Annotated in this window: 31 protein-coding genes, 1 tRNA gene and 1 pseudogene (1 of these 33 running past the window's edge); 20 read left to right on the top strand and 13 right to left on the bottom strand. The window is 72.7% G+C overall.

All coding sequences use genetic code 11. The features are described 5' to 3' along the window. The first annotated feature begins 44 nt into the window (after positions 1–44). Positions 45–788 (top strand): DegT/DnrJ/EryC1/StrS family aminotransferase, encoded by a 744-nt coding sequence (locus tag K7787_RS01035; protein ID WP_282107213.1) that lies wholly within the window; start codon positions 45–47, stop codon positions 786–788. A 42-nt stretch (positions 789–830) separates the two neighbouring features. After that, positions 831–903: transfer RNA gene (locus K7787_RS01030), tRNA-Thr, on the top strand. Positions 904–982: 79 nt separating this feature from the next. On the opposite strand, the pseudogene K7787_RS01025 reads toward K7787_RS01030, so the two are convergent. Next, positions 983–3,741: pseudogene (locus tag K7787_RS01025) on the bottom strand (SpoIIE family protein phosphatase). Positions 3,742–4,137: 396 nt separating this feature from the next. Here K7787_RS01025 and K7787_RS01020 point away from each other — a divergent pair. The 9 genes from K7787_RS01020 (at position 4,138) to K7787_RS00980 (ending at position 19,319) form a co-directional block, all read left to right on the top strand. Next, a complete protein-coding gene (locus K7787_RS01020) occupies positions 4,138–9,705 on the top strand; it encodes a HAMP domain-containing protein (RefSeq protein WP_223000120.1) in 5,568 nt (1,855 codons plus the stop codon). Positions 9,706–10,045: 340 nt separating this feature from the next. Continuing rightward, the gene (locus tag K7787_RS01015) at positions 10,046–10,723 is read left to right on the top strand and encodes a response regulator (protein WP_009191009.1); all 678 of its coding nucleotides are present in this window, start codon (positions 10,046–10,048) and stop codon (positions 10,721–10,723) included. Between the two features lie 478 nt (positions 10,724–11,201). After that, on the top strand, positions 11,202–14,051 hold the full coding sequence (locus K7787_RS01010) for a DNA translocase FtsK (RefSeq protein WP_223000119.1): 2,850 nt from the start codon (positions 11,202–11,204) through the stop codon (positions 14,049–14,051). A 299-nt stretch (positions 14,052–14,350) separates the two neighbouring features. Beyond that, positions 14,351–15,193 (top strand): helix-turn-helix domain-containing protein, encoded by an 843-nt coding sequence (locus tag K7787_RS01005; RefSeq protein ID WP_019981942.1) that lies wholly within the window; start codon positions 14,351–14,353, stop codon positions 15,191–15,193. 102 nt (positions 15,194–15,295) lie between these two features. Beyond that, positions 15,296–16,768, top strand: coding sequence for a 30S ribosomal protein S12 methylthiotransferase RimO (gene rimO, locus K7787_RS01000; RefSeq protein ID WP_169436578.1), 1,473 nt, complete (start codon positions 15,296–15,298; stop codon positions 16,766–16,768). Then, positions 16,765–17,634 (top strand): CDP-diacylglycerol--glycerol-3-phosphate 3-phosphatidyltransferase, encoded by an 870-nt coding sequence (gene pgsA / locus K7787_RS00995; RefSeq protein ID WP_223000118.1) that lies wholly within the window; start codon positions 16,765–16,767, stop codon positions 17,632–17,634. Before rimO ends, pgsA begins: the two co-directional genes overlap by 4 nt. Further along, on the top strand, positions 17,631–18,176 hold the full coding sequence (locus tag K7787_RS00990; RefSeq protein WP_009191014.1) for a CinA family protein: 546 nt from the start codon (positions 17,631–17,633) through the stop codon (positions 18,174–18,176). The genes pgsA and K7787_RS00990 overlap by 4 nt, the downstream gene beginning before the upstream one ends. Positions 18,177–18,285: 109 nt before the next feature. Beyond that, entirely contained in the window at positions 18,286–18,660 is a 375-nt protein-coding gene (locus tag K7787_RS00985; protein WP_019981938.1) for a helix-turn-helix domain-containing protein, read from the top strand. Positions 18,661–18,947: 287 nt separating this feature from the next. Beyond that, on the top strand, positions 18,948–19,319 hold the full coding sequence (locus tag K7787_RS00980; protein WP_223000117.1) for a hypothetical protein: 372 nt from the start codon (positions 18,948–18,950) through the stop codon (positions 19,317–19,319). 28 nt (positions 19,320–19,347) lie between these two features. On the opposite strand, the gene K7787_RS00975 is transcribed toward K7787_RS00980, so the two are convergent. Together K7787_RS00975 and K7787_RS00970 are read right to left on the bottom strand one after the other, a co-directional pair. Next, complete coding sequence (locus tag K7787_RS00975) at positions 19,348–20,193, bottom strand: Fpg/Nei family DNA glycosylase (protein WP_223000116.1); 846 nt, start codon at positions 20,191–20,193, stop codon at positions 19,348–19,350. A 225-nt stretch (positions 20,194–20,418) separates the two neighbouring features. Beyond that, positions 20,419–25,497 carry an ATP-dependent helicase gene (locus tag K7787_RS00970; protein WP_223000115.1) on the bottom strand — a complete coding sequence of 1,693 codons (5,079 nt, stop codon included), beginning with the start codon at positions 25,495–25,497 and terminating at the stop codon, positions 20,419–20,421. 168 nt (positions 25,498–25,665) lie between these two features. Between K7787_RS00970 and K7787_RS00965 the strand changes: the two genes are divergently transcribed. Genes K7787_RS00965 through K7787_RS00955 form a run of 3 tightly spaced genes read left to right on the top strand, consistent with a single transcriptional unit; the run spans position 25,666 to position 27,661 of the window. After that, complete coding sequence (locus tag K7787_RS00965) at positions 25,666–26,646, top strand: AraC family transcriptional regulator (protein ID WP_009191020.1); 981 nt, start codon at positions 25,666–25,668, stop codon at positions 26,644–26,646. Further along, the gene (locus K7787_RS00960) at positions 26,532–27,356 is read left to right on the top strand and encodes an AzlC family ABC transporter permease (RefSeq protein ID WP_223000114.1); all 825 of its coding nucleotides are present in this window, start codon (positions 26,532–26,534) and stop codon (positions 27,354–27,356) included. Before K7787_RS00965 ends, K7787_RS00960 begins: the two co-directional genes overlap by 115 nt. After that, positions 27,353–27,661: an AzlD domain-containing protein gene (locus K7787_RS00955; protein ID WP_009191022.1), complete on the top strand. Its 309-nt coding sequence runs from the start codon at positions 27,353–27,355 to the stop codon at positions 27,659–27,661. Before K7787_RS00960 ends, K7787_RS00955 begins: the two co-directional genes overlap by 4 nt. Positions 27,662–27,710: 49 nt before the next feature. On the opposite strand, the gene K7787_RS00950 is transcribed toward K7787_RS00955, so the two are convergent. Further along, positions 27,711–28,655, bottom strand: a complete 945-nt coding sequence (locus tag K7787_RS00950; protein WP_223000113.1) for a prenyltransferase/squalene oxidase repeat-containing protein — start codon at positions 28,653–28,655, stop codon at positions 27,711–27,713. 79 nt (positions 28,656–28,734) lie between these two features. Here K7787_RS00950 and K7787_RS00945 point away from each other — a divergent pair, with 79 nt between their 5' ends. Both K7787_RS00945 and K7787_RS00940 read left to right on the top strand, forming a co-directional pair. Then, complete coding sequence (locus tag K7787_RS00945) at positions 28,735–28,929, top strand: DUF3046 domain-containing protein (RefSeq protein WP_009191024.1); 195 nt, start codon at positions 28,735–28,737, stop codon at positions 28,927–28,929. A 60-nt stretch (positions 28,930–28,989) separates the two neighbouring features. Next, the gene (locus tag K7787_RS00940) at positions 28,990–30,288 is read left to right on the top strand and encodes an AI-2E family transporter (protein ID WP_223000112.1); all 1,299 of its coding nucleotides are present in this window, start codon (positions 28,990–28,992) and stop codon (positions 30,286–30,288) included. A 103-nt stretch (positions 30,289–30,391) separates the two neighbouring features. Here K7787_RS00940 and K7787_RS00935 read toward each other — a convergent pair whose 3' ends face one another. Continuing rightward, complete coding sequence (locus K7787_RS00935; protein ID WP_223000111.1) at positions 30,392–31,183, bottom strand: hypothetical protein; 792 nt, start codon at positions 31,181–31,183, stop codon at positions 30,392–30,394. Between the two features lie 296 nt (positions 31,184–31,479). Here K7787_RS00935 and recA point away from each other — a divergent pair, with 296 nt between their 5' ends. Together recA and recX are read left to right on the top strand one after the other, a co-directional pair. Then, positions 31,480–32,607, top strand: a complete 1,128-nt coding sequence (recA, locus tag K7787_RS00930) for a recombinase RecA (RefSeq protein ID WP_009191027.1) — start codon at positions 31,480–31,482, stop codon at positions 32,605–32,607. Positions 32,608–32,610: 3 nt separating this feature from the next. Beyond that, on the top strand, positions 32,611–33,624 hold the full coding sequence (gene recX, locus K7787_RS00925; protein WP_223000110.1) for a recombination regulator RecX: 1,014 nt from the start codon (positions 32,611–32,613) through the stop codon (positions 33,622–33,624). Positions 33,625–34,028: 404 nt separating this feature from the next. Here recX and K7787_RS00920 read toward each other — a convergent pair whose 3' ends face one another. From K7787_RS00920 to K7787_RS00890, 8 genes are all read right to left on the bottom strand, one after another. Next, positions 34,029–34,430, bottom strand: a complete 402-nt coding sequence (locus tag K7787_RS00920; protein WP_169436567.1) for a rhodanese-like domain-containing protein — start codon at positions 34,428–34,430, stop codon at positions 34,029–34,031. Continuing rightward, positions 34,427–34,975: a cupin domain-containing protein gene (locus K7787_RS00915; protein ID WP_223000135.1), complete on the bottom strand. Its 549-nt coding sequence runs from the start codon at positions 34,973–34,975 to the stop codon at positions 34,427–34,429. The genes K7787_RS00920 and K7787_RS00915 overlap by 4 nt, the downstream gene beginning before the upstream one ends. Positions 34,976–35,095: 120 nt before the next feature. Then, complete coding sequence (locus K7787_RS32365; RefSeq protein WP_309544753.1) at positions 35,096–35,167, bottom strand: putative leader peptide; 72 nt, start codon at positions 35,165–35,167, stop codon at positions 35,096–35,098. Positions 35,168–35,777: 610 nt separating this feature from the next. Then, positions 35,778–37,388, bottom strand: coding sequence for an FAD-dependent monooxygenase (locus K7787_RS00910; RefSeq protein ID WP_223000109.1), 1,611 nt, complete (start codon positions 37,386–37,388; stop codon positions 35,778–35,780). 175 nt (positions 37,389–37,563) lie between these two features. After that, entirely contained in the window at positions 37,564–38,490 is a 927-nt protein-coding gene (locus tag K7787_RS00905) for an amino acid ABC transporter permease (protein ID WP_223000108.1), read from the bottom strand. Next, positions 38,487–39,152 (bottom strand): amino acid ABC transporter permease, encoded by a 666-nt coding sequence (locus tag K7787_RS00900; RefSeq protein WP_019981925.1) that lies wholly within the window; start codon positions 39,150–39,152, stop codon positions 38,487–38,489. The genes K7787_RS00905 and K7787_RS00900 overlap by 4 nt, the downstream gene beginning before the upstream one ends. A 76-nt stretch (positions 39,153–39,228) precedes the next feature. Then, positions 39,229–40,065, bottom strand: coding sequence for a glutamate ABC transporter substrate-binding protein (locus tag K7787_RS00895; protein ID WP_009191034.1), 837 nt, complete (start codon positions 40,063–40,065; stop codon positions 39,229–39,231). Between the two features lie 220 nt (positions 40,066–40,285). Beyond that, positions 40,286–41,062 (bottom strand): amino acid ABC transporter ATP-binding protein, encoded by a 777-nt coding sequence (locus K7787_RS00890; protein WP_009191035.1) that lies wholly within the window; start codon positions 41,060–41,062, stop codon positions 40,286–40,288. 356 nt (positions 41,063–41,418) lie between these two features. Between K7787_RS00890 and K7787_RS00885 the strand changes: the two genes are divergently transcribed. Further along, the gene (locus tag K7787_RS00885) at positions 41,419–42,108 is read left to right on the top strand and encodes a response regulator transcription factor (RefSeq protein ID WP_009191036.1); all 690 of its coding nucleotides are present in this window, start codon (positions 41,419–41,421) and stop codon (positions 42,106–42,108) included. Positions 42,109–42,117: 9 nt separating this feature from the next. Beyond that, positions 42,118–42,794 carry the 5' end (the start) of a sensor histidine kinase gene (locus K7787_RS00880; protein WP_223000107.1) on the top strand. It continues 763 nt past the right edge of the window, so 677 of the gene's 1,440 nt are visible here — the first part of the coding sequence; it begins with the start codon at positions 42,118–42,120; its stop codon lies beyond the right edge, outside the window.

Below are 42,794 nucleotides of genomic sequence, written 5' to 3'. Positions count from 1 at the left end.
CAAAGGGTTGGACCCCGAACTTCGGTTCCGGGTCCAACCCTTTTTTGTTTGCCGTCACGCGCCGTTCACATTGCGCTACGAGCATCTGCGCCATGAGGGCTACCGCACTGCTCAGGGCCGCCGGCGTCGGTGCCGGTGACGAGGTCGTCGTACCGGCGTTCGGCAATGTGGAGGTCGCCGAAGCGGTGATACAGGCCGGGGCGCAGCCGGTCTTCGCCGACATAGACCCGGTGACCTACTGTCTCGACGCCACCGCGGTCGAAGCGGCCGTCACTCCCCGGACGGCGGCCGTCGTTGTCGTCCACCGCTTCGGGCGGCCGGCCGACGCCCGGCGGCTGGGCGAGGTGGGGCGGCGGCACGGGCTGCTGGTGCTGGAGCACAGGGAGTCTGACGCGCCGTACGACGAGACGGCGCAGCGCCGGGAGCGGGCCGCCTATCTGGACGCGAAGCTGCGCGGAGTGCGCACGCCCGAGGCCGGCGCCGGGCACACCTACCAGCAGTACGTGGTGCGGGTGCCGGGCAACGGGCGGCCGGACCGGGACGCCTTCGCACGCGCCGTACGGGCCAGGGGAGTCGACTGCCGGGTGCCGGTCAAGACGCCGGTGCACCGACTGCCCGCGTTCCGCCGGTATCTGTCGCTGCCGGAGACCGAGCGGGCCGCCGAGGAGACGCTCGCGCTGCCCGTGGACGCCTCGCTGACGCGGCGGGAGATGCAGCGGATCGTGTCGGCGTGCAACGCGCTGGGCGGACCGATCGTGGTTGGGAGCACGGCCGGATTCGGGGTATGATCTATTCCGTTGCCGCGAGGGAAACCTCGAAAAAGGCGACCGGCCCCTATAGCTCAGTCGGCAGAGCGTCTCCATGGTAAGGAGAAGGTCAACGGTTCGATTCCGTTTGGGGGCTCCGAAGAGAAAAGGCCTCGCCCTTCCGGGCGGGGCCTTTTTCGTATCCCGAAGCTCGTACTCCGAAGTCGCCGCAGGGCTCAGTCCCTCGGGAGTTCCGGCACGCGCATCGCGAGGATCGCCATGTCGTCGGACGGCGCGTCCGAGGCGAAACGCTCCACCGCGCGCATGATGCGGGCCGCGACCGCGCCGGCCGTCAGCCCCGTGCACGTGGTGAGGACGTCGGCGAGGCCGTCGTCGCCCAACATCCGCGTGCCCTCGCGGCGCTCGGTGACGCCGTCCGTGACGCACAGCAGGACGTCGCCCGGCTCCAGGAGACCACCGACTGCTCGTACAGCTCCAGGTCCTCCATGACGCCGAGGAGCGGCTGCGGTTCGGCGGCCGGTTCCACCGAGCCGTCCTGGCGCAGGCGCAGCGGCAGCGGATGGCCGGCGCAGACCACCTTCAGATGGGCGCTGCCGTCCTCCTGCGGCCACAGCTCGCCGTAGAGGAGGGTGAGGAAGCGGCTGCGGGCCCCCTCGTCCAGGATGGCGGAGTTGAGGCGTTCCAGCACGGCCGGGCCGCCGTAGCCCTCGCGGGCCAGGAGGCGCAGCGCGTGCCGGGCCAGGCCCGTGACGGCCGCGGCCTCCGGGCCGGTGCCGCAGACGTCGCCGATGGCGAAGCCGTACGCGCCGTCGCGGATCGGGAAGAGGTCGTAGAAGTCGCCGCCGACCTCGTTGCCCTCGCCGGCCGCGCGGTAGATGACGTCGACCTCGACGCCGTCGATCTGCGGCAGGCCGGGCGGGAGCAGGCTGCGCTGGAGGGACTGGCTGATGGCCGTGCGCTCCGAGTACAGGCGGGCGTTGTCCAGGGCGAGCGCGGCGCGGCGGCTGAGGTCCTCGGCGAGTTCCAGGATCTCCTGGCGGAAGTGGTCGTCGGTGGGCTTGCCGAGGGTGAGCATGCCGATGACGCGGTTGCGGGCGACCAGGGGCAGGACGACGGTCTCTCCGCCGACCGCGGCGGCGGTGGCGAGGGTGGGGCCGATGGTGCTGCCGATGCGGTGGTGGGAGTCGCCGAGGCTGAGGCTGCGCATGGAGCTGCGCAGGGCGGCCTGGTGGGCGGCCTCGCCGGGGGCGGACCAGACGCGGGCTCCGGGGGTCGGCACCGGGTCGGGCGGGGCGATCTTCGACAGCAGGGACTTGATGCCGTCGATGAGTTCCTCGTCCTCGTGCAGGACGTAGGAGAGGTAGGGCTCGGAGGCCTGGTCGGCGATGGTGTAGACGGCGCACCAGGTGGCGAGGGTGGGGACCGTCATCTGCGCCATCAGGGCGAGGGTCTGGTCGCGGTCCAGGGTGCCGGCCAGCAGGTCGGAGGCCTCGACGAGGAAGCTGAGGGAGCCGCGGCGCAGCCGCTCCAGCTCGCCGAGGCGGGCCGATTCGACGGCCAGGGCGATGCGGTCGGCGGCGAACTGGAGGCGCAGCGCCTCCTCGTTGGAGTACCGGCCGGGGGCTTCGGCGGCGACGCCGAGTGAGCCGGTGAGGCGGCCCTCGACCTTCAGCGGGACCGTGACGACCGAGCGCATGCCGGTGCCGCCGAGCAGCGGGACGGCTGCGGGGGTGGCGCTGAGGTCGTCGTGGACGGCGGGCATGCGGGCCGAGCCGTAGCGGCCGGGGCCGGCCTCGACGGGGACGCGGGCGAAGCGCTGGCGGGCGGAGGGCAGGCCGGTGGAGGCGCGGACCTCCAGTTCGGTCTCGTCGTCGGTGGCCAGCAGCAGGAAGGCGGCGTCGCCGTCGAGCATGTCGCGGGCGCGTTCCACGGTGCGCTGGAGGAGGCCGTCGAGGTCGTCGGGGGCCGGGGAGCCGATGAAGACCTCGAACGGGTCGGTGGCGGAGCCGTCGGCTCCGGCGCCCGTGTCCCCGCTGGCCGGGACGCGCAACGGGGTCTGCAGGACGGCGCGTTCGTGGTCGCGCACGAGCAGGCAGACGGTGGAGGGTTCGCCGCCGGTGTCGCGGACGCGCAGATGGGAGGCGTAGACGGGGATGACGCGGCCGTGGGCGCCGCGGATGCCGTAGCTGCCCTCCCAGCGGGAGAGTCGGAGGGCCTCGGCGATGCCGGTGCCGGTGCCGGGGGTGTGCGGCCAGGCCGCGAGATCGGTGAGCGGCTTGCCGACGACCAGTTCCGGTGCGTAGCCGAAGAGTTCCTCGGCGTCCTCGTTCCAGGCGGTGATGGTGCCGCCGCGGTCGATCTGGACGACGGCGACGCGGACCCGGCCGTCGGCGAGCGGGAGGAGTTCGGCGGGCAGCGCGGGGCCGGCGGCGCGGGTGCCGACCGGGCGTGCGGGCAGGTCGAGTTGGAACCAGACCATCTTGTGGGTGGGCGTGTACTCGACGCCCCAGCGGCCGGCCAGGGCGGCGCACAACTGCAGGCCGCGGCCGCCCTCGCGGTCGGGGCTGCCCATGTCGACGGCGGCGCCCTGGAGGGGGATCTCACGTTCGGGGTAGCGGTCGCAGACCTCGATCCGTACCCCTTCGTCACTGCGCAGGCACAGCACGTCGGCGGCGGTGCCGGCGTGGACGACGGCGTTGGTGACCAGTTCACTGGTGAGGACCACGGCGTCGTCGACGATGTCGCCGAAGCCCCACCCCTGGAGGGTGTCGCGGACGAAGGAGCGGGCGGTCGCGACCGATCGTCCCAGGGGCTCGAAACTGGCGGCCGCGCGCGCGGTGATCACAGAACTCCTCGTCCGGTTGTCGACAGGCGGGTCCTCGGGGCCGCGCGGCTCGCCGCGCTGCTCCGGCAGCTGCGCGCCCTGCGGCCGCGGCTCCGGGGGCTGTTCCCCGGGGATCACTCCGGTGGTCATTGTGTGCGGCCGCCCTCCGATGCCCGCTCGTTTCCGTGCCACCGCCCATGGCCGGCCGGACCGGCGCGGCTGGACAGCCGCATGCAAGGTTACTTACCTTCGCCGCCCGTGCGGATGCCGGTCATCGGTGATTTCGCCCGGAGGGTGTGCGGACGGTGTGCGAAGCTGCCGAACTGTTATGGCCTGGTTCGGTGGGGGTGAAACACTGGGCAGGCTCATGGTGTCGGTTCGGTCGGGCGGGGTGCGTTCTCCGCTTGCGGGTAGGCAGCCCTTTCGTGTGGCCTGGTCGCATCGGGCAGACGTACGCGGCGGTAACTGATACGCCGATCAGTAGGTACTACTAGCCGTAGTGCCGTCAGCACAGCAGTGAAGGTCGACCCCTGCGGGAGGGACACAGTGGAGTCTGGCGCAGCGACGCGGGGCACTAAGACGCGCGCGAAAGGCGGACCGTCCGGATCGTCCCTGACCGGCCGGCGCGCACCGCGCGGCGGCACCACCGCGGTGGACACGGCCGCCCTGAACCGGCTGCTGGCCGCGCTGGTGGGGATGCGGGACGGGAACTTCCGCAAGCGGCTCACGGTGTCCGGCGACGGCGTGATGTCGGAGATCGCCGCGGTCTTCAACGAGGTGGCCGACCGCAATCTGCACCTGACGGGCGAGCTGGCGCGGGTGCGGCGCATGGTCGGCCGTGAGGGAAAACTCACCGAGCGGCTGGAGACGGGCGCCTGCGAGGGCTCCTGGGCGGCGGCGATCGAGAACTCCAACGCGCTCGTCGACGATCTCGTACGGCCCGTCTCCGAGGTGGGACGGGTGCTGTCGGCGGTCGCCGAGGGCGATCTCTCGCCGCGCATGGAGCTGCGCACCCAGTCCGCCGAGGGCACGGGACATCCGTTGCGCGGCGAGTTCCTGAAGGTCGGGCGGACGGTCAACAATCTGGTCGACCAGTTGTCGACGTTCACCGACGAGGTCACCCGGGTGGCCAGTGAGGTGGGCACCGAGGGGAAGCTGGGCGGGCAGGCGCGGGTGCGTGGTCTGTCCGGCTCCTGGAAGGACCTCACCGACTCCGTCAACACCATGGCGTCGCGGCTGACCGCTCAGGTGCGCGACATCGCGCTGGTGACGACGGCGGTGGCCAAGGGCGATCTGTCGCGCAAGGTGACGGTGCACGTCGCCGGCGAGATGCTCGAGCTGAAGAACACCGTCAACACGATGGTCGACCAGCTCTCCGCGTTCTCCTCGGAGGTGACGCGGGTCGCCCGCGAGGTGGGCACGGACGGCATCCTGGGCGGCCAGGCGCATGTGCCGGGGGTGGACGGCACCTGGAAGGAACTCACCGACTCGGTGAACCTGATGGCCGGCAATCTGACGGCTCAGGTGCGCGGTATCGCCCAGGTGACGACGGCGGTCGCCAACGGCGATCTGTCGCAGAAGGTGACCGTCCCGGCGCGCGGCGAGGTCGCGCGGCTGGCCGAGACGATCAACCAGATGACCGAGACGCTGCGGATCTTCGCGGACGAGGTCACGCGCGTGGCCAACGAGGTCGGAGCGGAGGGCCGGCTCGGCGGGCAGGCGAACGTGCCCGGTGTGGCCGGGACGTGGAAGGACCTCACGGACTCCGTCAACACGGTGTTCCGCAACCTCACCACCCAGGTGCGTGACATCGCCGCGGTGACGACGGCGGTGGCCAGCGGTGACCTGTCGCAGAAGGTCACCGTCGACGTGGCCGGCGAGATGCTGGAGCTGAAGAACACCGTCAACGGCATGGTGGACCAGCTCTCGGCGTTCGGCGCCGAGGTGACGCGGGTGGCGCGGGAGATCGGCGTCGAGGGCGAGCTGGGCGGCCAGGCGCAGGTGCCGGGCGCGGCGGGCACCTGGAAGGACCTCACCGACTCCGTCAACACCGCGTTCCGCAACCTCACCGGTCAGGTGAGGAACATCGCGCAGGTGACGACGGCGGTGGCCAACGGCGACCTGTCGCAGAAGGTCACCGTGGACGTCTCCGGCGAGATGCTCCAGCTGAAGAACACCGTGAACACGATGGTGGACCAGCTGTCCTCGTTCGCCGACCAGGTGACCCGGATGGCGCGGGACGTGGGCACCGAGGGCCGCCTCGGCGGCCAGGCGCGCGTGGACGGCGTGTCGGGCACCTGGAAGGAGCTGACCGACTCCGTCAACTCCATGGCGTCCAACCTCACCGGTCAGGTGAGGAACATCGCGCAGGTGACGACGGCGGTGGCGCGCGGCGACCTGTCGCAGAAGATCGACGTCGACGCGCGCGGGGAGATCCTGGAGCTGAAGAACACCATCAACACGATGGTCGACCAGCTCTCCGCCTTCGCCGACCAGGTCACCAAGGTGGCCCGTGAGGTGGGCACCGAGGGGCGGCTCGGCGGCCAGGCGCAGGTGCCCGGCGTGGCCGGGGTGTGGCGCGACCTGACCGACTCGGTGAACGGCATGGCCGGCAACCTCACCTCGCAGGTGCGCAACATCGCCCAGGTCGCCACCGCCGTGGCCCGCGGCGACCTCTCCCAGAAGATCACCGTGGACGCGCGCGGGGAGATCCAGGAGCTGAAGAACACCCTCAACACGATGGTGGACCAGCTCTCCTCGTTCGCGCAGGAGGTCACGCGCGTGGCCCGCGAGGTGGGCACCGAGGGCATCCTCGGCGGCCAGGCCGAGGTGCAGGGGGTGGCCGGCACCTGGAAGGACCTCACCCAGTCCGTGAACTTCATGGCGAACAACCTGACCATCCAGGTCCGCAACATCGCCGAGGTCACGACCGCCGTCGCCAAGGGCGACCTGTCGAAGAAGATCACCGTCGACGCCAAGGGCGAGATCCTGGAGCTGGTCACCACCGTCAACACGATGGTCGACCAGCTGTCCTCCTTCGCCGAGCAGGTGACGCGAGTGGCCCGCGAGGTGGGCACGGAGGGCATCCTCGGCGGGCAGGCGCACGTGCCGGGCGTGGTCGGCATCTGGAAGGACCTCAGCGACAACGTCAACCTGATGGCCAACAACCTGACCATGCAGGTGCGCAACATCTCCCAGGTGGCGGCGGCCGTCGCCAACGGCGACCTGACGCGGACGGTGACGATCGAGGCGCGCGGCGAGGTCGCGCAGCTCGCCGACACCTTCAACACCATGGTCAAGACGCTCAGCTCGTTCGCCGACCAGGTCACCAAGGTGGCCCGCGAGGTGGGCACGGACGGCATCCTGGGCGGCCAGGCGTACGTCCCCGGCGTGGCCGGCACCTGGAAGGACCTCACCGAGTCGGTGAACCAGATGGCGTCCAACCTGACCGGTCAGGTGCGCAACATCGCCATGGTCACCACCGCCATCGCCAAGGGCGACCTGACCAAGAAGATCGACATCGACGCGCGCGGGGAGATCCTGGAGCTGAAGACGACCATCAACACGATGGTCGACCAGCTGTCCTCGTTCGCCGAGGAGGTCACCCGGGTCGCCCGCGAGGTGGGCACCGAGGGGCAGCTCGGCGGGCAGGCGCGGGTGCGGGACGTGGACGGCACCTGGCGGGACCTGACCGAGTCGGTGAACGAGATGGCCGGGAACCTGACCCGGCAGGTGCGCGCCATCGCGCGCGTGGCGACCGCCGTGACCCGCGGCGACCTGAATCTGAAGATCGACGTGGACGCGTCCGGCGAGATCCAGGAACTCCAGGACTACATCAACAAGATGATCGCCAACCTGCGCGACACCACGATCGCCAACAAGGAGCAGGACTGGCTCAAGGGCAATCTGGCCCGGATCTCGGCGCTGATGCAGGGCCGCCGGGACCTCCAGGACGTGGCGTCGCTGATCATGAGCGAGCTGACGCCGGTGGTGTCCGCGCAGCACGGCGCGTTCTTCGTCGCCATGCCGCCGGCCGACGGCAGCGACCTCGGCGGCGACCCGGACAACGCCTACGAGCTGCGCATGCTCGGCTCCTACGGCTACTCGATGGGCTCCATGCCGACGTCGTTCCGGCCGGGCGAGGCGCTGATCGGGACGGCCGCCGAGGAGAAGCGCACGATCCTCGTCACGGACGCGCCCAGCGGCTATCTGAAGATCGCCTCCGGGCTCGGCGAGGCCCCACCGGCCCAGGTGATCGTGCTGCCCGTGCTGTTCGAGGGAAAGGTCCTCGGCGTCATCGAGCTGGCCTCGTTCACGCCGTTCACGCAGATCCAGAAGGACTTCCTGAACCAGATCGCGGAGATGATCGCGACCAGCGTCAACACCATCTCCGTCAACACCAAGACCGAGCAGCTGCTCAAGCAGTCCCAGGAGCTTACCGAGCAACTGCGCCTGAGGTCGGAGGAGTTGGAGCAGCGGCAGAAGGCGCTGCAGGCGTCCAACGCCGAACTGGAGGAGAAGGCCGAGCTGCTGGCCCAGCAGAACCGGGACATCGAGGCGAAGAACTCCGAGATCGAGGAGGCGCGGCAGGTCCTGGAGGAGCGCGCCGAGCAGCTCGCGGTCTCCATGCGCTACCGCAGCGAGTTCCTGGCCAACATGTCGCACGAGCTGCGCACGCCGCTGAACTCCCTGCTGATCCTGGCCAAGTTGCTCGCCGACAACGCCGAGGGGAACCTCTCCCCGAAGCAGGTGGAGTTCGCCGAGACCATCCACGGCGCGGGCTCCGACCTGCTCCAGCTGATCAACGACATCCTGGACCTGTCGAAGGTCGAGGCGGGCAAGATGGACGTCTCCCCGACGCGCATCGCCCTCGTCCAGCTGATCGACTACGTGGAGGCCACCTTCCGGCCGCTGACCGCCGAGAAGGGCCTGGACCTGTCGGTGCGGGTCTCGCCGGAGCTGCCCGCCACGCTGCACACCGACGAGCAGCGGCTGCTCCAGGTGCTGCGCAACCTGCTGTCCAACGCGGTGAAGTTCACCGACTCCGGGTCGGTGGAGCTGGTGATCCGCCCGGCGCGGGACGACGTGCCGCAGGCGATCCGGGAGCAGTTGCTGGAGGCCGGGTCGCTCACCGACCCGGAGGCGGACATGATCGCGTTCTCCGTCACCGACACCGGCATCGGCATCGCGGCCAGCAAGATGCGGGTGATCTTCGAGGCGTTCAAGCAGGCCGACGGCACCACCAGCCGCAAGTACGGCGGCACGGGCCTCGGGCTGTCGATCTCCCGGGAGATCGCCCAGCTGCTCGGCGGCGAGATCCACGCGCAGAGCGAACCGGGCCGCGGCTCCACGTTCACCCTGTACCTGCCGCTGCACCCGGGCGAGCTGCCGCCGCACGGCTACCAGCAGCCCGCCTCCGCGCTCGACGCCGACGAGCTGGTCGCGGCCGCCGAGCCGCACCTGTCCGAACTGCCCGGCCTCTCGGAGCTGTCCGAGCTCTCGGCGGCCGAGGTGGAGACGCCGGCCGAGGTGAAGTCGTACCAGGAGACGCAGAACGGCGCGGCCGCGCTGTTCCGCCGCCGCCGCAAGGCGCTGCCCGCCGGCCGGCAGCAGGAACCGGGCCAGGGGCAGGGCCAGGGCCAGGAGTACGAGGACGAGCGGGAGCCGGGGCCGGCCGGTACGTCCGCCACGGCCGCCGAGGCCGAAGCCGCGGCGAAGGCGCACCGGGACATCCGGTTCGGCGGCGAGAAGGTGCTCATCGTCGACGACGACATCCGCAACGTCTTCGCCCTGACCAGCGTCCTGGAGCAGCACGGCCTGTCGGTGCTGTACGCCGAGAACGGCCGCGAGGGCATCGAGGTGCTGGAGCAGCACGACGACGTGGCGGTCGTCCTGATGGACATCATGATGCCCGAGATGGACGGTTACGCGACGACGACGGCGATCCGCAGGATGCCGCAGTTCGCCGGGCTGCCGATCATCGCGCTGACCGCGAAGGCGATGAAGGGCGACCGGGAGAAGGCGATCGGCTCGGGCGCCTCCGACTACGTCACCAAGCCGGTCGACCCCGACCATCTGCTGTCCGTGATGGAGCAGTGGATGCGGGGGGAGTGACGTACGGAACGGGAGTGATCCGGGGAACACGGGGCAGGGGAGGAAGTGGCGTAAGTGCCGGGGCGGCAGGCTTCGGGACGCGGGCGGAGTCATCGACTCCGGGCGCCCGGAGCCGTGTAGAAGTGCGGGAATCGGGGAACCTTCTCGTCTCCCGCTCCGTTTCCGCTACGTGCACAGTGACATCGCGGTGACAGGGTGTGGCGACGGGCGGGGTGCGGCTACGATGACCGGCACAAGGACGGACGGCTCACGGGAGTCGTCCCCTGGGGCGGCACCCGCCGGTGCCTCCCCGGTTCCTGCGGACAGGGGCGGCCCCAAGCCGGGGCGAGGAGGGCGGGCCATGGTGCAGAAGGCCAAGATCCTCCTGGTCGATGACCGGCCGGAGAATCTGCTGGCGCTGGAGGCCATCCTCTCTGCGCTCGATCAGACGCTGGTGCGGGCATCGTCCGGGGAGGAAGCGCTCAAAGCACTGCTCACGGACGACTTCGCGGTCATTCTGCTGGACGTGCAGATGCCGGGCATGGACGGATTCGAGACAGCCGCGCACATCAAGAGGCGGGAGCGGACCCGGGACATCCCGATCATCTTCCTCACCGCGATCAACCACGGCCCGCACCACACCTTCCGCGGGTACGCTGCGGGCGCGGTGGACTACATCTCGAAGCCGTTCGACCCGTGGGTGCTGCGCGCGAAGGTCTCGGTCTTCGTCGACCTGTACATGAAGAACTGCCAGCTCAAGGAGCAGGCCGCTCTGCTCCGCCTCCAGCTGGAGGGCGGCGGCAAGGAGGGCGGCACCGGCGAGGGCAAGGAGTCCGCCGGCCTGCTCGCCGAGCTGTCCGCGCGCCTGGCCGCCGTCGAGGAACAGGCCGAGGCGCTGTCCAAGCAGCTGGACGACGAGTCCGCGGACGCGGCCGCCGTCGCGACGGCGGCGCACCTCGAACGGAAGCTGACCGGCCTGCGCCGGGCCCTGGACGCGCTGGAACCGGGGACGGGGAGCGGGGCTTCGGTGCCTTCTTGAGGGGTGCCGGGCGGGGTCGGTCGCCGGCCGGGGATCGGGGGCCGGTCGGGGGTCGGGGGCGCTGGTGGGGCTGAGGGCGGGCGGGGTGCCGGCGGGGGGCGGGAGGGGTCGGTGGCTGCCGGGGCGGGTTGGCCTCCTTGGGGGCGGGCGCGGGCCGGCCGTGGCGGCCGGGTGGGGTGGTGGCGTGGGCGGGTGCGCGGTGGGCTTGCTGAGGGAGCGGCTGTCTGCCCGGCGATGGGTGGGGGGGCGTTATGAGTGGTTGGGTTGGGCCATGTTCGGCCTTAGGAGCCGCAACGGGTGGCCCGTTTTCGCCACTTGTCGGGTCGAGCGGCCGACGGGCCGGGTGAGCCGGGGCGAATCGGCGGCTTGGCGGCCCTGGTGAGGTCGCGTCAGCTTGGCGTCTCTGCGCGGGCGACACGAACGGGTGAAGGCGGGCGCACACGTGTCCGGCGTCCTCTCCACCGGTAATCTCACACCTATGGCCTCACGTCCCTCCGCAGCCAAGAAGCAGCCCGCCAAGAAGGCGGCCGCTCCCTCCAAGGCTCCGGCGAAGAAGGCCGCTGCGAAAAGGCCCCCCGCGAAGAAGGCCCCCGCCCGTAAGGCGCCCGCCAAGAAGGCCGCCGCCCGGCCCGCGGCCCGGCCCGCGCCGAGTCCGACCGGGGGCGTGTACCGGGTGGTGCGCGCCCTCTGGCTGGGGCTTGCGCACGCCGTCGGCGCCGTGTTCCGGGGGATAGGGCAGGGCGCCCGGAATCTCGACCCCGCGCACCGCAAGGACGGCGTCGCCCTGCTGCTGCTCGCCGTCGCCCTGATCGTCGCCGCCGGCACCTGGGCCGATCTGCGCGGGCCGGTCGGCGATCTGGTCGAGGTGCTGGTGACCGGGGCCTTCGGGCGGCTGGACCTGCTCGTGCCGATCCTGGTCGGCATCATCGCCGTACGCCTCATCCGGCACCCGGAGAGGCCCGAGGCCAACGGCCGTATCGTCATCGGCCTGTCCGCGCTCGTCCTCGGCGTGCTCGGGCAGGTGCACATCGCCTGCGGCTCACCGGCCCGCAGCGACGGCATGCAGGCGATAAGGGACGCCGGCGGCCTCATCGGCTGGGGGGCGGCCACCCCGCTGACGTACATGATGGGCGAGATGCTGGCCGTGCCGCTGCTGGTGCTGCTCACCGTGTTCGGCCTGCTGGTGGTCACCGCCACCCCGGTCAACGCCATCCCGCAGCGGCTGCGGCTGCTCGGGGTCAAGCTCGGCCTGCTGCCGGACCCGGAGGACGACGAGTTCGACGCGTACACCGAGTACACCGAGGACGACGCCCGCTACGACGACCAGTGGCGCGAGGCGCTGCCCGCGCGCCCCCGCAAGCGGCGGAGCGCCCCCCAGGGGTACAACCCTGAGGGCGTCGAGCAGGAGGCGCTGGCCAAGCGGCGCGGCCGGCCCCGGCGTTCCGCCGTGCCGCAGCCCGACATGGACCAGCGGCTGGACGCCGTGGACGTCGCCGCCGCTGCCGCCGCCGCGCTCGACGGCGCCGTGCTGCACGGCATGCCGCCCTCGCCGGTCGTCGCGGACCTCACCCAGGGCGTCACCGCGGGCGCCGAGCGCGGGGAGTCCTCGGCACCGACGCCGACTCCCACGCCGAGCCCGGCCTCCGCTTCGGCTCCGGCCGTCGCTCCCACGCCCGTTCCCGCCGCGCGTCCCGAGCAGGACGCCCCGGCGGCGAAGGCCCGCGCGGAGGCGCCGGCCCCCCGGCCCGCGCGCGAGGAGCCGACCGGCGGCGTGCCCGACCTCACCAAGAGCCCGCCCGCCGAGACGACCCGCGACCTGCCGCCCCGCGCCGAACAGCTCCAGCTGTCCGGCGACATCACCTACGCCCTGCCCGCCCTGGACCTGCTGGAGCGCGGCGGCCCCGGCAAGGCGCGCAGCGCCGCCAACGACGCGATCGTCGAATCGCTCACCACCGTCTTCACCGAGTTCAAGGTCGACGCCCGCGTCACCGGCTTCACCCGCGGCCCGACGGTCACCCGCTACGAGGTCGAACTCGGGCCCGCCGTGAAGGTGGAGCGCATCACCGCGCTGACGAAGAACATCGCCTACGCCGTCGCCAGCCCCGATGTGCGGATCATCAGCCCGATCCCCGGCAAGTCCGCGGTCGGCATCGAGATTCCCAACACCGACCGGGAGATGGTCAACCTCGGCGACGTGCTGCGGCTGGCCGCGGCGGCCGAGGACGACCATCCGATGCTGGTCGCGCTCGGCAAGGACGTCGAGGGCGGCTACGTGATGGCGAACATCGCGAAGATGCCGCACATCCTGGTCGCCGGCGCCACCGGCTCTGGCAAGTCGTCCTGCATCAACTGCCTGATCACCTCGATCATGATGCGGGCGACCCCGGAGGACGTCCGGATGGTCCTGGTCGACCCCAAGCGGGTCGAGCTGACCGCCTACGAGGGCATCCCGCATCTGATCACGCCGATCATCACCAACCCCAAGCGGGCCGCCGAGGCGCTGCAATGGGTGGTGCGCGAGATGGACCTGCGCTACGACGACCTCGCCGCGTACGGCTTCCGGCACATCGACGACTTCAACGCCGCCGTCCGCAGCGGCAAGGCGAAGGCGCCCGAGGGCAGCGAGCGCGAGCTGCAGCCGTACCCGTACCTGCTGGTGATCGTGGACGAGCTGGCCGACCTGATGATGGTGGCGCCGCGCGACGTCGAGGACGCCATCGTGCGCATCACCCAGCTCGCCCGCGCCGCCGGCATCCACCTGGTGCTCGCCACGCAGCGGCCCTCGGTCGACGTCGTCACCGGTCTGATCAAGGCGAACGTGCCCTCCCGCCTCGCCTTCGCCACCTCCTCGCTCGCCGACAGCCGCGTCATCCTCGACCAGCCCGGCGCCGAGAAGCTGATCGGCAAGGGCGACGGGCTGTTCCTGCCGATGGGCGCCAGCAAGCCCACCCGGATGCAGGGCGCCTTCGTCACCGAGGACGAGGTCGCCGCCGTCGTACGGCACTGCAAGGACCAGATGGCGCCCGTCTTCCGGGACGACGTCACCGTCGGCAGCAAGCAGAAGAAGGAGATCGACGAGGACATCGGCGACGACCTCGACCTGCTGTGCCAGGCCGCCGAGCTGGTCGTCTCCACCCAGTTCGGGTCCACCTCCATGCTCCAGCGCAAGCTGCGCGTCGGCTTCGCCAAGGCCGGACGGCTCATGGACCTGATGGAGTCCCGGAACATCGTCGGCCCCAGCGAGGGCTCCAAAGCGCGTGACGTTCTTGTGAAACCCGACGACCTGGACGGTGTACTGGCGCTGATTCGGGGAGAGTCCGAGGGGTAGGCGAGGGGGAGCAGTCCCTCCGGCGGCTTCGCCCGCCGCGGCTTGCGGGCGGACGGTTTTCGTGATCGTCCCGTTAGCCGCCGGCGGGCAACCCTTCGCGCCGGCCGCACGTCCAGTTCAGCAAGAGGTCCGGTGTGGGCCCCACCAAGTCCCACCACGGGTTTCGCAGCTGTCCCGCCATCGGATTGACCGGCCATTCCGATGGCGTACAAAGTCGTACCGCCGGGTCGCTCCACCCTTTGGCACACCCCTAGACTGAATGTCCAGCACAGGCGGCTACACGCTCGAAAGGCGCCCCCGTGTCCATCGGCAACTCCCCTGAAGACGAGCGTCCGTTCGAAGACGTTTCCGAGGAAGCCCGCCCCTCCATCGGCCGTGTCCTGAAGGACGCGCGGCTCGCCGCCGGCCTGACCGTCGACGAGATCAGTACCGCCACCCGCGTCCGCATCGCCATCGTGCACGCCATCGAGGCCGACGACTTCGCCCCCTGCGGCGGCGACGTCTACGCCCGCGGACACATCCGGACCCTGGCCCGCGCCGTCCATCTCGACCCCGCCCCGCTGCTCGACCAGTACGCCGCCGAGCACGGCGGCCGGCCCGCGCCCACCCCGGCCGCCCCCCTCTTCGAGGCGGAACGTATCCGCCCCGAGCGGCGCGGACCGAACTGGACCGCCGCCATGGTCGCCGCGATCGTCGTCGTGATCGGATTCGTCGGTTTCACCGCCGTCAAGGGCGGTGGCGGCGACAGCTCCGACAAGACGCAGCTCGCCGAGGGCGCCACGGCGAGCACCAGCACCTCCGCCGCGCCGGCCCCGAAGAAGACCAAGCCCGCCGACCCCAAGCCCGCCCCGTCCGACAGCGCCATCGCGGCCGCCCCCCAGGACAAGGTGACCGTCCAGGTCAGCGCCCCCAACGGCCGCAGCTGGATCTCCGCCAAGGACCACAACGGCCGCATGCTCTTCGACGGCCTGCTGAACAAGGGCGAGTCCAAGACCTTCCAGGACAACACCAAGATCAACCTGATTCTCGGCGACGCCGGCGCCATCGAGCTGTACGTCAACGGCAAGAAGATCGAGGACCAGTTCCAGCCGGGCGCAGTGGAACGCCTCACGTACACCAAGGGCGACCCGCAGGTCGGATAGCCCGTGAGCAGGGGCCCGGCAGGGCACGCGGACAAGGGGTTGGCCAAGATCGGCCAACCCCTTCGACGTGGGCCGCAGCGGAGACGAAGTAGTCTTGAGCCCATGCCTGAACGCCGTACCGTCGCACTCGTCACTCTCGGCTGCGCCCGTAACGAGGTGGACTCGGAGGAGCTCGCAGGCCGTTTGGAGGCGGACGGCTGGCAGCTCGTGGAGGACGCCGCGGACGCGGACGTCGCCGTGGTCAACACCTGTGGCTTCGTGGAAGCCGCCAAGAAGGACTCCGTCGACGCCCTCCTGGAGGCCAACGACCTCAAGGACCACGGCAGAACGCAGGCCGTCGTCGCCGTCGGCTGCATGGCCGAGCGGTACGGCAAGGAGCTGGCCGAGGCCCTGCCCGAGGCCGACGGCGTGCTCGGCTTCGACGACTACGCCGACATCTCCGACCGCCTCCAGACCATCCTCAGCGGCGGCATCCACGCCGCGCACACCCCGCGCGACCGCCGCAAGCTGCTGCCGATCAGCCCGGCCGAGCGCCAGGAGGCGGGCGCCGCCGTCGCCCTGCCCGGGCACGGCCCCGCCGACCTGCCCGAGGGCGTCGCCCCGGCCTCCGGACCGCGCGCACCCCTGCGCCGCCGCCTGGACGGCTCCCCGGTCGCCTCCGTCAAGCTCGCCTCCGGCTGCGACCGGCGCTGCTCGTTCTGCGCCATCCCGTCCTTCCGCGGCTCCTTCATCTCCCGCCGCCCCAGCGACGTGCTGAACGAGACCCGCTGGCTGGCCGAGCAGGGCGTCAAGGAGATCATGCTGGTCTCCGAGAACAACACCTCCTACGGCAAGGACCTCGGCGACATCCGCCTCCTGGAGTCCCTGCTGCCCGAGCTGGCCGAGGTCGACGGCATCGAGCGGGTGCGGGTCAGCTACCTCCAGCCGGCCGAGATGCGCCCCGGCCTGATCGACGTGCTGACCTCCACCCCGAAGGTCGCCCCCTACTTCGACCTCTCCTTCCAGCACTCCGCGCCGGGCGTGCTGCGCGCCATGCGCCGCTTCGGCGACACCGACCGCTTCCTGGAGCTGCTCGACACCATCCGGAGCAAGGCGCCCCAGGCCGGCGTGCGCTCCAACTTCATCGTCGGCTTCCCCGGCGAGTCCGAGGCCGACCTCGCCGAGCTGGAGCGCTTCCTGAACGGCGCCCGGCTGGACGCCATCGGCGTCTTCGGCTACTCCGACGAGGAGGGCACCGAGGCGGCGACGTACGAGAACAAGCTGGACCAGGACGTCGTCGACGAGCGGCTGGCGCACATCTCGCGGCTGGCCGAGGAACTCGTCTCCCAGCGCGCCGAGGAGCGCCTGGGCGAGACGGTGCGGGTACTCGTGGAGTCCGTGGACGCCGAGGAGGGCGCCCTCGGCCGGGGCGAGCACCAGGCTCCGGAGACGGACGGCCAGGTGCGGCTCACCGACGCCGAGGGACTGACCGCCGGCCGTATGGTCGAGGCGAAGGTGGTCGGTACGGAGGGTGTCGACCTGGTGGCCGAGCCGCTGACGGGCGCGTTCGCGTGTAGTGAGGAGACGGGCAGATGACCGGAGTCCCGGCATCCGCGGCGGGCGGTTCCTCCGGCGCGCAGGGAGCGGCCGCCGGCCGCGCCGACGCGCGCGGCGCCACCGGCGCCCTGGAGACCCCCGGGGCCTCCGGGACCACTGGGACCTCCGGGACCTCTGGGCCTTTGGGCACCGCCCGTCTCGGCTCCGGTGATTCCGGCGCCTCCAAAGCCGCCTCCCGCCCGGCGGGCGGCGGCGCGCCCCAGCAGGACGGCGGCCGGACCCCGCGCGGCGGGAAGATCACGGCCGCCGCCGTCAACCAGGCCAGCGTGTGGAACGTCGCCAATCTGCTGACGATGCTGCGGCTGCTCCTGGTGCCCGGCTTCGTCGCGCTGATGCTGGCCGACGGCGGCTACGACCCGGCGTGGCGCTCCTTCGCCTGGGCCGCCTTCGCCATCGCCATGATCACCGACCTGTTCGACGGTCATCTGGCACGGACCTACAACCTCGTCACCGACTTCGGGAAGATCGCCGACCCGATCGCCGACAAGGCGATCATGGGCGCGGCGCTGATCTGTCTGTCCGGCCTCGGCGATCTGCCGTGGTGGGTGACCGGAGTGATCCTCGGCCGGGAACTCGGCATCACCCTGCTGCGTTTTCTGGTCATTCGCTACGGCGTCATCCCGGCCAGCCGTGGCGGCAAGCTGAAGACCCTCACCCAGGGCGTCGCCGTCGGGATGTACGTGCTGGCGCTGACGGGCTGGCTGGCCAGCCTCAGGTTCTGGGTGATGGCCGCCGCCGTGGTGCTGACCGTGGTGACGGGACTGGACTATGTGCGGCAGGCCATCGTGCTGCGGCGGCGGGGAATCGCCGAGCGCCGCGCGGCGTTGGAGGAGTCGCAAGGGTGAGTTCGCCGGCCACCGAAGTGGTGCACCTACTCACGGTGAGGGGCGAGACGGTCGCCGTCGCCGAGTCGCTGACCGGTGGACTGGTCGCGGCCGAGATCACCTCGGTGCCCGGGGCCTCCAAGGTCTTCCGGGGTTCCGTCACCGCCTACGCCACGGAGCTGAAGCATCGGCTGCTCGGGGTGGACGCCACCCTGCTGGCGCAGCGCGGTGCGGTGGATCCGCAGGTCGCGGCCGAGATGGCGGCGGGTGTGCGCACGGCGCTCGGCGCCGACTGGGGCATCGCGACCACCGGTGTGGCGGGCCCGGACCCCCAGGACGGCAAGCCCGTCGGGACGGTTTTCGTGGCCGTGAGCGGGCCCGCGGGGGCCGGTTCCGGCGCCTCGTGCGACGGGAAAACGGCCGCGCTGCGGTTGAACGGCGACCGGGCGGAAATTCGTATGGAGAGTGTACGGAGCGTACTCGCACTGCTCCTGGAGCGGATTGCGGGCGAACAGACTGGGAATGAGCGGGCACAGGATACGGAACGGAACGGGGGGTTTTGATGTTTGCAGCCCTGAGTGAACACGACATCGCTCCCCGCACGGCCGCAGCGCGAGGCGGTACGGTGGGGCGTGAAGGATGCGGCTACGCGGTCCGAGGAGGGAGCCACCGATGATTCTGCTCCGTCGCCTGCTGGGTGACGTGCTGCGTCGGCAGCGCCAACGCCAGGGCCGTACTCTGCGCGAAGTCTCCTCGTCCGCCCGAGTCTCGCTCGGCTATCTCTCCGAGGTGGAGCGGGGGCAGAAGGAGGCTTCCTCCGAGCTGCTCTCCGCGATCTGCGACGCGCTGGACGTACGGATGTCCGAGCTGATGAGGGAAGTGAGCGACGAGCTCGCCCTCGCCGAGCTGGCCCAGTCTGCTGCGGCCACCGAGAGCGTGCCCACGCCGGTTCGCCCGATGCTGGGTTCCGTGTCGGTGACCGGTGTGCCACCGGAACGGGTGACCATCAAGGCGCCCGCCGAGGCGGTGGACGTGGTCGCGGCGTGACCTGCCGCACGCGCGTGCACTGACGCCTGCGTTCGTGAGGCCCCGGCCGGGGCTCTCCGGGAGACCCCGGGGGAGACCTGGCCGGGGCCTTCGTGCGTGTGCTGCGGGACGCGGTCGTCGCCCCGGGTGTCCGGCGCGTTTGCCGCGGGGGTGCCGTGCGGTGATGGTGGAGGCCGGGCCGCGGTGCGCTCGACCGGCGCTGACGCGTGAGCGAGCGCCCCCGCGTACCCCGGTGCGCCCTCCTGTGGGCGTGGGCGGCGTTCTAGCGTCGGGCTGGAGGTGGGTGCGTGGGTGCGACGGCTGGGCCGGCAGTCCGCTGGTGCGCCGCCCTGGGGCTCGGCGCGGTGTGGTGGTGGGCGGTGCTGCGGCTGGTGTTCTCCAGGGACGCGGGCGTGCTCGAGGGGGCGATCACGGCGGGCGGCTGGGGCGTGAGCGTGCTGCCGGTGCACTGTGTGCCGAAGGGCGAGGGGAAGGCGGCGGGGAGGGCTGCGGGGCGTGCGGCGGCTGGGGCCGTCGACGGGGGTGACGACGAGGGGGCCGCGAGGACGGCGGATGCCGAAGGCGTGGCTGCGGACGGTGTGGCTGCGGGCGGCGTGACTGTGGAGGGCGTGGCTGCTGAGGGGGACACGGGAGCGGACGGCGTGGACGCGGCGGTGTGAGCCGCGGTGGTTCGGCGACCGGACGGCGTCACCTGTCCGTACGGCGGTAGCGGTCGCGCCATCTCTGGGGTGAGCCGGGCGGTGGGGCGGGGCCCTTCTGGCAGGTGGGACACCAGTAGGTGGGGCGCTCCTGGGCGCCGTCGCCCTGGTCGGCCACCCGGACGGAGGTCCCGCAGCGCAGACAGGGACGGGGCGCCCGGCCGTAGACGAACAGATCCTGGCCGCGCAGGCCGGTGGTCCGGCGCACCACCCGGTCCCGGTTGGCCTCCAGCAGCTTCTTGGCGAGGGCCGGCAGCTTGGCGGCGCGGTCGGCGGGCAGGGCGCCGACGGGCAGCCACGGGGTCACTCCGAGCAGGAAGCACAGCTCGCTCTTGTAGACGTTGCCGATGCCGGCGAGATTGCGCTGGTCGAGCAGGGCCTCGCCGAGCTGCCGTGCCGGGTCGGCCAGGAGATTGGCCAGGGCGAGGTCCGGGTCCCAGTCGGGGCCGAGCAGGTCCGGGCCGAGATGGCCGACCGTGCGGTCCTCCTCGCTGGTGCGCAGCAGTTCCAGCACGGGGAGGCGGTAGCCGACGGCGGCGCGTCCGGCGGTGGCCAGGACGACGCGGATCTGGTGGGCGGGGCCGCCCTTCCAGCGCTCGCCGTCGCCGTACACCTTCCAGGCGCCCTCCATCCGCAGATGCGTGTGCAGGGTCAGGCCGCCCTCGACGCGGGTGAGCAGGTGTTTGCCGCGGGCGATCGTGTTCAGCACGGTGCGGCCGGAGAGGTCGACCGTGGCGTACTGCGGCACCCGGAAGTCGCTGCGGGTCAGCACCCGGCCGGCGAGCGCCTCGTGCAGCCGCCGGGCGGCCTGCCAGACCGTGTCACCTTCGGGCATGGCTCAAGGGTGACACGCGGCTGTGCGGCGGCGCTTCGGCCGCCTCCGCTGCCGCGGTGTCGATCAGGTGCGGGTCCGCTTCGAGGCGCGGACTCGCTTTGGCGCATGGGTCCGTTTCTGCGTACGGGTCTGCTTCGGGGCGCGGGCTCGCTTCGGCGTACCGGTCCGCTTCTGCGTGCGGGTCTGCTTCGACGTAGGGGGTCACTTCGGTCATGTCGGGTCCGGTCAGGCGCGAAGGCGCAGTCCGCGCGGGGTGGCGATGAAGCCCGCTCCTTCCAGCAGGGCGCCGATGGGGGAGGTCAGCGCGGCGGCGCCGTTGACGCGCTCCACGGTGACCGTGCCGAGGGAGCCCGCGCGGGCGGCCGTGGCCAGGGCCTCGGCGGCGGCTCTCAGGCGTGGGTCGTCGGTGACCGAGCCGTCCGGGTCGGCGGGCCACGCCAGCAGGGTCTTCCCGCCGCGCTCCATGTAGAGCGTCAGTTCGCCGTCCACCAGCACCACCAGGGAGCCCGCCTTGCGGCCCGGCTTGTGCCCGGCGCCGGTCGGCGGTTCGGGCCAGGGCAGGGCCGCCCCGTAGGCGTTGGCGGGGTCCGCGGCGGCGAGGACGATCGCCCGGGAGTCGGCCGCGCCGCCGCGTCCCCGCCGCTCTCCGAAGCCGGAGGTACGGGGACCGCCGGAGTCTCCGCCCCTCGGGCCGCCGTAGCCGGGGGAGCCGAAGCCCCGGGGCGGGGTACGGCCGCCCGGCGCGCCGCGCTCGGCGTCGAGCCAGTCGAAGTCGCCGTCGAGGTCCGCGCCGAAGCCGTCGGGCAGCCCGAAGCCGCTGGACGGTCCGGACCCGTCGGACGGCGCGGAAACGTCGGGCGGCACGGGCCCGTCGGACGGCGCGGACCCGTCGGGCGGTCGGGAAGCGAGGGGCGGTGCGAAACCGCTGTCCTGGTCGAAGCCGTTGCCCTGTGCGAGACCGGGGGGCTGCTCGAAGGCGGTGGACGGCGGGGCGGCGGGGAACGACCCGAAGGCGTCCTGCGCGCCGCCGCGTCCGAACTCCGTGCCGGACAGGCCCTCGCCCCGCTCGCGGGCGTTGGCCGCCGCGCGGAGCCGGTCGACCGCGCCGTCCATCGCGAACTGGGCCGCGCCCAGCCCCTCCACCACGTAGCCGCGCCGGGCCTGGCCGCTCTCCTCGAAGACGGACAGCACCCGGTACACCGCCGAGAAACCACCCTCCACGCCCTCGGCGGACACCGCTCCCCGGGTGACCACACCGTGCCGGTCGAGGAGGGTGCGGGCCAGGGCGTGGGCGCGCACGGTGGCGTCGGTGTCGCGGCCCGGCAGCAGGGACCAGCGGCCCCCGACGGTCGGCGGGCCGGTGCGGGAGGCGGTGCGGGCGGCGGCGGTCAGCGAGCCGTAACGCCCGCGCGGGACGGTGCGCTTGGCGCGGTGCGCCGTGGACCCGGCGGTGCGGCCCGAGCCGAGCAGGGCCCGCATCGGGGCGAGCGTGTCGTTGGTGAGTCGGCCCGACCAGGCCAGGTCCCAGAGGGCGTCGGCCAGTTGCGGGTCGGTCGCCTCCGGGTGGGTGGTCGCGCGGACCTGGTCGGCGATCTGACGGAAGAACAGTCCGTAGCCGCCTGACAGGGCGTCCAGCACCGACTGGTGGAGCGGCGTCAGCTCCAGCGGGTGCGGCGGCGGCAGAAGCAGGGGGGCCGCGTCGGCGAGGTAGAGGGAGACCCAGCCGTCCTTGCCGGGCAGCGCGCCCGCTCCCGCCCACACGACCTCGCCGGCCGCGGTGAGTTCGTCGAGCATCGCCGGGCTGTAGTCCGTCACGCGGGAGGGCAGGACCAGCTTCTCCAGCGCGGAGGCGGGCACCGAGGCGCCCTGCAACTGCTCGACCGCGCGCACCAGTCCGTCGACGCCCCGCAGGCCGTGGCCCTTGCCGATGTGCTGCCACTGCGGCAGGAACTGCGCCAGCGCGGCCGGCGGCACCGGCTCCAGCTCGTGCCGCAGCGCGGCCAGCGAACGCCGCCGCAGCCGCCGCAGGACCGCCGCGTCGCACCACTCCTGGCCGATGCCCGCCGGATGGAACTCGCCCTGGACGACCCGGCCCGCCCCGGCCAGCCGGTGCAGTGCCCCGTCGGTGACCGCGACGCCCAGGCCGAAGCGGGCGGCGGCCGTGGCCGAGGTGAACGGGCCGTGGGTGCGGGCATAGCGGGCGAGCAGGTCGCCCAGCGGGTCCTTGACCGGCTCGGTGAACGCCTCCGGGACGCCGACCGGCAGCGCCGTGCCGAGCGCGTCGCGCAGCCGGCCCGCGTCCTCGATCGCGGCCCAGTGGCCGGTGCCGGCGATGCGGACCCGGATGGCGCGGCGCGCCCCGGCCAGCTCCTCGGCCCAGCCGGGTTCCGCGCCCCGCTCGGCCAGCTCCGCGTCGGTGAGCGGGCCGAGCAGCCGCAGCACGTCGGCGACGCCCTCGACGTCCTTGATCCGGCGGTCCTCGGTCAGCCACTGCAGCTCCCGCTCCAGCTCGGCCAGCACCTCGGCGTCCAGCAGCTCGCGCAGCTCCGCCTGGCCGAGCAGTTCGGCCAGCAGCCGGGAGTCCAGCGAGAGCGCGGCGGCCCGGCGCTCGGCGAGCGGCGAGTCGCCCTCGTACAGGAACTGCGCGACGTAGCCGAACAGCAGGGAGCGCGCGAAGGGGGACGGCTCCGGTGTGGTCACCTCGACCAGGCGGACCTTGCGGGACTCGATGTCGCCCATCAGCTCGACCAGTCCGGGCACGTCGAAGACGTCCTGGAGGCACTCGCGGATCGCCTCCAGGACGATCGGGAACGAGCCGAACTCGCTGGCGACCTCCAGCAGCTGCGCGGCGCGCTGGCGCTGCTGCCACAGCGGGGTGCGCTTGCCCGGACTGCGGCGGGGCAGCAGCAGGGCGCGGGCGGCGCACTCGCGGAAGCGGGCGGCGAACAGGGCCGAGCCGCCGACCTGGTCGGTGACGATCTGGTCGACCTCGCCCTTGTCGAAGACGACGTCCCCCGCCCCGACGGGCGCCTGCTCGGCGTCGTACTGCGTGCCGGCCCGGGCGGGCTCCTGGTCGAGGAGGTCCAGGCCCATCAGGTCGGCGTCCGGCAGCCGCAGCACGATGCCGTCGTCGGCGTGCATGACCTGCGCGTCCATGCCGTACCGCTCGGAGAGCCGGGCACCGAGCGCCAGCGCCCACGGGGCGTGCACCTGCGCGCCGAAGGGCGAGTGGACGACGACCCGCCAGTCGCCCAGCTCGTCGCGGAAGCGCTCCACGACGATCGTCCGGTCGTCGGGCACATGGCCGCAGGCCTCGCGCTGCTCCGCGAGGTAGGAGAGGACGTTGTCGGCGGCCCACGCGTCCAGGCCCGCCGTCAGCAGCCGGAGGCGGGCGTCCTCCTGGGACAGGGAGCCGACCTCGCGCAGGAACGCGCCCACCGCGCGGCCCAGTTCCAGCGGGCGGCCGAGCTGGTCGCCCTTCCAGAACGGCAGCCGCCCCGGCACGCCCGGCGCGGGCGAGACGAGGACCCGGTCGCGGGTGATGTCCTCGATGCGCCAGGAGCTGGTGCCCAGCGTGAAGACGTCGCCGACCCGGGACTCGTAGACCATCTCCTCGTCCAGCTCGCCGACCCGGCCGCCGCCCTTCTTCGGGTCGGAGCCGGCGAGGAAGACCCCGAACAGGCCGCGGTCCGGGATCGTGCCCCCGGAGGTGACGGCGAGGCGCTGCGCGCCGGGCCGCCCGGTGACCGTGCCCGCCACGCGGTCCCACACCACGCGCGGGCGCAGCTCGGCGAACGCGTCGGACGGATAGCGGCCGGCGAGCATGTCCAGCACGGCCGTGAACGCCGACTCGGGCAGCGACGCGAACGGCGCCGCCCGGCGGACCGTGGCGAGCAGGTCGTCCACCTGCCAGGTGTCCAGCGCCGTCATCGCCACGAGCTGCTGAGCGAGGACGTCCAGCGGATTGGCGGGCACCCTCAGCGACTCGATGGCTCCCGAGCGCATCCGCTCGGTGACCACCGCCGCCTGCACCAGGTCGCCGCGGTACTTGGGGAAGACGACGCCGGTGGAGACCGCGCCGACCTGGTGCCCGGCCCGGCCCACCCGCTGGAGCCCGGAGGCCACGGACGGCGGCGACTCCACCTGCACCACGAGATCGACGGCGCCCATGTCGATGCCCAGCTCCAGGCTGGAGGTGGCCACCACCGCCGGCAGACGGCCCGCCTTCAGGTCCTCCTCGACCAGGGCGCGCTGCTCCTTGGAGACCGAGCCGTGGTGCGCGCGGGCGATGACGGCGGGCGCGCCGTGCGCCGCGCCCGAGCCGCCCATCAGCTCGGCCGGGGAGTGGTGCTCGTCCAGGGACTCGCCGGTGGCCCGCTCGTAGGCGATCTCGTTGAGCCGGTTGCACAGGCGCTCGGCCAGGCGGCGCGAGTTGGCGAACACGATGGTGGAGCGGTGCGCCTGGACGAGGTCGGTGATCCGCTCCTCGACGTGCGGCCAGATCGAGGGCCGTTCCGCGCCGTCGCCGCCGTCGGCCGCCGGGGAGCCGCCCAGCTCGCCGAGGTCCTCGACCGGGACGACGACCGACAGGTCGAACTCCTTGCCGGACTCCGGCTGGACGATCTCCACCTTGCGGCGCGGCGACAGATAGCGGGCGATCTCGTCGACCGGGCGGACCGTCGCGGACAGGCCGATACGCCGGGCCGGCTTGGGCAGCAGCTCGTCCAGGCGCTCCAGGGACAGTGCGAGATGGGCGCCGCGCTTGGTGCCCGCGACCGCGTGGACCTCGTCCAGGATCACCGTCTCGACGCCGGTCAGCGCGTCGCGCGTGGCGGACGTCAGCATCAGGAACAGCGACTCGGGGGTGGTGATCAGGATGTCCGGCGGGCGCGTGGCGAGGGCGCGGCGCTCGGCGGCCGGGGTGTCGCCGGAGCGGATGCCGACCTTCACCTCCGGCTCGGGCAGCCCCAGCCGCACCGACTCCTGCCGGATGCCGGTGAGCGGACTGCGCAGGTTGCGCTCCACGTCGACGGCGAGGGCCTTGAGCGGGGAGACGTACAGCACCCGGCAGCGCTTCTTCGGGTCGGCCGGGGGAGGCGTGGAGGCGAGCTGGTCGAGGGCGGCGAGGAAGGCGGCCAGCGTCTTGCCGGAGCCGGTCGGGGCGACCACCAGCACGTCCGAGCCCTCGCCGATCGCCCGCCACGCCCCCGCCTGGGCCGCGGTGGGCGCGGAGAAGGCCCCCGTGAACCAGCCGCGGGTCGCGGGGGAGAAGCCGCCGAGGGCGGGGTGCGGATCGCCTGCCATGCGTTCCATCCTGCACCCGGCCACTGACAATCGCCCTGACCTGCGCTTTCGCCCGCGCCGACCGGGTGCCGGCACGGCCCGCCCGGCGATCGGGCGGCGGTGCGGTGTGGCCCGCGCCGCGGCCGGGCGGCGAGACGACCAGGCGGGGCGGCGGCGGACAATGGGGCCATGGCGGCGTCCGGCGAGGAGAAGGCACGGCACTGGCGGTACGAGGAACTGCCCGGTGTGGACCTGCTGCGCGCCCGGTACGTCCGCAAGGAGTTCGTGCGCCACACCCACGAGCACTTCGTGATCGCGGCCATCGCCGAGGGCGTCGAGGTCTTCCACCACGGCGGCGGCGACGTGTCAGCGGGCCCGGGAGCGCTCGCGCTGGTCAACCCGGACACCCCGCACACGGGCCGGGCCGGCGTGCCCGAGGGCTGGCGGTACGGGGCGGTGTACCCGGCGCCCGAACTGGTGGCCGAGATAGCGGCGGAGACCACCTCGATCCGCGGGACGCCCGGCTTCGTCGCCCCGGTCCTGGACGATCCCCGGGCCGCCGCCCTGGTGCACCAGGTGCTCCGCGCCGTGGACGAGGGCAACGCCCTGGCCGCCGACACCTTGCTGCGGGTCGCGGTGACCCGGCTGCTGCACCTGAACGGCGGACCGCTGCCGCGGCGCGAGGTGCGCACGGCCGGGACCCGGATCGCGGCACGCGCGCGTGCCGTCCTGGAGGAGCGCCTGGCCGAACCGCCGACCCTGGAACGGCTCGCCGCCGACCTCGGCGTCAGCCCGTTCGCCCTGCTGCGCGCCTTCCGCAACGCCTACGGGATGCCCCCGCACAGCTGGCTGACCGACGCCCGGGTGCGCCGGGCCCGCCGGCTCCTGGACGCGGGCGCCGCCCCGGCGGCGGTCGCCGCGGCCGTCGGCTTCACCGACCAGTCCCACCTCAGCCGCCACTTCTCCCGCATCGTGGGCGTGCCTCCGGGCGCCTACCAGCGCGAGCGCAAGAACGTACAAGACGATCGGCCGGGCCTTCTCCTACCGTCCGGGACGTGGCAGAAGACACAGCTCTCGCAGACATACGATCCGACGGGCCGGGGGGAGCCGACGACGGGAAACCGGACGCCGCCGTCGTCCGGGACGCCCTCGGCGTGGGCGTCGCCGTAGGACTGTCCGGGTTCGCCTTCGGGGTGACCTCGGCGGGCAGCGGGCTCACCCTGCTCCAGACCTGCGCGCTCAGCCTCCTGGTCTTCACCGGGGCGTCCCAGTTCGCGCTGGTGGGAGCGCTCGCGGCGGGCGGCAACCCGTTCACGGCCGCCGCGGGGGCCTTCTTCCTCGGGGTGCGCAACGCCTTCTACGGACTGCGCCTGTCGCAGTTGCTCGCCCTCCCGCGCGCGGTGCGGCCGTTCGCCGCCCAATGGGTCATCGACGAGACCACGGCGGTGACCCTCGCCCAGCCCACCCGGCGCGGCGCGCGGATCGGCTTCACCGTCACCGGGGCCAGCCTGTACGTGCTGTGGAACCTCACCACGTTCCTCGGCGCGCTTGGGGCTAAGGCGCTCGGGGACACCGACGCGTGGGGGCTGGACGCGGCCGGGCCCGCCGTGTTCCTGGCCCTGCTCGCCCCGATGCTGAAGACCGCCACCGAGCGGGCCGTCGCCGCGCTCGCCGTCCTCCTCGGGCTCGGGCTGCTGCCCGTGCTGCCGGCCGGGGTGCCGGTCCTGGCGGCGGCGCTCGCCGCACCGGCCGTGCTGTACCTGACCGGTCGCCGCGCGGCACGCGCGCGGGACGACGGACGAGAACAACGCGCGCGGGACGGCGCCCAAGAGGCACGAGACGCGCGAGGCGCACGAGACGTACGAGAGGAAGACCGGTGAACGTCTGGATCGCGGTCGCCGTGACCGCCGTCGGCTGCTACGCCGTCAAGCTCGCCGGACTGCTCGTCCCGGCGGGAGTCCTGGAACGCCCGCTGGTGCGGCGGCTCGCCGCGCTGCTGCCCGTGGCGCTGCTCGCCGCCCTCACCGCCCAGCAGACGTTCGCCGACGGGCACACGCTCGTCCTGGACGCGCGGGCGGCCGGGCTCGGCGCCGCCGCCGTGGCGCTGGTGCTGCGGGCGCCGTTCCTGCTCGTCGTCGCGGCCGCCGTCGTGGTCACGGCGGGGGTGCGGGCCATGGGCGGCTGAAGGGCGGTCGTGCGGGCCGCTCGGGAGCGAGCCGTCGCCGCCCGCGTCCTCAGCCGATGCCGCGGCCGTACGCCCTGAGGGTGCGCAGCGCCTCGATCGTCACCATGGGGCGCGCCTCCAGCGCGGGCGCCGGAGCCCACTGGCGCCAGGTGACCGGCCAGCCGCCGTCCTCCTGCTGCCGGCCGGCGAGGAAGTCCAGCGCGCGGGCCATCTCCTCGTCCGTGAACCACGCGCGCGCGAGGGAGTCCGGGGTCCGCGCGAAGTCGTACGGGAAGTGGTGCTCGCCCGGGGCGTAGCCGGGAGCGAGCGGCCAGGACTGCGCGCGCGCCGGGTCCAGCACCGCGAGCCGCCGCTCGCGCACCAGCCGGCCGAGCCGCTCGGCCGCCGCCTGCGCGCGCGGGCGGTCGGGCGCCGAGTCCAGGAAGGCGACGGCGGCCTCCACCTCGTAGGGGTGGGAGTTCTCCAGGGACTCGATCCGCTGCCAGCAGAAGTCCGTCGCCCGGAACAGCCAGGCGTGCCACACCGCGTTGCGGTGCAGCAGGCCCACCACCGGCCCGGTGGCGAGCAGATCGCTCGGCGGGTCGTCCACGACCGGCACGAAGGGGGCCGCCGGATAGCCGCGCTGGCCGGGATGGACCGCCGGAAGCGCCCCGTCCGGGGTGGAGACGGCGGTCAGATAGCGGCACACGCGCTCCACCCGCGCCCCGCCGCAGCGCCCGATCAGGTCCAGGACGCGCAGCGCGTGCGCCGTGTGCAGCGGCTGGCTGACGGGGCCGCGCAGGTCCGGCTCCAGGGCGTGACCGTACCCGCCGTCCTCGTTGCGGTAGGCGTCCAGCGCGGTCTCCACCGGGTCCGCGCCGCCGCCCCGGAACTCGTGCGCGAAGATCCGCTGCTCCAGCACGCGCGCGGTGAGCCACACGAAGTGCTCGGCGCGCGCCAGCGGGGAGGACGCCGCCGGCGGCGGGGCGGAGGGGGCAGCTGCGGTTTCGGCCATGGTCCGACCGTAGGGCGGAAAGCGGTTCCGGCAGCCCGTCCCGGTCCGGGGTCACCCGCAGGGGCGGGATACTGGACGCATGCGGTTGACGGTCTTCTGGGAGCGGATGGCGGAGCATTTCGGCGCGGGGTACGCCGAGACCTTCGCCCGCGACCACGTGATGTCGGAGCTGGGCGGACGCACGGTGCACGAGGCGCTGGCGGACGGCTGGGCGGCCAAGGACGTGTGGCGCGTGGTCTGCCAGGTCATGGACGTCCCGGGGGAGAAGCGCTGACCGGGGGCCGCGCCGGCGGGGGCGTATCCGATTGTCGGCGGCGTGGGCGAGACTTGCACCGTGGCACGCACTGACGAGTCCGGGCTGACGGCCCGGCAAGCACCCTCCACCGCTACGACGCCGCCCTCCGACCCGCCGGTCGCGGGCGCCGCCGGGCCCGGCGCGCGCATGCCGCGCTGGCTGCCGCGGGCCATGGTGCTCGCACTCGCGCTCATCGCCGCCTTCCAGTTCGGCAGCTGGGCGTTCCACCAGGTCACCAGCCTGCTGATCAACATCCTCATCGCGTTCTTCCTGGCCCTGGCGATCGAGCCGGCGGTGAGCCGCATGGCCTCCCGCGGCATGCGCCGGGGCTTCGCGACCTTCCTGGTCTTCCTCGGGCTGGCGATAGCGACCGCGGGATTCGTCACCCTGCTCGGCTCGATGCTCGCCGGTCAGATCATCAAGATGATCGAGGGCTTCCCGGAGTACCTGGACTCCGTCATCAACTGGGTCAACGCCACGTTCCACAGTCATCTGCGGCGCGTCGACATCCAGGAGGGGCTGCTCCACTCCGACTGGCTGCGCAAGTACGCGCAGAACAGCGCGGCGGGCGTGCTGGACGTGTCCGCGCAGGTGCTCGGCGGCCTGTTCCGGCTGCTGACGGTCGCCCTGTTCTCGTTCTACTTCGCGGCCGACGGCCCCCGGCTGCGCCGGGCGCTGTGCTCCGTGCTGCCGCCCGCCCGCCAGGCCGAGGTGCTGCGCGCGTGGGAGATCGCCGTCGACAAGACCGGCGGCTACCTCTACTCGCGCGGCCTGATGGCCCTCGTCTCGGGAGTCGCCCACTACGTCCTGCTCCAGGCCCTCGGCGTGCCGTACGCGCCCGTGCTCGGCGTCTGGGTGGGGCTGGTGTCGCAGTTCATCCCGACCATCGGCACCTATCTCGCCGGCGCCCTGCCGATGCTGATCGCCTTCACGGTCAACCCCTGGTACGCGCTGTGGGTGCTGGTCTTCGTCGTGGTCTACCAGCAGTTCGAGAACTACATGCTGCAGCCCAAGCTGACCTCCAAGACCGTCGACATCCACCCCGCGGTCGCCTTCGGCTCGGTCATCGCCGGCACGGCACTGCTCGGCGCGGTGGGCGCGCTGATCGCCATCCCGGCCGTCGCCACGCTCCAGGCATTCCTGGGCGCGTACGTGAAGCGGTACGACGTCACCGACGACCCCCGTGTCCACGGTCACCCCAGCCGGCCCTCGGCGCCGGGCCTGTTCACGCGCGTGCGGCGGCTGTGGGCGCAGCCGGCGGCGGCCGGGACGGGAGCCGCGGCGGACGCGGGCACCGGGACGACGGCGGACGCGGGCGCTTCCGGCGCGGACGCGTGAGCCACCGCCGAGGACGGGGACGGGGCGGCCGGGCGGCCCTGGCGGTGGGTCGCCGACGGCGGTCGGCGGCTGTGCGGGGCGGCGACCCGGGGCCGGGGTCCGGTCAGCGGCCGACGAGCGGCCAGAGGCCGGCGGCGGCGACGGCGGCCGCGTAGGCGCCGACCGCGGCGGCCACGGCCCGTCGGCGGGCCCGCTCGCTCCACGCCGTGCGCGACAGCAGCCGGGCCAGCGCGGGCAGCACCAGGACCGCGTGCAGACTCACCCCGTGCAGCGGCTTGAGCGGGGCCGTCGAGTGGTACGCCGCCTGCTGGTGACCGGTCCGGGTCAGCAGCACCCCGCGCGCGATCATCGCGGCGCCCGACGCCAGGGCGACGAGCAGGATCGCGAACCCGGAGCGCACCGCGAGCGCCATCCCCGCGGGGCTGGCGGGGACGCGCCGGAAGGACGCGACCGCGAAGACGGTCAGGAGCACCACGAGGACCCCGCCGCCCACCGCGAGCGTCATCGACACCGCCGTGTCGAAGGGCGTCTGCATGTTCAGATGCGAGGGCACCCGGCGCCACGCCTGGAGCGTGATGCCGCCCACCTCGACGACGCAGTCGGCGGCGAACACCCCGAGCAGCACCGTCCGCGTCCGCTCCGCGATCCGCAGGTACGACGTGACCCAGGTGAGCGCGATCAGCGTCGCCCCGAAGGACAGTCCGAACGTGACGGGCTTGCGCCAGGAGACGGGCCCGTCCCACGGCCCGCCGTCGATCGCGAACACCACCAGGTGGACCAGGCCGGACAGGACGAGGAGGAGGCCGGTGGCGTGGCACAGCCGCTCGGCGGGGCGCAGGGCCTGTACGGACGCCGTGAGGGGCGAGGGGCGCGGTCGGGACACGGAGACTGCCATGCCCCGAGCGTCGCGGGGAAGGAGCCGCCTGTCGTCGTCCGGGAGGAGGCTCCCGCCCTGCTCCGGGCGGAGCAGGACAGCGGGCGCGGTGACGGTGTGGCTCGCTTGACACGAAAATCGAACATCTATTCTTATGGGGGCTCCGGCGAGACGGAACGAAGGGTGATTCGCCCGGTTTCGGGTTGATCTGCACCTTAGTTATCCACAGGCCGGACATGCGTCGAGGCGCATTGTCAGTGGCAGGCGTTAGCGTCTTTGACGTGAAGCGATCGACTCAAGCAAACCGGGTGGAACCCATGGCAGGAACCGACCGCGAGAAGGCGCTCGACGCCGCGCTCGCACAGATTGAACGACAATTCGGCAAGGGCGCCGTCATGCGCATGGGCGAGCGGTCGAAGGAGCCCATCGAGGTCATCCCGACCGGGTCGACCGCGCTCGACGTGGCCCTCGGCGTCGGCGGCCTGCCGCGCGGGCGCGTCGTGGAGATCTACGGACCGGAGTCCTCCGGCAAGACGACCCTGACCCTGCACGCCGTGGCGAACGCGCAGAAGGCCGGCGGCCAGGTCGCCTTCGTGGACGCGGAGCACGCCCTCGACCCCGAGTACGCGCGCAAGCTCGGCGTCGACATCGACAACCTGATCCTGTCGCAGCCGGACAACGGCGAGCAGGCGCTGGAGATCGTGGACATGCTGGTCCGCTCCGGCGCGCTCGACCTCATCGTCATCGACTCGGTCGCGGCGCTCGTCCCGCGCGCGGAGATCGAGGGCGAGATGGGCGACTCGCACGTGGGTCTGCAGGCCCGTCTGATGAGCCAGGCGCTGCGCAAGATCACCAGCGCGCTCAACCAGTCCAAGACCACGGCGATCTTCATCAACCAGCTGCGCGAGAAGATCGGTGTGATGTTCGGCTCGCCGGAGACCACGACCGGTGGCCGCGCGCTGAAGTTCTACGCCTCCGTGCGCATCGACATCCGCCGGATCGAGACCCTGAAGGACGGCACCGAGGCGGTCGGCAACCGCACCCGCTGCAAGGTCGTCAAGAACAAGGTCGCGCCGCCCTTCAAGCAGGCGGAGTTCGACATCCTCTACGGCCAGGGCATCAGCCGCGAGGGCGGTCTGATCGACATGGGCGTGGAGCACGGCTTCGTGCGCAAGGCCGGCGCCTGGTACACGTACGAGGGCGACCAGCTCGGCCAGGGCAAGGAGAACGCGCGCAACTTCCTGAAGGACAACCCCGACCTGGCCAACGAGATCGAGCGGAAGATCAAGGAGAAGCTGGGCGTCGGCGTGCGCCCGGAGGAGCCGGCCGCCGAGCCGGGCGCGGACGCCGCGGTCTCCGCCGCCGTGGGCGACGCGGCCAAGACGGTGCCCGCCCCGGCCGCCGCCAAGGCCACCAAGCCCAAGGCCGCCGCAGCCAAGAGCTGACCCGTGACACGGCGAACCGACTGGGCCGAGTACGAGGCCGGGCACGAGTACGAGCACGGACACGCCGATTCCGGTGCCCCGCGGGGGAGGGGCACCGGGAACCGCCCCGGCGCCGGGGCGGACAGCGCGGACGCGTACCGGGGCGACGACCCGTACTGGCCGGACGGTGACGGGGTGCACGGGCCGGAGGCCGGCTTCGCGGGCGACGGCCCGGGCGACGGACTCGGGGGACACGGCGGATACGGCGGACTCGGGGGACACGGCGAGTACGGCGGACTCGGGGGACACGGCGAGTACGGGGGACAAGGGGGCGACGAGCCGGGCGACGGCCGCGGCACGGGCGACGGTGGGACGCGCGGTACGGGCGGCCCACGGGCGAGAGGAGCACGCCGGGGCGGCTCGCGTGACGGCGGGCCGTACGGCGGGCGCGGGCGTCGCCGACGGGACTTCGGCGAGGCGTCCGCGGTGGACGGAGACGCTTCCTCCTTGTCGAGGGCCGAGCGGGGGGAGTCTCCGGGGGACCCGGTGGAGCGGGCGCGCGCGATCTGTCTGCGCCTGCTCACCGGGACCCCGCGCACTCGCAAGCAGCTCGCGGATGCCCTGCGCAAGCGGGAGATCCCCGACGAGGCGGCGCAGGAGGTGCTGTCCAGGTTCGAGGAGGTCGGGCTGATCGACGACAGCGCGTTCGCGGACGCCTGGGTGGAGTCCCGGCACCACGGGCGCGGACTGGCCCGGCGCGCACTGGCCCGGGAACTGCGGACCAAGGGCGTGGACGCCACGCTGATCGACGAGGCGGTGGGCCGGCTCGACGCCGACCAGGAAGAGGCCACCGCGCGCGAACTGGTCGCCCGCAAGCTGCGCTCCACCCGGGGCCTGGACCGCGACAAGCGGCTGCGCCGCCTCGCCGGCATGCTCGCCCGCAAGGGCTACTCACAGGGGCTCGCCCTGAAGGTGGTCCGCCAGGCGCTGGAGGAGGAGGGGGAGGACACGGACTTCCTGGAGGACGGGGAGTTCTGAGGCCGTGGAGAGGGGGCGTGGCCTCCGCTCCCATCGGCCGCGAACACTCGCTTCAGCCACAGAGGCGATACCTGCTCCGGCCCGGCGCGACACCCGCTCCAGTCAGGCGCGACGCCCGCTCCGGCCGGTGGCGACGCCCGCTCTGACCGGTGGTGGCGCCCGCTCCGGCCGGTGGCGACGCTCGCCCGTCCGGCCGGGCGCCACACCTGCTCCGGCCGATGGCGACGCTCGCCCGCCCGTCCGGTCGGCTGCGGCATCCGCGTCCGGCCGTCCGCGGGCGGCGAGGTCATGCCCGCGCGCGCCCGCGCAGCCGCCGCCCGGTCAGCCGCTGCCGTCGGGCGCGTAGGTCATGTCCCCGCCGCGCGCCACGGGCCTACGCGGCCGCACCTCGCGTGCCACGGGCCCTACGGCGTCGTCACCGGAAGCCCGGCCGCGCGCCAGGCCTGGAAGCCGCCGATCAGATCGGTGGCCCGGTGCAGGCCCAGTTGGTGCAGGGAGGCGGCGGCCAGGCTCGACGCGTAGCCCTCGTTGCAGATCACGACGACGCGCAGGTCGTGGCCGGTGGCCTCCGGGAGGCGGTGACCGCCCCAGGGGTCCAGCCGCCACTCCAGCTCGTTGCGTTCGACGACGAGGGCGCCGGGGATCAGGCCGTCGCGCTCGCGCAGCGCGGCGTACCGGATGTCCACGAGCAGGGCCTCGCCGGCCCGGGAGGCGGCGTACGCCTCGCCGGGCTCGATGCGCTCGTAGCTCCGGCGGACCCGTTCCAGCAGGTCGTCGATCCCGACCGGCGGTCTCGCCTCGCTCACTGCCAGTCCTCCGGGCGCTCGACCTGCTCCAGGCGCAGCGTCTGACCGGTGCGGCTGTAGCGGCGGATCTGCGGCAGCGGCGGGTAGTAGGCGTGCACGGAGATCGCGTGCCGGTCGGCGGACTCGTTGAGCACCTCGTGGACGTGGTGGCGGCCGAAGGCGCGGCCCCGGCCGGCCGGCAGGCTGCGCGTACGGTCCACTCCGTCGGTGAGTTCGAGGGTCTTCCAGCCGTCGGTGGGCAGCCGCGCGGCGAGCGAGTACTCCGTCAGCTCGCCGTCGGCGGTGAGGAAGGCGCCGATCGAGTCGGCGTGGTCGTGCCAGCCGGTGCCGGTGCCGGGCGGCCAGCCGATCAGCCAGGCCTCGCTGCCCTTGGGCCCCTCCAGGCGTACCCAGGTGCGGCCCTCCGGGTCGAGCGGCAGGGAGGCGATCAGCTCGGGGTCGGCGGCGGCGCGCCGGACGAAGTCGAGGAGTTCCGCCTCGGTGGGCGCCGAAGCAGCGGCGCCCGCGGAGGCGTCGTCCGGGGCCGGAGCGGCGGGGGCGGACAGGGAGGCGGAGGCGGACACAGCGGAGGAGGCAGACACGTACACCGTCCTGAGGAACGTTCGCGGAAGCGCGCGGCGACACGGAAACGGTGCGCGCGCGAAAGGGGGAAGCAAGACGCGAGTTCAGCAGGAGGGGCGACACACGCAGCCCGCATAGCGGACGAGGTCCATATGGACCCTCCGCCACAGGCGCACATCGGTGTCGGTCACGATCGGGAGTACACCATGCCCCCGCGACACGGTCAACCGACCGTCACCATGCGGACCGGACGACGACGGAACGTACGGCGGGGGCGCACATCGCCGCCGCCGGGCGCCGCCCCCACCGCGGCCGTCCTCCGCGCCCGCGCACCCCCCCGAGGGTCCCGCTTCCTCCCCCGAGCGTCCCGCTCCCTCCGGGCCGCTCCGGCAGCGGGCCAGGCCTCGGCCCGTCGTGCGCCCGCCTCCTCAGGCGCGCGCCTCGCAGCCGATCCGCCCCCACGGGATTCCGCCTGCACCCGCTTCACCGCGCGCCGTCGCGCAACCCCTGGCCCAGCGAGCGCCGCCGCGCCCCCACTTCACCGCTCTCGCCCCAGCGCCGCCGGCGGCCTCTCACCGCCCCCGAACCACCGCCGCCCCGGGCGCCCCCGCACCGAGGCCTCCGCCGAGCGCACCTCACCCCCGAACGCCGGCCCGAGCACCCCTCATCGCGCCCCAGGCTCCGCCCCCGCGCCCCTCATCGCGCCCAAGATCCGCCCCGCGCCCTACACAGCGCCCAGGCCCCGCCCCGCCCCCTACACAGCCGCCCAAGCTCCGCCCCCGCCCCTCACCATGCCCCCGCCTCCGCGTGTTCCTCCGCTCGGGTCGTTGCCGTGGCGCCGCCCAGGGTGGCCTCGGCCGCCGCGTAGAGGGCGGCCGGGTGGACGCCGCCGAGGGCGGTGACCAGGTGGCCGTCGGGGCGGACCAGGAGCACGGTGTGCGGGGCCGCGCCCGGATAGCTCTCGGCGACCAGCAGCTCGGCGGGGTGCGGCAGGGCGGCGACCGCCGCCGCCAGCCGGGGCATGATCCCGGCGCTCACCCAGTGCCGCCGCTCCCACACCACCGTGCCCGGCGCCACCAGCACCACCAGCAGCGCACCGCGGCCCAGCCGCTCCCGCAGCGGCACGAACGTGCCGTCCTCCGCGGTCACCACCACATCGGCGACCGCTTCGCCCACCGGCGTGTCCACGGGCGTCTCCGCGTCCACGGGTTCGGGCGCGAGCGGTGAGCCGGCGTACGAGCCGGGCGCGCCGAGCGCCCCGTGCCCCAGATGGCCGTCCATGAGCAGCGCGTCGTGCTGGCGTCCGGCCCCGGGGACGTAGGACCGCAGTCCGCCGCCCCCGCGCAGCACCGGCAGCACCTGGTCCGCGGCGCGCAGCCGGGCGGCGACGACGGCGCGCCGCTCGGTCTGGTAGCTGTCCAGCAGCGCCTTGTGCGGGCCGTGGTGATGGACCGTCGCCAGTTTCCAGGCGAGGTTGTCGGCGTCCCGCAGCCCCTCGTCCAGCCCGTGGGTGCCGAGCGCGCCCAGCAGATGGGCCGCGTCCCCGGCGAGGAAGACGCGTCCGGCGCGCCAGCGGCGGGCCAGCCGGTGGTGGACGGTGTGCACGCCGGTGTCCAGCAGCTCGTACGCCGGGGCGCCCTCGCCGGTCCAGCCGGTGAGGGTCTCCCGGATGCGGGCGAGCAGCAGTTCGGGCGTGACCAGGTCCTTTCCGGGCGGCAGCAGCCAGTCCAGCCGCCATACGCCGTCCGGCAGCGGGCGGGCGGTGATCTCCCCGGCGAACGGGCCGGAGGTCCGCCACGGCGGGCTGCGGTGGAGGAACGCTTCCTCGGGCCGGGGCAGCTCGGTGCGCAGCGCCGCCACCGCGTGCCGTTCGACGGCGGTGCGGCCGGGGAAGCGGATGTCCTGGAGCTTGCGCACGGTCGAGCGGGGACCGTCGCAGCCGACCAGGTAACTGCCGCGCCACCACGTTCCGTTGGCGCCGCGGGTGTGGGCGGTGACGCCCGCCGGTTCCTGCTCTATGGTGTCGAGCCGGCTGTCGACGGCCAGTTCGATCAGCGGCTCGCGGGCGACGGCCGCGCGCAGCGCGGCGGTCAGCACGTGCTGGGCGATGTGCAGCGGGGCGGGTTCGGCGTCGTCGAAGGCCACCTCGTTCGTCACCTGTTTGCGCCGCAGCGACCGCCATCCGGACCAGCGCAGTCCGGCGCCGCCGAGCGGCACGCCGGCCAGCCGCTCCACGAGGGCGGCCGTGTCCTCGCGCAGCACGACGGTGCGGGCGGCGCGCGGCGCGTCCCGGCCCGGCGTCTCGTCGAGGACGACGGACGGCACCTCCTGGCGGGCCAGCGCCAGGGCGAGCGCGAGCCCCACGGGCCCCGCCCCGACGACGATCACCGGGTCCACGGCGCGACGCTCCCTGCCCGCGGCGGCGTCCTGACGGACAGACGTGAACAAATGGTTGGAGCAGGGTGCACGATCACAGAACGTATGCAACCTATTGCCGGTGCCCGCGTCAAGCGACAGGGGCAGTGGTGATCACTCCACTGCCCCTGTGTCACATCCGTCGGGTGAGTGCCCGTCAGGTGTGGGTCTTGCCGGCGTAGCCGCCGGCCATGTCGCCGCCGCCGGCGCCGGTCGCCTGGGTGCCCGCCACCGCCGCCGGGGCCAGCACCGCCCCCGTCGACTTCTTGCCGCGCCGCAGCCGCCGCTCCAGCCAGCTCGCGAAGCTGGTGAGGGCGAAGTTCAGGACGACGTAGATCACGGCCACGACGGTGAAGCAGGCGATGGTGTTCGCGCCGTAGTACGAGCTCATGGGGCCGACGGAGGCCAGCAGCTCCGGGAAGGTGAGGATCGCGCCGCCGAGCGCGGTGTCCTTCACGATCACCACCAGCTGGCTGACGATCGCCGGCAGCATCGCGGTGACCGCCTGCGGCAGCAGGATCGACGTCATGACCTGGGTCTTGCGCAGACCGATCGCCTGGGCGGCCTCCGTCTGCCCCTTGGGCAGCGCCAGGATGCCGGCGCGCACGATCTCCGCGAGGACGGAGGCGTTGTAGAGGACGAGGCCGGTGACGACGGCGTACAGCGGCCGGTCGTCCGAACTGACGTCCGTGTACTGCGCGAACAGGGCGTTGCCGAAGATCATCAGGATCAGCACCGGGATGGCGCGGAAGAACTCCACGACCACGGTGGCCGGGACCCGGACCCAGACGTGGTCGGAGAGCCGCGCGATGCCGAAGAAGGCGCCCAGCGGCAGCGCGATGACCATCGACAGGGCCGCCGCGATCAGCGTGTTCTTCAGACCCGGCAGGATGTACGTGGTCCAGGACTCGGAGCCGGCCAGGAGCGGCTTCCACTTCGCCCAGTCCAGCTGCCCCTTGTCGTGCAGGCCCCGGTAGACCCACCACACGAGGGCCGCGAGGGCCAGGAGGAACACGATCGAGTAGACGACGTTGCGCCGCTTGGCCCGGGGGCCCTGCGCGTCGTACAGCACCGAGGCGCTCATCGCTTCACCGCCACCTTCTTGCCCACCCAGCCGAGGATCAGGCCGGTCGGCAGCGTCAGGCACACGAACCCGAACGCGAACACGGCGGAGATCGCCAACAGTTGCGCTTCGTTCTCGATCATCGACTTCATCAGGAAGGCCGCCTCCGCCACGCCGATCGCGGCGGCCACCGTGGTGTTCTTGGTGAGCGCGATCAGGACGTTGGTCAGCGGGCCGACGACCGAGCGGAACGCCTGCGGCAGCACCACCAGGGTGAGCACCTGTGTGAAGCTCAGCCCGAGCGCGCGGGCGGCCTCCGCCTGGCCGACCGGCACCGTGTTGATGCCGGAACGGATCGCCTCGCACACGAACGCCGAGGTGTAGGCGATCAGACCGAGGACGGCGAACCGGAAGTTGATGGTGTCGAAGTTCTGGCTGCCCAGGTTGACGCCGAGGGTCTGGTTCAGGCCCAGCGAGGTGAACAGGATGATCACCGTCAGCGGGATGTTCCGCACGATGTTGACGTAGGCGGTACCGAAGCCGCGCATGAGGGGAACCGGGCCGACGCGCATACCGGCCAGCAGGGTGCCCCAGACCAGGGAGCCGGCGGCCGAGAGCAGCGTCAGCTGCACGGTCACCCAGAAGGCTCCCAGCAGGTCATAGCCTGAAAGAAAGTCGAACACGATCTCCCGCGCTTCCGCGTGTTGATGGACGCCGGTGCGCCGCTCCCCCGTGGGCGGCGCACCGGCGGGCGCTGACTCAGCTCTTGATGTCGCCGATCTTCGGCGCCGGGTCGTTCTTGTAGTTGGCGGGGCCGAAGTTGGCGTCCACGGCCTTCTGCCAGGAACCGTCGGAGACCATCTCCTCGAGGGCCTTGTTGATCTTGGCCTTGAGGTCGCTGCCCTTCTTGACGCCGATGCCGTAGTTCTCGTTGGTCATCTTCAGACCGCCGAGCTTGAACTTGCCCTTGAACTGGTCCTGAGCGGCGTAACCGGCGAGGATCGAGTCGTCGGTGGTCAGCGCGTCGATGGCCTTGTTCTGCAGGCCGGTCAGACAGGCGGAGTACGTCGGGTACTTCAGCAGGTTCGCCTTGGGCGCCAGCGTGTCCTTGATGTTCTGCGCCGAGGTGGAGCCGGTGACCGAGCACAGCTTCTTGCTGTTCAGGTCGGCGGGCGACTTGATCGAGGTGTCGTCGGCGCGGACCAGGACGTCCTGGTGGGCGAGCAGGTAGGGGCCGGCGAAGTCGACCTTCTTCTCGCGCTCGGGGGTGATCGAGTAGGTGGCGGCGATGAACTCGACGTCACCGCGCTGCAGCATCGTCTCGCGGTCGGCGCTCTTCGACTCCTTCCACTCGATCTGGTCCTCGTTGTAACCGAGCTTCTTGGCGACGTACTTGGCCACGTCCACGTCGAAGCCGGAGTAGCCCTGCGGCGTCTTCTGGCCGAGGCCCGGCTGGTCGTACTTGATGCCGATGGCGATCTTCTTGCCGCCGCCCGAGGAACCCTCGTCCTTCTTGTCGTCCGAACCGCACGCCGTCGCCGAGACGGCGAGGGCGAGCACGACGGCCGAGACGGCGGTGACCTTGCGGAGCTTCATGGTGAACATCCTTCGGGTGTTGAGGAGGTACGGGCCGGCCCTGAGGGCGCCGGACCGGACGGCCGGGCGGCGTCGGGAGACGACGGCCGTGCCCGGCTGGCGGGCCGGTGGCGGGGCCGTCCGCCGGCGGACCGTCCGCGGGCGGGCCGGCAGGCCGTCGGCGGTGCGGCGCCCGTCGCCGGCCGGATGGTTCGGGAGTCGGGTCGGGGTGCGGCCGGGGTCAGTGGTGCAGGATCTTGGACAGGAAGTCCTTGGCCCGGTCGCTGCGCGGGTTGCTGAAGAACTGGTCCGGCGTGGCCTGCTCGATGATCCGGCCGTCGGCCATGAAGACCACCCGGTTCGCGGCGGACCGGGCGAAGCCCATCTCATGGGTGACGACGATCATCGTCATGCCGTCCCGGGCGAGCTGCTGCATGACCTCCAGCACCTCGTTGATCATCTCCGGGTCCAGCGCGGAGGTCGGCTCGTCGAAGAGCATGACCTTCGGCTCCATCGCCAGCGCCCGCGCGATCGCCACGCGCTGCTGCTGGCCGCCGGAGAGCTGCGCGGGGTACTTGTCGGCCTGCGCGCCCACCCCGACCCGGTCGAGCAGCGTACGGGCCCGCTCCTCGGCCTGCTTCCTGTCCTTGCGGCGGACCTTGACCTGGCCCAGCGTGACGTTCTCCAGCACGGTCTTGTGCGCGAAGAGGTTGAAGGACTGGAAGACCATGCCGACGTCGGCGCGCAGCCGGGCCAGCTCCTTGCCCTCGTGGGGCAGCGGCCTGCCGTCGATCGAGATCTCGCCCGAGTCGATGGTCTCCAGGCGGTTGATCGTGCGGCACAGGGTGGACTTGCCGGACCCGGAGGGTCCGATGACCACGACGACCTCGCCGCGGGCGATCGTCAGATCGATGTCCTGGAGCACGTGCAACGCGCCGAAATGCTTGTTGACGCTCTTCAGGACGACCAGATCGCCGGTCGAGGCCACATCTTCCTTGGCCATCGATACTTCGGTCATCGCTTTCGGGCTCCGTCCTCCTCGGTTTGGGGGACCATAGCCAGGCGTTGTGTCCGGCGTCACCACATCTGAGGGAGATCTGAGCATCACGATCCGGTAGCGGCCGGACACGAGTCGTAGCGGACCGTGCCGGGGCGCGTACCGGCTGGGTAACGACGCGGGCGCGCAACCGGAAGCCTCTTGACGCCATCCTTATCCATCGGCGTGACTGCCATGGTGCGGTGACGCCCGCGCGCGCTCACTCGTCGTGCGCGCACGCCTACGCACGCCCACCGCTCGAAACGACCATATTCAGAAACGACCGAACGACGGATGAACCGGAGGGGGCCGGATGACGATGAACCGAAGGGGGCCGGATGCGACTGCTTCTTGTTGAGGACGACAACCATGTGGCGGCCGCCCTGTCCGCGGTCCTGGCCCGGCACGGTTTCGACGTCACCCACGCCCGCAGCGGCGAGGAGGCCCTCCAGGCGCTGGTCCCCGAGGGGGCCGGCTTCGGCGTGGTCCTGCTCGACCTCGGCCTGCCCGACCAGGACGGCTACGAGGTCTGCGGCAAGATCCGCAAGCGCACCGCGATCCCGGTGATCATGGTCACCGCCCGCTCCGACGTCCGCTCCCGCATCCACGGCCTCAATCTCGGCGCCGACGACTACGTGGTCAAGCCCTACGACACCGGCGAACTGCTCGCCCGCATCCACGCCGTCAGCCGCCGCACCGTCCACGAGGACACGACCGGCGACGACGGCGACGGCGCCCTGAGCCTCGGGAGCGTGCGCATCGAACTGCCCACCCGGCAGGTCAGCGTGGCCGGCGCCGTCGTCCAGCTCACCCGCAAGGAGTTCGACCTGCTCGCCCTGCTCGCCCAGCGCCCCGGCGTGGTCTTCCGCCGCGAGCAGATCATCAGCGAGGTCTGGCGCACCAGTTGGGAGGGGACCGGCCGCACGCTGGAGGTGCACGTCGCCTCCCTGCGCGCCAAGCTGCGCATGCCGGCCCTGATCGAGACCGTACGCGGCGTCGGCTACCGCCTCGTCGCCCCGGCCGCCTAGCGGGGCCGGGTGCGCACACGTCTCCTCCCGCTGCTCATCGTCCTGATGGCGGCGGTGCTGCTCGCCCTCGGGTTCCCGCTCGCCGTCAGCATGGCCGCGGGCGAGCAGCAGAAGGTGGTCGTCGACCGGATCGACGACACGGCGCGGTTCGCGGCCCTCGCCCAGTTCGTCACCGACCGGCCCACCGGCTCCCGCCAGACCGTCCCCGACGAGCGCCTGGAGACCCTCAGCCGCGAACTCGCCAGCTACTACACCGTCTACGGCATCCGGGCCGGCGTCTTCTACCGCTCCGGCACGCCCATGGCCAACGCGCCCGCCGCCTGGTCCCCGCCCTTCGAGGGCGAGGTGCGCGCCGCCTTCGACGAGGCCCTGCTGAGCCGCCGCAGCCACGACCCGGCACAGGTGTGGCCCTGGCAGCGGCACCGGCTCGTCGTCGCCTCGCCCGTCATCCGGGACGGTGACGTCGTCGCCGTCGTCGTCACCGACTCGCCGACCGGTCAGATGCGCTCGCGGACCCTGCACGGCTGGCTGCTCGTCGGCGCGGGCGAGATCGTCGCCATGCTGGTCGCCGTCGGCGCGGCGCTGCGGCTGACCGGCTGGGTGCTCCGGCCCGTACGGGTGCTCGACGCCACCACCCACGACATCGCCACCGGACGGCTCAAGTCCCGGGTGGCCGCGGCCGGCGG

It is taken from the genome of Streptomyces sennicomposti (assembly GCF_019890635.1).
In the GTDB taxonomy this organism is placed as follows: domain Bacteria; phylum Actinomycetota; class Actinomycetes; order Streptomycetales; family Streptomycetaceae; genus Streptomyces; species Streptomyces sennicomposti.
The sequence above is the reverse complement of the archived record's forward strand: the minus strand, read 5'-3'. Positions and strand labels throughout refer to the sequence as shown.

What these genes read in the sequence shown, in the direction of transcription:
- K7787_RS01015 (WP_009191009.1), top strand. Translation starts at nt 10,046, where the DNA reads ATGGTGCAGAAGGCCAAGATCCTCCTGGTCGATGACCGGCCGGAGAAT.
- K7787_RS01010 (WP_223000119.1), top strand. Translation starts at nt 11,202, where the DNA reads ATGGCCTCACGTCCCTCCGCAGCCAAGAAGCAGCCCGCCAAGAAGGCG.
- rimO (WP_169436578.1), top strand. Translation starts at nt 15,296, where the DNA reads ATGCCTGAACGCCGTACCGTCGCACTCGTCACTCTCGGCTGCGCCCGT.
- pgsA (WP_223000118.1), top strand. Translation starts at nt 16,765, where the DNA reads ATGACCGGAGTCCCGGCATCCGCGGCGGGCGGTTCCTCCGGCGCGCAG.
- K7787_RS00985 (WP_019981938.1), top strand. Translation starts at nt 18,286, where the DNA reads ATGATTCTGCTCCGTCGCCTGCTGGGTGACGTGCTGCGTCGGCAGCGC.
- K7787_RS00975 (WP_223000116.1), bottom strand. Translation starts at nt 20,193, where the DNA reads ATGCCCGAAGGTGACACGGTCTGGCAGGCCGCCCGGCGGCTGCACGAG.
- K7787_RS00970 (WP_223000115.1), bottom strand. Translation starts at nt 25,497, where the DNA reads ATGGCAGGCGATCCGCACCCCGCCCTCGGCGGCTTCTCCCCCGCGACC.
- K7787_RS00965 (WP_009191020.1), top strand. Translation starts at nt 25,666, where the DNA reads ATGGCGGCGTCCGGCGAGGAGAAGGCACGGCACTGGCGGTACGAGGAA.
- K7787_RS00950 (WP_223000113.1), bottom strand. Translation starts at nt 28,655, where the DNA reads ATGGCCGAAACCGCAGCTGCCCCCTCCGCCCCGCCGCCGGCGGCGTCC.
- K7787_RS00945 (WP_009191024.1), top strand. Translation starts at nt 28,735, where the DNA reads ATGCGGTTGACGGTCTTCTGGGAGCGGATGGCGGAGCATTTCGGCGCG.
- K7787_RS00935 (WP_223000111.1), bottom strand. Translation starts at nt 31,183, where the DNA reads ATGGCAGTCTCCGTGTCCCGACCGCGCCCCTCGCCCCTCACGGCGTCC.
- recA (WP_009191027.1), top strand. Translation starts at nt 31,480, where the DNA reads ATGGCAGGAACCGACCGCGAGAAGGCGCTCGACGCCGCGCTCGCACAG.
- K7787_RS00905 (WP_223000108.1), bottom strand. Translation starts at nt 38,490, where the DNA reads ATGAGCGCCTCGGTGCTGTACGACGCGCAGGGCCCCCGGGCCAAGCGG.
- K7787_RS00895 (WP_009191034.1), bottom strand. Translation starts at nt 40,065, where the DNA reads ATGAAGCTCCGCAAGGTCACCGCCGTCTCGGCCGTCGTGCTCGCCCTC.
- K7787_RS00890 (WP_009191035.1), bottom strand. Translation starts at nt 41,062, where the DNA reads ATGACCGAAGTATCGATGGCCAAGGAAGATGTGGCCTCGACCGGCGAT.
- K7787_RS00885 (WP_009191036.1), top strand. Translation starts at nt 41,419, where the DNA reads ATGCGACTGCTTCTTGTTGAGGACGACAACCATGTGGCGGCCGCCCTG.